The sequence below is a fragment of the Streptomyces sp. NPDC031132 genome, assembly GCF_055570595.1.
In genome coordinates this window covers 175,235-224,900 of the sequence record NZ_JBVIGX010000007.1, presented here as the reverse complement: position 1 = coordinate 224,900, position 49,666 = coordinate 175,235, and the positions used below count along the sequence as shown (strand labels likewise).

Genomic DNA, 49,666 nt, shown 5'->3' with positions numbered 1-49,666 from the left:
CCTCCCTCCCGCCTCACCTCCCCACACCGTCATGCGCAATGTGGGTCGCTCCCCCCCCCCCCCCCCCCCCCCCCCCCCCCCCCCCCCCCCCCCCCCCCCCCCCCCCCCCCCCCCCCCCCCCCCCCCCCGCGCCGCGTCTCAGGGGTGCTTGGGAGTGGGGCAGACCTGCCAGGCGAGGTGGTAGAGGGTGCTCACGCTCGCGTCCGTGGAGTCCATGGCCATGAAGCTCGTGGAGGTCTGCGGGTTGGACGTGCCCGCATTCACGCGCAGTTCCGTATTGATGTTGAAGTTTCGTTTCTCTCCGCACGGCGCCCAGACCAGATCCGCGTACTCGGTCTTGTCGCTCGCCTGCCAGTTGTCGTTGTGCGGCCCGTTGAACTGGTGGGTGCGCTGAGTCGTCTGGGGCATTCCCTGGAAGTAGTAGTTCGCGCGTTCCTGCCCCCATGCACCGGGCTGGAGAAATGCGAATCCACGGTAGTCCGCCTGGACGATCGCGTAGGTGAATCCCGAAGGAACGTGGACGCGGAGATTGAGCTGGCAGTTCTTGCGGAATGCCGTCGGCGGCGCACCGGGGCCCACCTGGGCGAGGTACTCACTGTAGGTGACCGTGAAGGCGGTGTTGTCCGGGGCGACGGCCACTTCGGCGGTGCCTTCGCGACAGCCGGATCCGTTGACCGTGGCGAGTTCGATCACGATCTTGTCGGGGGGTGCGGTGATCTGCGGGGTGGGACCGGCGGCTCCGGCCGACGTCGTCGCCGCGGCGATCAGCACGGCCGCCGCGCCGCCGGTGAGCAGGGTACGAGCCAGGGAATGAGACATCGTTGTCACTCCTGATCATCGATCGGTTTTTCCTGCGCTCACTCACACCGCGTCAGGCCGCGGGGCATTCCTTCCACGCGAAGTGGTAGATCGTGCTGACGCTGCCGTCCGTCGAGTCCATGCTCATGAAGCTCAGGGCCTGCGGGTTCGACGTCCCCGAGTAGACCCGCAGTTCGCTGTTGACGTTCAGGTTGCGCTCCTCGCCGCACGGTGCGTAGACGAGGTCCTGGTACTCGGTCTGGTCGCTCGCCTGCCAGTTGTCGGAGTACGGGCCGTTGAACTGGTGGGTCGTACGGGCCGTCTGCGCCATGCCCTGGAAGTAGTAGTTCGCGCGCTCCTGGCCGTAGGCACCGCGCTGGAGGTGGGCGAAGCCGCGGTAGTCGGCGCGGGCGATGGCGTACGTGAACCCCTGCGGTACGTGGATCTGCAGGGCGAGCTGACAGTTCTTGCGGAACTCGGTACCGCCGGAGCCGGCGCCGGCCTGGGCCAGGTAGTTGCTGTACGTGACGGTGAACGACGTGTTGTCGGAGGCCGCGGCGACGCTCGCGGTCCCCTGGGGGCATCCCGATCCGTTGACGCCGACCACGTCGACGGTGATTCTGCCGGGCGGCGTGTAAGCGGTATGGGCCTGCGCGGGCAGGGCCAGGGCGGATAACGCCGCGACCGCCGCGCCGACGGTGAACCTGCGGAGCAACATCTTCGTTTCTCCATTCATTCGTCCCGCGGAGACATTCGTCCCGCGGAACCGGGAATTCGGCATGCACATGCCACCACAGCGGGTGCGTGCTGGGAAGGATGCGATATGGACAACGCCCCCGGCCCGCACGCCCTGGCCGAATTCCGCAATCCCCCGCAGCCGTCCCCGCCCCCGCCCATCAGCCCCACTCCCCCGCCCGGCCCGGGAAACCCGGCGCACGGCCGTGGTACGACAATGACCAGAAGGAGTGTGTGCGGTCGTGCGGGATGGGCAGGCGCGGGGCATGGCCTTGCAGCATCCGGGGGAGCGCTCGCGCGAGGGGCGGGCCGCCCGCTTCGAGAAGCTGGCCGAGCTCGCCTCCAATTTCACGAGCTCCGCCGTCTTCTCCCTGCTGTGCGTACTCCTGGTCGCCGGTTACGTGGTCACCCACGTGGCAGGGCTGTCCACGGAGTGGCAGCACCTCGTGGGGGACGCCATGGCTGCCGTGTCCCTGCTGCTGCTGGCCCTGCTGAAGAACTCCGAGCGCCGTGCCGAGCACGCCATCCAGCGCAAGCTCGACGCGATCGCCGCGGCCCTGCTGGAGCAGCAGGAGGGCAAGCAGGGCGAGGGCAAGGCGCGCGAGGACCTGGAATCGGCCATCGGGATGGAAGAGCGGCTGTAGAGCCGGGACGGCCTGCGCCGTGGGCCACCCGGGGCAGCCGTGGGCCACCCGGGGCCCTCGCGGCGCGAGTGCCCCGGAGCTCGGGGCTTCAGCTGCTCTTCTGCGGCTCCTCGGCGTTGCGCCAGACCGTGAGGTCGAGGGTGATGTAGGTGCTCGGATCCTTCGCGCCCGACTTGCCGTGGTACGTCGCCACCGCGATGTGTCCCGCGTCGCTGAGCACGCAGACCTCCGTCCCGTCCGAGAGCTGGTCGAGACCGATCTTCTCGGTGTAGCGGGTTTCGGCCCGGCAGGTCTCCAGCGAGCCCTTCTGCGAGTTGTTCAGCACGACCAGCTTGCCGTTGTCGGTCCCGAGCTTCGTGTCCCCGAAGAGGGTGTCGAGGTAGAAGTAGAGGTCGCCGTGGTTGTACATCACGCCGGCGCTGCCGCCGGTGGCGGGGCGCGGCGGGTTGTCGGCCAGCATGAGCTGGTAGTTGGCCGTCAGGTTGATGCCCTGGTACGAGGCCGGGGTGGGGTCGGCGCGCTTCTGGCCCTTGTCCTGGGAGCCGCCGCTGGGGGCTGCGCCGCTCGGACTTCCGCCGGTCGAAGTCGAGCCGCCCTTGGCCTTGTCACCGGAGCCGTCCGGTAGCAGGGAACCGACCACCGCGAGGCCGATGACCGCTGCCACGACGGCCCCGGCGATGATCAGCCCCTTCGGCTTGCGCTGCGGCGCGGGGGGCGGGTAGCCGGGGTGGTGGGACGGCGACGGGGCGTGGAAGCCCTGCACGTACCCGGGCGGCGGCGTCTGGTAACCGGGCTGGGTCTGGTACCCGGGCGGCGGCGTCTGGTAGCCGGGCGGCGTCTGGTACCCGGGCGGCGGCGTGTGATGGCCGGGCGGCACCGCACCCGGAGCCACGGGAGCCGCGGCGGCATGCGTGGGAGCGGGCGGCACCGCGCCCGGAGCAGCGGGACCGGCCGGTGCGTGCGACGGAGCGACGTGGGCGCTCTGCGTCGGCGCGGCCGCCACGCCGGGACCGGTCGGCGGGGACGGGGGCGCGCCCTGCGCCGGGGGCTGCGGGGAGACTTCGGTCGGCGTGGGGGCCACGGCGGGCTGTGGCGGCGGGGTCCTCGCCGGTTCGGGCAGCTGGAGGCGCTCGGTGATGGACCCGGCGACCGCCTGGGGCAGCCAGTCCTCGCCCTGGCGGAGCGGGACGGGAGAGAGGTCGTGGCACATCTGGATGACCTCGGTCAGCGTGGGCCGGTCCGCCGGGTCACGGCTGAGGCACCGCGTCACCAGGGGCAGAAGCTCCTCCGGCAGCGCGCTGAGGTCGGGGTCCTCGTGCACGATGCGGTACAGCACGGCGTGCGAGGATCCCTCGCCGTAGGCGGGCGCACCGATCGCCGCGTACGCCACGATCTGGCCGAGGGCGAAGATGTCGGTGCCGGCGGTGACGGTACCGGCCGAGGCCTGCTCGGGCGCCATGAACGCGGGCGTGCCGACGCTGACGCCGCTGCCGGTCAGGGAAGTGGCGTCCGCCGCGCGGGCGATACCGAAGTCGATCACGCGAGGACCGTCGGCGGCGAGGAGTACGTTCGCGGGCTTCAGGTCACGGTGGACGATGCCCGCGCCGTGGATGACGTGCAGCGCCTCGGCGACCCCGACGGCCAGCAGGAGCACACTGCGCAGCGGCAGCCGACCGTGCCGGGCCACGGCGTGCGCGAGGGAGGGGCCGGGTACGTAGGCCGTGGCCAGCCAGGGCTGGGAGCCGTCGGTGTCGAAGTCGATGACGGGCGCGGTGTAGAGGCCCTGCACCCGCTGCGCCGCCCGCACTTCCTGCTGGAAGCGGCGCCGGAACTCGGGGTCCTCGCTGAACTCGGGCCGGATCACCTTGAGGGCGATGGGCCGCCCGCCCGGCGTGTAGGAGAGGTACACCTTGCCCATCCCGCCCGCGCCCAGCACGGCGGTCAGCCGGTAACCGCCCACCGTGGCCGGGTCGTCGGGCCTGAGCGGCTGGAAAAGGTCGGTCGAAGGTGTACTCATGAAAATCCATCCCCTGTCACGGCAGTTCAGCCCGCCGAAGCCCCGAAGCCAACCGAGAGGGTACCCAACTTCGTGGCTCGTCCCCATCGGCGGCCACCGTACTCGTGCCCGGGTGAGCGCGTTGCCGTCGCCGGCCCCGAGGCCTGACGTACGGTCATGCACCCTACGCCTGGAGGGCGACGGCCAGCATGAGTGCGGCCATGCCCACGGCCAGCCAGGCCAGGTAGTCGCCGACCAGCCCCGAGTGCAGGCGGCGCAGCGGCAGGACCGCGGCGGCCGACGCCCGCCGCAGGGCGGCGCCGCCCGGCGACCAGAGCGCGGCCCCGGCCAGCAGGCAGGCCAGGGCCGCCGAGGCCACGCCCAGCCAGGCGCCCACCGCGGTCCACTGCCTCGCGGCCGCCTCCGGGGCCGCACCGCCCCGGAGTTCGCTGCCGCCCGCGGCCGCGCCGTAGCCCGCCCGGTCGGTGAAGAGCTCCGCGCCGTGGCCGAGGCTCTCCGCGACCGCCGGTACGGTGCCGACGAGCAGCCCCAGGAGCAGCAGCGCGGCCGGCACCGCGACCATGGGCGGGCGCGGCGATTGCCGGGCCGCGCGCACCTCCGGCCCCTCCCCCTCCCCGGTGGTCTCTGCATCTGCGGGAGCCGTGCGCGGGGGCGGCCCGGCCCCCCAGAAGATCCGGGCCGTGGCACGCAGCAGCGCGGCGCCGGTCACCGCGGAGGTGAGGAGGAACACCGGCAACAGCGCATGGCCCGCCGCCTCCTCGCCGAGGGCCTTGCCCAGACCCGCGCCGAACGGCGGGAGTCCGGCCAGGACCAGGGCCCCCAGGGCGAACAGCAGCCCCACGGCCCGGTGGGCGCGCGCCTGGCCGTGCAGCCCGTGCTCGTCCACCGATCCGTACTGGTCGAGCAGCACCCCGCACAGCCCGAACAGCGCCGCCTTCGCGCAGCCGTGGCCGGCCACGTACACCGCCGTGGCGCCGGTGCCGGCCGGGGTGAGGAGGGCGACGCCGACGAGGAACAGACCGACATGGCTGACGGTGGAGAAGGCCAGCATCCGCTTCAAGTGCCGCTGCGGCCAGCACATGAGGGCCCCGAGCAGTGCGGTGACGACGCCGACCGCGACGAAGGTGGTCCGGAACGCGGTGTGCGGGATGCCGCCGGGCCCGGAGAACACCGCCCAGTACACGCGGGCGGCCCCGTACACGCCCAGCTCGACCATCACCCCGGACATCAGCATGCAGACCGGGGTCGGGGCGACGGCGTGCGCATCGGGCAGCCAGAAGTGGAAGGGCGCGGCCGCGGCCTTGACCAGGAACGCGGTGACGACGAGGACGAAGGCGATCACCGTCAGGGCGTCCGTGGGCTGCCCGTCGAGCCGCTCCCCGAGCCGGGCGAGGTTGAGCTCCCCCGTACGGGCGTACAGCATGGCGATGCCGAGGAGGGAGCCGTACGCGGCGAAGGAAGTGACGATCCCGAAGGTGAGTGCGCCCTGCAGCGGCCTCGGGTCCTCGATGCGGTAGCCGGTGAGCGCGAACGCGGCGACGCTCATGAGCTCGAAGAAGACGAAGGCGTTGAACAGGTCGGCCGTGAGCGCGAAGCCGACCATGCCCGCCTCGAAGAGCAGGATCAGCGCGGGGAAGACCCCGGCCCGGTCCCCGGCCGGCTCGTCGAAGTAGCGCCAGGAGTACACGATCACGGCGAGGACGAGCGCCGCGGCGAGCAGGGCCAGTCCGGTGCCGAGGGGGTCGGCGAGCAGGACGATCCCGATGTCCGCGGGGTGTCCGCCGATCCGGACGGCCGCGCGGTCCGCGGTGTGCGGCCACAGGGCGACCAGGCAGCCGAGGCCGGCCGCCGCGGTCGCGGTGGCGAGGATGTCGCAGCCGAGCCGGGGCAGCCACCGGCCGGCCACGGCGAGCAGGACGGCCCCGATCAGCGGGATCGCGACGGCCAGCGGAAGGAGCGCCTCGGCGTCCGGCATGGCGTCAGCCCTTGAGCGCGGTGAGCGCCTGGGGGTCGACCGTTCCGTGGCGCTTGCGCAGTTGGATGGTGAGGGCGAGCAGGAGGGCGGTCACGGTGGCGCCGACCACGATGTCCGTGAGGGTCAGGGCCTGGACGACCGGGTCGACGACGGGCCGGCTGCCGGGCTCGAGGTCGCCGTACACGGGGGCGGTGGCCCCGCGGCGGTAGCCGACGCCCAGCAGCATCAGGTACGTGGACGACTGGGCGACGGCGAGGCAGCCGATGGCGTGGATCAGGTTGCGGCTGGTCACCAGCCCGTACAGGGCGGTCAGCAGCACCCAACCGGCGGCCAGGAAGGGCAGGACACCCATCAGTTCTCGTCCTCCTGCGGAGCGGATGCGGACCGGGGGTGGGGGCGGCCCTCGGGGCGGGGGTGCCCGTCCGGCTCGGTGACCTCGACGGCCTGGTCGAGGAAGTGGGCGAGCAGCACGATCAGCCCGGAACCGACCTCGACGCCGACGGCCACGTTGAAGAGCGGGACGAGGCCGCCCGAGGTGATCTGGTTGAAGGTGCCGAAGGGCAGGACGTTCTCCAGGAACGCGCCGCCGGCCGCGAGGCCGGCCAGACCCAGCGCCGTGAACGACACGGCGGCCAGCGCGTCGGTGACGTCGAGGGCCTCGAGCGGCCGGACCCGTTCCAGGACCCGGTAGTCGGCCGCGAGGTAGGCCAGGTGGAGGGCGGTGGCGAGGACGACGCCGCCCTGGAATCCGCCGCCGGGCGTGAGCTGCCCGTGCGCCACCACGTACACGCCCACCACGAGGGCGACGGGCAGCAGGACGGTCCCGAACAGCCGGGTGGTGGGCAGGGCGCGCTCGCTCCGGGGCGGTGCCTTGCGCTCGTCACGGGCCAGCCGCAGCAGCAGGGTCGACGCGAGGACGGTGACGAAGAGGATCGTCTCCTCACCCAGGGTGTCGAGCGCCCGGAGGTCGAAGTTGACCGAGGACACCACGTTGGCGGTCCGGTGGGCCAGCGAGGCGGCCACGGCGCGGTCCCCGTACGGGTGGTGCTCGGTGCCGAAGGCGGGCAGCCGCGGGCAGGCGGCGGTGAAGAAGCCGGCGATCACCGCGGCGGCGCAACCGAGGAGCAGCAGCCGGGTCCGGTCCCTCACGGCCGGTCCTGCGGGGCGTGCCGCGGGCCGCCCTCGCGGCCGTCCCGGTCGCCGTGCTGCCCGCCGTCCTCGGGGGCGGGCTCCTCGGCAGGCGGGCGGCGGGCCTTGCGCGCGGTGAGCAGGATCAGCAGCGGTGTCAGCGCCGTGCCGACCGCGAGCTGCGAAAGTGCCACGTCAGGGGCCTGGAGTACGACGAACAGGAGGGTCAGCGCAAGCCCGAGCACGGCGAGGGCCGCGGCCTGGCGCACGGGCTCCCGGCACAGGACGGCGAGGGTGGCGGCCGCCACGACGAGCAGCAGGGCCACGACGATCAGTGCGTCATCCATGCCGGGCCCGGCCCTTCTGCTCGTCGGCGGTGGCCTTGCCCACGGCGATGGTGGTCACGGTCCCGCCGACGGCGAACAGCAGCCCGATCAGGAGGGTCTTCACCGCTGCCCGGCCCGCGCCCTGCTCCAGGGCCACGGCGCAGGCGATCAGCGGTACGCCCAGCCCGTTGGCGGGGGCCAGCGCGTGCAGCCGTTCGAGGCTCCCGCGCAGGAGCACCAGCGCTCCCGCGCCCGCGAGGAGGCAGGCGACGCCCAGCCACAGCAGTACGGACGCCAGCACGTGCGCCACGGCCATCTCAGCCGTCCCCGCCTTCCGCGTCCGGACCGGCGCCGGCGCCCGCGCCGGCTCCCGCTGCGGCGCCCGCGAAGCGGGTGAAGACCAGCACCCCGGCCGGGGACAGCACCGCGAAGACGAGGGCCACGTCCTGGTAGGAGGACCGGTCGTACGCCATGGGCAGCAGCAGGAGCACGGCGCCCGTCACCGTGCTCGCCAGACACAGGCCCGCCAGCCGCCGTACGGCACTGCCGCGGGCCGCCGCCCACAGGCAGGCGGGCCAGGCGGCCGCGAGCAGCACCAGTGCCGCCGCCGACCAGGCGGGTACCGGGACGGCGCTCACCTCGTACCGTCCCGGCGGCCCACTGCCCGCTCCGGGCCGCCGGGGGCCGTCGCGGGCCGGAAGGCGTGGACGACGGCTTCCACGCGCCCGTCGTCCGGCAGGTCGACCACGCAGGTGTCGGCGGACCAGCCGAGCGCCACGCCGGCCCATCCCGGGTCCGCCCCCTCGCGCAGCCGGATCCGCCGGATACGGCCGGCACCCGCTCGCTCCCGGGCCAGTACGCCCAGCAGTGCGGCCAGACCCCGGACGGCGGCCGACGGCAGCCCCGCAACCGCCCGCAGCGCCCCGGCGGTTCCGCGCACCCGCACGTCCGCCGCCCGCCGCATGAGCCGTACGACGACGGCCGCACCGGCCGCCGCGACACCGGCCACCAGCAGTTCCACGGGGCCGGGCGCGCTGATGGACACCACCGTCACCCCCATCAGCACCGCCCACCACACCAGGATCTCGACCGTTGCGCCGCCCATGTGACTCCCCTTCCCGGGCCGCAGACACATATTCTCGGCACCCGCCCGCCGCCCGGTCCCCAGGCGGGCGCCCGGCGCGGGAGACCGCACCCGTCCGGCTCAAGCACACGCATGCGGACACACACCGACGCGCAGCAGCGGAAGCCCGGCCGCGATAGGCTCGTACGAGCCTCAGGAGAGGGATGATGCTGATGTGCCGATGGCTCGCCTACTCCGGTTCGCCGATGCTGCTCGACGCCGTCCTCTACCAGCCTGAACACTCGCTGATCGACCAGAGCCTGCACGCCCGGATGGGTGTCGAGTCGACCAACGGCGACGGATTCGGCATCGGCTGGTACAGCCCCGACGGTGGCGCGACACCGGCGATCTTCCGGGACATCGGGCCCGCCTGGAACAACCGCAATCTGCGGGAACTGGCCGCGCACGTCCGCTCGACGCTGTTCTTCGCCCATGTCCGCGCCTCCACCGGCTCGGCGATCCAGCAGACGAACTGCCATCCCTTCCGCCACGGCCGCTGGCTGTGGATGCACAACGGTGCGATCACCGACTTCCACCGTTTGCAGCGCGACCTGTACATGGCCGTCGATCCCGCCCTTTTCTCGTGCATCGAGGGCTCCACGGACTCCGAGGTGATGTTCTACCTGGCCGTCACCTTCGGCCTCGACCAGGACGTCCCCGGCGCGGTCGCCCGGATGGCGGGCCTGGTGGAGCGGCTCGGCAAGGAGCACGGCGTCGCCGACCCGCTGCAGATGACGATCGCGGTCAGCGACGGCGAGCGCGTGTGGGCCTTCCGCTACTCCAGCGCGGGCCAGTCGCGTTCGCTGTACTACAGCAGCAAGGCCGAGACCGTACGGCAGCTGTACCCGGAACTGCCGTTCCTGCGGGAGGTCTCCGACGCGACCCGGCTGGTGGTCTCCGAACCGCTGGGCGACCTCCCGGGCGTGTGGAACGAGCTCCCCGAGGCGAGCTACGCCGTCGTGCCCTCCACGGCGACGGAGGACTACCTCCCCTTCATCCCCGAGCTCCCCTGATGTCACAGATCACCGCCGCAGGATGACCCTGCTCCGCGCGCCACCGGTTCCGGCCCGTGGCCCGCGGCTAGCTTCTCGGCCCATGAGCACTGCTTTCCTCCCCGTACGCGCCCGTGCGGCGGGCCGGCTGCTGCCCGCCCTGGCCGCCGCGGCCGCGCTCCTCGCCGCAGCTTCCCTCCCGGCCGCCGGGCAGCCCCGTACCGTGGCGGCAACGACGGCGCCGGCACCCGTCGAGAAGCTGTACGGGGCGGCGGTCCGGGCGTTGCCCACCGCGCAGAAGGAGGTCGCGCTGACCTTCAACGCGGCGTGGGCCGAGGACGGGCTGGACACCGTCCTGACCGTGCTGCGGCAGCAGAAGGCGCCGGCCACCTTCTTCGTGACGGGCCACTTCGCCGAACGCCACCCCGAGGCGGTCCGGGCCATCGCCGCGGCCGGCCACGGGATCGGCAACCACTCCCACAGCCACCCGCCGTTCGGTGAACTCACCGCGCCGCAGCGGGCGCAGGAGGTCACGCTCGCGGACCGGGCGATCCGGCAGGCCGCCGGGCCGGCGGCTCTGCCGTTCTTCCGCTTCCCGTACGGCGACACCACGGCCGGGCAGATCGCCGAGGTCAACGCGCTCGGCTTCGCGGACATCGAGTGGACCACCGACACCAACGGCTACCGCGGCACGGCGGGGGGCATGACCACCCAGCAGGCCGTCAAGCGGGCGCTGGACGTGCTCGCGCCGGGCGAGATCGTCCAGATGCACATCGGCTCGCTCGACGGGCAGGGGCCCGTGCTCGACGCACAGGCCCTGCCGCAGATCATCGACGCGGTCCGCTCGCGCGGCTACCGGATCACCGACCTCCGCACCCTGCTGGCCGGCCCGTAGGCCCCGGCCTCAGCAGATGCGGGGCAACTGCTCCCCGATCGGCAGGTCGACCACGCGGGTGCCGCCGAGGCCGGTGCGGGCCACGACGAGGCCCGGGTGCGCCTCGACCGCCTCGCCGATCACCGTCGCGTGCCGACCCAGCGGGTGGGCACGCATCGCGTCGAGGACGGCGTCGGCGTGCTCGCGGGGCACGAAGGCGACCAGCTTGCCCTCGTTCGCCACGTAGAACGGGTCGAGGCCGAGGATCGCGCAGGCGTTGCCCACTGCCTCGGGGACCGGAACCCGGCCCTCCTGGATGACGACCCCGGTGCCCGAGGCGGCCGCGATCTCGTTCAGGGCGGCCGCCAGCCCGCCGCGCGTGGGATCGCGCAGCACATGCAGGTCGGGCGTGACCGCGAGCATGGCCTGGACGAGGCCGCCCAGCGGTGCGCAGTCGCTCTCGATCTCCACACCGAAGCCGAGCCCCTCGCGGACGCTCATGATGGCCACGCCGTGCAGGCCGATCTCCCCGCTGACGATGACGACGTCACCCGGTACGACGCGCTGCGGGCGCAGGTCCACGCCGTCGGGGATGAGCCCGATGCCCGCGGTGTTGAGGTAGATGCCGTCGCCGTGGCCGGCCTCCACGACCTTGGTGTCGCCGGTGGCCACCTCGACGCCCGCGGCGCGCGCGGCCGCGCCGAGGGCTTCGGCGACGCGGGCCACCACCGAGATCTCCACGCCCTCCTCGAGGATGAAACCGCAGGAGAGGTAGGCGGCGCGGGCCCCGCTCATGGCGAGGTCGTTGACCGTGCCGTTGACCGCGAGGTCGCCGATGCTGCCGCCGGGGAAGAACAGCGGCCGCACCACGTACGAGTCGGTCGAGAAGGCCAGTCGGGCGCCGCCCAGGGTGACGGCGGCGGAGTCCCCGAGCTGGGCGAGCACCTCGCCGCCGAAGGCGGGTGCGAAGACGTGCTGGACGAGCTCGGCGGAGAGCGCGCCGCCGCCTCCGTGGCCCATCACCACCCGGGGGCGGTCCCGCAGCGGAGCCGGGCAGGTCCAGCCGGTGACGTCGAGTGCGGTCGCGGACGCGGCGTCGGACACGGTCTCAGACAACGGGGCTCGCCTCCAGCGGTGCGGTCCGGGCCGGCGCGAGGTCGAGGCGCCGGTAGAGGTAGTACGCGGCGCAGGCGCCCTCGCTGGACACCATCGTGGCGCCGAGCGGGGTGCGCGGGGTGCAGGTCGTGCCGAAGGCCTCGCACTCGTGGGGCTTGATCAGGCCTTGGAGGACCTCACCGCTGCGGCATTCGGCGGGTTCCTGCGTGGCGATGTCCGTCACCGAGAAGCGGTGCTCGGCGTCGTAGTCGCGGTAGCGGGCGGACAGCCGCCAGCCGCTGGCTGGGATGACGCCGATGCCGCGCCAGGCGCGGTCGGTGACCTCGAAGACGTCCTCCAGCATGGCGAGGGCGGCCGGGTTCCCCTCCGGGCGGACGGCGCGGGCGTAGGCGTTGTCGACGGTGTGCTCGCCCCGTTCCAGCTGCCGTACCGCACGGCGTACGCCTTCGAGGATGTCCAGCGGCTCGAAGCCGGTGACCACGATCGGGACCCGGTGGCGCGCGGCCAGCTCCGGGTACTCCCCCATGCCCATCACGCTGCACACGTGCCCGGCGGCGAGGAAGGCCTGCACCCGGCAGCTCGGGGAGGTCATGATCGCCTCGATGGCCGGGGGCACCCGGACGTGGGAGACGAGCAGGCTGAAGTTGGGGATTCCGAGCTTCTTGGCCTGATGCACCGTCATGGCATTGGGCGGCGCGGTGGTTTCGAAGCCGATGCCGAAGAACACCACCTCGCGCGCCGGGTTCTGCTGTGCGATCCGCAGGGCGTCGAGCGGGGAGTACACCACTCGTACGTCGCCGCCCTCGCTGCGCACCTGGAAGAGGTCGCGGCCGGATCCGGGGACGCGGAGCATGTCGCCGAACGAGCAGAAGATCACCTCGGGGCGGGAGGCGATCTCCAGCGCCTTGTCGATGACCTCCAGCGGGGTCACGCACACCGGGCAGCCCGGGCCGTGGATCAGCTCCACCTGTTCGGGGAGCAGTTGGTCGATCCCGTGCCGGATGATCGTGTGGGTCTGGCCGCCGCAGACCTCCATCAGCGCCCAGGGGCGGGTGACGGTGGCGTGGATGTCGTCGAGCAGGCGGCGGGCCAGCTCGGGGTCCTGGAATTCCTCGATGTACTTCACTGCTGCTGCGCCTCCTGTACGGCGTCCCCGGTGTGCGGCTGCTGCGCGATGTCGTCGGCGAAGGGCCAGTCCCCGTCACCTGCGCCCGCCTCGGCCGCCGCCCGTTCCCACGGGTCGCCGAACTCCTCTTGGAGCATGCCGAGTTGGGCGAAGAGTTCGAGCGTCTGCTTGGCCGACTCCTCGTCGAGGCGCTGGAGGGCGAAGCCGACGTGGACGATGGCGTACTCGCCGACCTGGAGGTCCGGCAGGTACTCGAGGCACACCTCCTTGACCACCCCGCCGAAATCGACGGTCGCCATGCGGGTCCCGTCCTTCTCCCCGATGTCAAGCACTCTGCCGGGTACGGCCAGGCACATGGCCCTCTCCTTGCTGTGGGTGGTGCGGGGCGCAGGCCGCCACCATGAGCTGGCCGAGGGCCAGCCCGCCGTCGTTCGGCGGGACGCGGTGGTGGCGCAGTACGGTGAAGCCGCGCTCGCGCAGAAGGCGGGCGCAGGCGGATGAGAGCACGGTGTTGGCGAAGACGCCGCCGGTCAGGGCGACGGTGTCGAGCCCGTGCCGCTCGCGCGCGAGGACGGCCAGCGTGCGGACGAGGTCGGCGACGGCGTCGTGGAAGCGGGCGGCGACCACGCCGGGCGCGAGGCCCGCGCGTACGTCGCGGACCACCGCCGCCAGCACGGGAGCCGGGTCCGCGGTCAGCGGGGCCTCGCGGCCGGCGTGCGCGGGGGGCCGGAGGGCGAACGCGTAGTCCCCCGGACCGGCGTCCGCGGGGGACCCGCTTCCGGTCGCGGTGAGCGCCGCGCTCTCCAGCTCGATGGCGGCCTGGGCCTCGTACCCGGCGTGGTGGCAGACGCCCGCCAGGGAGGAGACGGCGTCGAAGAGGCGGCCCATGCTGGAGGTCGGCACGCAGTGCAGCTCGCGCTCCAGCTGACGGCGCAGCAGCCGCAGTTCCTCGGGCGGGCAGGCTGCCGTACAGGGCAGGTCCGGATCCCAGTCCAGCCCGGCGGCGCGCAGATGGGACAGGGCCATCCGGTACGGCCGGTGCACGGCGGCGTCGCCGCCCGGCAGCGGGACGTAGGCGAGGTGCGCGAACCGGGTGTACCCGGCGTAGTCCGCCAGCAGCACCTCCCCGCCCCAGACGGCCCCGTCGTCGCCGTATCCGGTGCCGTCGAAGGCGACGCCGATCACCCGGCGGGCGCCGCCCCGGCCGTGTTCGGCCAGCGCGGACGCGATGTGCGCGTGGTGGTGCTGGACTGCGACGACCGGGCGGCCGGCGGCCCGGTCGCGGACCAGGCGGCCCGAGCGGTAGCCGGGGTGCCGGTCGGTGGCGAGCAGGGTGGGGCGTACGCCGGTGATGGACTCCAGCTGCTGCTCGGCGCGTTCGAAGGCGTACTGCGTGGCCAGGTCGTCCATGTCGCCGATGTGCGCGGACAGCCAGGCCTTGCGGCCCTCGCCGAGGCAGAAGGCGTTCTTGAGGTCTCCTCCGGCGGCGAGTGCGGCCGGTACGGGCAGCGGCAGGTCCAGGGGCAGCGGGGCGTATCCGCGGGAGCGGCGCAGGGTCAGCACCTCGCCGTCGCAGACGCGCACCACGGAGTCGTCGCACGGTACGTGGATCGGCCGGTCGTGGGTGAGCCATCCGTCGGCGAGCCGGGAGAGCCGGTCCAGGGCCTCGGTGTCGTCGGTGACGATGGGCTCGCCCGACAGGTTCCCGCTGGTCATGACGAGCAGGCGGGGGCCGGGCGGGTCGCCGGGCAGGCCGAGCAGCAGGTGGTGGACGGGCGTGTACGGGAGCATCACGCCCAGGTCGGGGCTGCCGGGGGCGACGGCGTCGGCGACGAGCTCCTCGGCGGCGGCTCCGGGGCGGCGCCGCAGCAGGACGATGGGCCGGACGGGCCCGGTGAGCAGGTCGCGTTCGGCCGGGCCGAGGTGGACGAGGTGCTCGAGGTCGGCGAGGTCGCGGGCCATCAGGGCGAACGGCTTGTCCCCGCGGGCCTTGCGGCGCCGCAGTTCGGCCACGGCGCCGGCGTGGGCGGCGTCGCAGGCGAGGTGGTAGCCGCCGAGGCCCTTGACGGCGAGGATCGCCCCGCCGGCCAGCAGCCGGCGGGCCTCGGCCACCGGGTCGGCGTACGCCGCCTCGCGCGGGGGCGAGCCGGCGAGGAGCCGCAGCCGGGGCCCGCAGGCGGGGCATGCCACCGGCTGGGCGTGGAAGCGCCGGTCGGCGGGGTCGGCGTACTCGCGGGCGCAGTCGGGGCACATCGGGAAGCGGGCCATGGTGGTGTGCACCCGGTCGTACGGCAGCCCGGTGACGATGGTGAAGCGGGGTCCGCAGTGCGTGCAGGTGATGAAGGGGTGCCGGTGGCGCCGGTCGGACGGATCGGCGAGCTCCGCGAGGCAGTCGGCGCAGGTGGCCGCGTCCGGGGAGACGAGGGTGCGCGCGGGTCCGCCGGACCGGGAGGCGACGATGGTGAAGCCCGCGCCGCCGGCGACGGGGACCTCGCAGTGGTCGACGGCGTCGACGACCGCCAGGGGCGGGGCGTCGGCCGCGAGCCGCTCGCAGAAGGCCGACACGGCCGCCGGTGCGCCCTCGACCTCGGCGACGACGCCTTCGGGGGTGTTGGTGACGTGCCCGGCGAGGCCGAGCCCGGTCGCGCGGGTGTACACGTACGGCCGGAAGCCGACGCCCTGCACCACTCCGCGCACGACGACCCGGCGGCGCTGTACGGCTTCCATCAGCGGGTCGACGCCACGGCGGAGTGCGAGTGGCCCTCGGCGTGGTGATCGTGGTGGTGGTGCGTGGGGTGCTGCCGGGCCATGACGGGGGCGTGCACCGCGGCGCCGGCGCCGACCGCCAGCGCCCGGTCGAGCAGGATGCCCACGCCCTCGCCCGCGCGGGCCGAGGTCAGCACCACCTCCACCCCCGGGTTGACCTGCTGGACGTGCGCGCGGAAGGCGGCTTCGTCGAATTCCACTGCCTGCGCGATGTCCGTCTTGGTCACCACGACGAGGTGGGCGAGACCGAACGCCGTCGGGTACTTGAGCGGTTTGTCCTCGCCCTCCGTCACCGAGGCCAGGACCACGCGCAGCGTCTCGCCGAGGTCGTACGAGGCGGGGCAGACGAGGTTGCCGACGTTCTCCACGAACAGCAGCCTGGTGTCCTCGGGCATCCAGCCGTCGAGGTGGCGGCCGAGCATCCCGGCCTCGAGGTGGCAGAGCCCGTCGGTGAGCACCTGCTTGACGGGCACGCCCGAACGCGCCAGCCGCAGCGCGTCGTTCTCGGTGGCGAGGTCGGCGGTCAGCGCGGCGACGGGCACGCCGCGCTCGCGCGCCAGGCCGAGTTCGCGCTCGAGGAGGGCGGTCTTCCCGCTCCCCGGGCTGGACAACAGGTTGATTACCGTGGTGCCGCGGGCGGTGAGTTCGGCGCGCAGGGTGTGCGCGGCCGAGTCGTTCTTGGCGAGGACCGCCTGCTTCAGGTCGACCACACGGCACATGGTTCAGCGCTCCTCGGAGATCGGTTCGCGGGTGGGGGCGGGGGGCCGGTCGCAGGCGGGGCCGTCCTCCCAGTGCACGCTGAGGATCTGCAGCTCGCGCCCGGCGAGGAGTTCGACCTCCGTGGCCTGTCCGCAGCCGGGGCAGACCAGACGGGGCGGCATGCCGACCGCCCAGTCGCCCGTACAGGAGCGGCAGTGCGCGCGGGCGGGGACGGGCTCCGTCACGAGCTCGGCGCCTTCCAGGAGCGTTCCGGCGCAGGCGAGTTCGAAGCAGAAGGCGAGGGCGTCGGGCACCACCCCGGCCAGCTCACCGACCTGGAGCCGCACCGAGGTGACGGCGCTCGCGCCGCCGGCCTCGGCGGCTTCCTCCACTTGGGCCACCACGGCCATGGCGATCGACATCTCGTGCATGGGGCTCCGTCCTGCCGGGCCTCATTAGACCGGCCGGCGCGGTACGGGGCGGTCGGGCACGCCGACGCGCCGACGCCCCGTACGCCATTCGGGCGCCGGGGCGGTCGCACATCAGGTGCCAGAGGTCACGGGTCACATGCGGCGGATCTTCAGATAGCGCTGGATGTCGGGCAGCACCATGCACAGTGCGGTGGCGAGGACGGCGGCGGCCGCACCTCCGATGATGGCCTTCTTCATGGGGTTCTCCTCAGTTGGCGGTGGCGTTGCGCTCTTCGTCGAGCAGCTCCTGGTCCGGTCGGCGGACCAGGTCCAGGACCATCCGTACGGCCTCCGGGACCGCTGCGGCCACCGGGGCGCTCAGGCCGATGCCCTCGTCCAGGCAGCCGGGTTCGCAGCCGACGACCCAGATCCGCCGGGGCGGTGTGCCGCCGGTTCCGGCGCACAGCGTGTCCAGCAGGGCCAGCACCGCGTCGGGCGACATCTGGTGCCCGTCGAGTACGGGGCCCTGCGGGGCGATGGAGCCGGCTTCGGCTGCCTCGATCAGGTACAGGGTCCCGGGGGCTCCGCCGCGCGCGGTGGCGTCGACCAGGACGAGCGTGTCGTAGCCGTCGAGGAGCTGGTAGGCGAGGTGGACCCCGCGTACGCCGATGTCCACCACCTCGACCTGTTCGGGCAGCCCGCACCCGGGCTCGGACAGCCTCCGGACGGTCTCGACGCCGAAGCCGTCGTCGCCGAGGAAGACGTTGCCGATGCCGGCGATCAGGATGCGGTCGCTCACGCGTCCTCCAGGGGGGCGACCTCGTCGGGCTGGAAGTACAGGAACCGGCCCTGTTCGCGGCGGATGTCGGCGCCCGGGTCGCCTTCGACGGTGACGGCGAGGTGCACTCCGCCGTCGACGTCGTGGAGGACGGCCTCGACCTGGGCGGCGGCGCCCTGGAGGAACAGGTCCTGGGCGTCGGTGCGCCGCAGACCGGGGCGCAGGAGGACCCGGCTGCCGGGGCCCACCGAGGTGCCGTCGATCAGGATCCGGTCGCGTGCCGGGTCGGCGGGGTCGGCGTGTGCCGGGTCCCACCAGGGGGTGTCCGGCCTGAACACGGCCTCTTCGTCGAAGAGTTCGGGGAACGACTCGGGGGCGGGCGCGCCGGGGTCGGTGATCTCCCGCAGCGCCCGGACGGCGCCGTGCAGGCGTTCCAGCACCTCGGGGGGCATGGTCTCGGCCAGGTCGATCACGGCGGCCGCCCGGGCGTCGGTCCCCCGGGCCTCCCGCTTCTCCTGGTCGGTCAGGGCCGCCGTGCGCAGGGCGAGGATCTCGTCGATCTCGGTGGCGTCGTACATGGCCCCGATGCTCTCGGGGGCGATGCCGGGGTGGTCCTCGAGGATGATCGGCGAGGAGAGGACCACGTCGGCGCTGCCCGGTTCGCCGGCGAGCACGGGCCAGGTGTGCAGGTTGGCGCAGGTCGCGACGGAGGGCTTGGCCCACTCGGGCGGGTCGGTCATCGAGAGGAATGATCCGGCGCTGAGGCCCAGCAGGAGGTGGGCCGCGACCAGGGAGCGCGGCAGGGCCGCGTCGCGGTCGGCGCCGTCGGCCCGCTCGGCGCCTTCAGCGCCCGGCGTCCAGTCGCTCGTGTTCTCGACCACCACCGTGAGCTTGAACGCCCGGTACGGGACGTCGAGTTGCTCGGCGCGCAGCCGCAGCACGCCGTCGGCCCGCTCGGTGCGCCGGACCAGCCGGCCCACCTCCCGGCCGTCGGGGCCGAGGACGGGTTCGGTCTCCTCGCGGGCGGGCCGGACGAAGGGCAGGGAGACCTCGCCCTCCTCCAACTCGGCTACCGGAACGGCCATTTCGACCCGCTCCTCGGTTCCCTCGTCCCAGGGGACGAGGACCCGGTCGGGCAGGTGCAGCTCGGGCACGGCCGCGAACGAGCCGTCCGCGCGGGCTTCTTCGACCGTACGCCGCTGCGCGTGCAGGAAGCGCAGCTCGACGGCGAGGGTGGCCGCACCGCGCGGTTCCATCACCAGCTCGGTGCGCTGGAAGGAGTGCTCGTCGTGCGCCGGCCCCCACGCGGGCGGGACCAGGACGCCGAACTGCCAGCGCAGCCGGTTCTTCGCCGCCGAGGCCCGGTACGGGTAGAGCACGTAGCCCTCGAAGAGGACGGCGTCGGCGACCTGGCGGGCTACGGCGAAGCGCGATTCGGGCAGGGCCGTCGTGGTCATGGCGCCGTCCTCTCGGCGGCCCGCGGCAGTACGGCGCCGGCCCAGGCGGGGTCCGGGGGCGGCGGCTCCGCCGCAACCGCCGCGTCCAGCAGGGCCCGTACGGTCGCCTCCCAGGAGGCGAGCGCGTGGCGGGAGCGGTAGGCGAGCAGGTCGGCCATGGTGTCGCGGGGCAAGCGCAGCCAGCCGCAGCCCGGGAAGTGCTGCTCGACCATCTCCCGCCACACCTCGGCGGGCATCCGGAACGGGGCTTCGCGGTCCCAGGGCACGGGCTCGACCTGGAAGCCCCCGGCGCCGGTGAAGGCCGTGCCGGAGAACAGCATCAGCAGGGGTGCCTCGCCGTCCTCGAGGGCACTGAGGTAGCGGCCGGCGGCGATGTCCATGTCGTACGTGCACGGCACGACGATGTCGGTCTCGGTCTCCCCGGTGAAGCTGGGGACCATCACCGCGACCTGGGCGAACTGGAGGGGCTGCAGGGTGGTTCCCCAGCGGGCCCGCTCGCCGAACAGGTCGTGGAGGGCCGCCGCCTCGCCGGTGCCGTAGCTGCGCCGCGCCGGCTCGATGCGGATCTGACAGCGCAGTGCGAGGGCGTGGACACGCTTGTCGGACGCCGTGGTGATGCGCAGCCGGAACACGAGGGTGGGGCCGGCCGCGTACGGGTCGGCGCGCACTCCGGTGCAGGTGAAGGTGAAGTCGGTCATGGCCGCCCCTCCCCCGCCGCGGCGGGGACCTTGGCCCGGCGCTCGACCTGTTCGAAGAAGGTCTTCAGCGCGGCGCGCGCCTCCGCTCCGCCGTCGAAGCCCTGCCACAGCAGCCGCATCCGCCCCACCAGCTCGTAGCAGATGTCGATGGGCACGAGGTAGCACTCGGTGCGGCCCTCGGCCCGGCGCAGCAGCAGCGCCTCCACGTCGGGTTCGAGCAGCGCGGCGAGCGCCCCGCCGCCGAGTACGTGCTGCCAGGTGGCCGGGTCCAGTTCGCTCTCGGTTGCGCCGGCCGGGCTCGGGTAGAGCGCGACCAGCCGGTCGAGGGCGGCGTTGCGGAAGAAGAAGGCGACGCCGACCGGGATCTGCAGCTGCTCCCAGGCGCCCTCTTCGAGGAGGTGCTCCGGGTCGGTGAGGTAGCGGTCGGGGACGGCGCGGAAGCGCCCGGTGGCGGCGCCGGGCCGGTCGAACAGGAGCGCGCACGCGGTGCAGGCGCAGACGAGTGCCCGCTTCTCGACCTCCACCAGGTGGCGGTGGCCGTCCTCGGACACGGCCACCCCGCACAGTTCGCAGCGCTCGGGCCGGGGCGGCCGGGGCCCGGTGAACCGGCGCAGGCCGCGCGGGCCGCGCAGCCCGGCGGCGCCGGCCGGACCGGCCGGACCGGCGGAGCCCGTGCGCGGCTCCGCCGGTGCCCAGGGGTGCCGCGCGCTCACCGGGCCCGTGCCGGGGCCTGCGGGCGGGTGCCGATCTGGAGCAGCGGCAGCGGCGCCTCGGCCGGTTCCAGTTCCACCGCGGTCACCTCGGGGGCGAAGCAGGCCAGGGCGTCCTCGACGCCCTGCGGGACCGCGTCGCCGGCGGACCCGCAGCCGCAGCCGCCGCCCGGCGCGGACCGCAGCCGCAGGACGCCGGTGGCCTCGTCGAAGCCGGCCAGCGACACGGGGTCCCGTACGGTGTCCAGGGCGCGGGCGATCCGGGTGTGGACGTCCTCGGGGTGCAGGTCGTGCAGGGCCAGCAGGCTCGCGACGAGCTCGTCGCCCAGCAGCCCGCCGAGGCGCTCCACGCCGAGCCGCTCCACGATCCGGGCGAGCCCGGCCCCGTAGAAGTCCATGAGGACGCGCACCAGTTCCTCGGCCGCGGCGCAGGCCTCGCGGTCCCCGGTGGCGGCCAGCCGGTCGAGGACCTCGTCCACCCGCCGTCCCGCCTCGCGGGCGTCGGTCGCAGCCGCGCTCATCCGCCCAGTCCGCTCAGGCCGGTGGGCACGTGCATCTGCTTCACGGTCTTGCCGCCGCCGACGTACATGTGGACGCCGCAGGGCAGGCAGGGGTCGAAGCTGCGCACGGCGCGCATGATGTCGATGCCCTTGAAGTTCTCCGGGGAGTTCTCCTCGAAGATCGGGGTGTTCTGGACGGCGTCCTCGTACGGTCCGGGGGTGCCGAAGGTGTCGCGGGTGCTGGCGTTCCAGGGGGTCGGCGGGTACGGGTGGTAGTTGGCGATCTTGCCGTCGCGGATCACCATGTGGTGCGAGAGCACGCCGCGGACTGCCTCGGTGAAGCCGACTCCGATGGACTCGTCCGGGACCTCGAACTTCTCCCAGGTCTGGGTGCGTCCGGCGCGGACCTCGGCCAGGCCCTTCTCGGCGCAGTGCAGGGCGATGGCGGCCGCGTACGCCTGGAAGTACGTGCGGGCGCGGTTGCGCTCCAGCGCGTTGCTCCACTGCGGGATCTTCCACTCGAAGCGCGTCTCGGGCTTGGTCATGGTGCGCGGCAGGTTGATGATCACGCTGTTGCCGGTGGCCTTGACGTAGCCGACGTCGACGAGGCCGGACAGGGCGGTGGACCACAGGCGCGCGATCGGGCCGCCGCCGGTGTCGAGGGCGAGGTGGTCCTTGCCGTCGAACCAGCGCGGGGACATCACCCAGCTGTACTTGTCGTCGAAGTTGCGCTTCTGCGGGGCGGGGATGGTGTGCTGGTTCCACGGGTGGCGGGCGTCGACGGGGTTGCCGAGCGGGTCGTGGGTGACGAACTTCTCCTGGCCCGCCCAGTCGTCGTAGTACGAGCTGCCCAGCAGGATCCGGATGCCGAGGTTGATCTCGGTGAGGTCGTTGGTGACGAGTTTGCCGTCCACGATCACACCGGGGGTGACGAACATCTTCCGTCCCCAGTCGGTCATGTTGGCGTACGTGAAGTCGCAGTACTCGGGGTCGTTGAGCGCGCCCCAGCAGCCCAGCAGGACGCGCCGGCGGCCGACCTCCTCGTACCCGGGCAGGGCCTCGTAGAAGAAGTCGAAGAGGTCGTCGTGGAGCGGGACGACCTTCTTCATGAACTCCACGTACCGCATGAGGCGGCTCATGTAGTCCGTGAAGAGCTGGACGGAGGCGATGGTGCCGACACCGCCCGGGTAGAGGGTGGAGGGGTGCACGTGGCGGCCCTCCATCAGGCAGAACATCTCGCGCGTGTAGCGGCTGACCTGGAGGGCCTCGCGGTAGAACTCGCCCTCGATGGGGTTGAGCGAGCGCATGATGTCGGCGATGGTGCGGTAGCCGTGGTCGCCGGCGTGCGGGGCCTCGGTGCGTTCGGCGAGCTCGAGGACGCCCGGGTTGGTCTCGCGGACCATCTTCTCGCAGTAGTCGACCCCGACCAGGTTCTCCTGGAAGATGTTGTGGTCGAACATGTACTCCGCCGACTCGCCGAGGTTGATGATCCACTCGGCGAGGTGGGGCGGCTTCACTCCGTACGCCATGTTCTGCGTGTAGACGGAGCAGGTGGCGTGGTTGTCGCCGCAGATCCCGCAGATGCGGCTGGTGATGAAGTGCGCGTCGCGGGGGTCCTTGCCGCGCATGAAGACGCTGTAGCCGCGGAAGACCGACGAGGTGCTGTAGCACTCCGCGACCTTCTTCTGCTTGAAGTCGATCTTCGTGTGGATGCCGAGACTGCCCACGATCCGGGTGATCGGATCCCAGGCCATCTCCACCAGGCCGCTGCCGTCACCGGCCGCCTTCGTCTTCGGTGTCATCTTGTCTGCCGTGACCCTTCTTGGAGGCGGGAGCTGGAGGTTCTTGGAGGCGGAGGGGTGGGACGGGAGCGGGACGGACGCGGGGTCGCGGGCGGGGTCACCAGGGCTTGCGGTAGCCGGTGGTCAGCTGCCGCCCCCGGTGGCGCCACTTCGGCTCCTGGTCCACCGTGTGCTCGGTGATCGCCCTGAGCTTGCGGATCACCGTGCCGTAGACCCCGCTCGCGGTGGCGGACACCTTCGAGCCCGGAGGCTCGTCCATGAACGGCATGAACTTGTCGGGGAAGCCCGGCATGGTGCAGGCGATGCAGATGCCGCCGACGTTGGGGCAGCCGCCGATGCCGTTCATCCAGCCGCGCTTGGGGACGTTGCACTTGACGACCGGGCCCCAGCAGCCGAGTTTGACCAGGCACTTGGGCGAGTCGTAGGTCTGGGCGAACTGGCCCTGCTCGTAGTAGCCGGCCCGGTCGCAGCCCTCGTGCACGGTGGCGCCGAACAGCCAGGTGGGGCGCAGCTTGTCGTCCAGCGGGATCATCGGCGCGGAGCCGGCCGCCTGGTAGAGCAGGTAGGTGAGGGTCTCCGAGAAGTTGTCCGGCTGGATCGGGCAGCCCGGGACGCACACGATCGGGATGCCGGCCTTCGAGGTCCAGTCCCAGCCGAGGTAGTCGGGCACGCCCATGGCGCCGGTGGGGTTGCCCTCCATCGCGTGGATGCCGCCGTACGTGGCGCAGGTGCCGATCGCGACCACGGCGAGGGCCTTGGGCGCGAGGCGGTCGATCCACTCGCTGGTGGTGATGGGCTGGCCGGTCTCCGGGTCGTCGCCGAAGCCGCACCAGTAGCCCTCGGGCTTGATCTTCTCGTTGGGGATCGAGCCTTCGACGACGAGCACGAAGGGGTCGATCTCCCCGCGCTCCCCCTTGAAGAACCATTCGATGAACGTGTCGGCGCCGCCGACCGGTCCGCATTCGAAATCGATCAGCGGCCAGTGCACGGCGATCTTGGGCAGGCCCGGCAGGACGCCCATGACGATCTCTTCGATGCTGGGCTGCATCGCTGCCGTCAGGGACACCGAGTCGCCGTCGCAGCTCAGTCCGGCGTTGATCCAGAGGATGTGGATCGTGGGGTCCTCTACTGCCGTGCTCGGCGTTGCTGCATCCATGAGGATCGCTCCTTGGGGAGGGATGCGGGGAGGGTGGGTGGGGCGGGGACGGGGACGGCGGACGGGCGGGTGCTCCGCGCCGGCCTCACCCTTCTTGCTAGCAGCCGGCCGGGCCCGGTGCCCTGTCTTGTTCGGCCGGTCCAGTGACCGCGGGCCGCCGGGAGGGCAGGGGCGCGGTGCGCCGTCCGGGTACGGTCCGCTCCAGGTGGGCCGGGGTGCGGTCCGGGCGTTCCTTGCGTACGAAGGCGCGGCGCAGGGCGTGGTACGGGGCCTGCGGGTCGAAGAACGTCTCCCGCATCCGCGCCAGCTCGGCCTCCCGGTAGGCGGCGAGGGGCCTGACGCTCTCGTCCGCGTCGCGGCGGGCCTTCTTGCCGGCGATCCGGGACCGGATGGCGGGCGAGTCCGCCACCCGGACGGCGAGCCGGGCGGTCTCGTCCGCGAAGGCCTGTGGGCCGCAGTCGATCGTGCGGTCGACCAGCCCGAGCCGCCGGGCGGCTTCGGCGCTGAGGGGCAGGGCATCGGCGGTGAGGCGTTCGGCGACGCCGGTCCCGGTCCGGCGGGGCAGCGTGTAGGTCCAGTACTCGGATCCGTGCAGGCCCATCAGCCGGTAGTGCGGGTTCAGCACCACGCCGGTACGGCACCAGACCTCGTCGGCGGCGAGCGCGAGCATGGCCCCGCCGGCGGCCGCGTTGCCGCCGAGGGCGGCCACGACGAACCGGTCGGTGGTGGTCAGGACGGCTTCCACGAGATCGTCCATGGCGTTGATGTTGGCCCAGGACTCCTCGGCGGGGTCCGCGGCCGCCTCGATGACGCCCAGGTGGATGCCGTTGGAGAAGAAGTCGCGGCCGCCGCCGAGGACGAGGGCGGAGACGGGGCGGGTGCAGGCCTCCCGGTAGGCGGCGAGCAGGCGCCGGCACTGCGAGGTGCTCATCGCGCCGCCGGGGAAGGAGAACGTGAGGAAGCCGGCCCCGCCCTGCTCCCGGTAACTGATGTCGGACCAGGTGCGCGGGCCCTCTTCGGCGTACGGCGGCGCGGGGAGTTCGGGGAGCGGCGGCAGCCGGTCGCCGAGGGCCAGGGTGGCGGGGAGTTTGACGGGGGCCGGCTCTCCCGCCGTGCGCCGGGCGCGGAGCTCGGGGATCCAGACGGCTCCGTCCGCGGTCGCCCGGCAGATCGCGCCCGCCCGGGTGGCGAGCAGCTCCCCGGGGCGGCCGCGCAGCTGGTCCTCGGGGTGCCCGCCGTGCAGGAACCACTGGCCGCCGAGTAGTTCGTCGAGTACGCCGGGCTGGGAGTCGGCGGCGCGCAGCGTGCGCACGACGCTCTGCGTGGAGTCGTTGTGCCAGTCGATCCGGCGCAGTTCCTGGCGCAGGTAGGGCCGGGCGCTGCCCGATTCCTGCCGCTGCGGGACGTGGGTGCCCGAGGCGAAGCGGTCGACGGCCGCCAGCACGGCGGTCAGGGCGGCGTCGGCGATCTCACCGCGGTACGCGTCGCTCTTGCCGACGGGCGGCAGCGGGCACTCCGCGGTGGCCCAGATGTCGCCCGCGTCCATCTCCTCGCCGGCCTGCAGGACGGTGACGCCCCAGTGGGTCGCGCCCTCGGTGATGGCCCAGTCGAGCGAGGAGGGGCCGCGGTCGCCGACGGGTCCCGGGTGGACGATCAGGCAGGTGTGGGCGGACCAGACCTCCCGGGGGATGGCCGTCTTCAGCATCGGCGCGAGCACGAGGTCCGGCCGGTGGCGCTCGACGGCTTCGGCGAGGGAGACGCCGGGCAGGGCGAGCTCGACCGCCACACTGTGCCCGCGGTCCCTCAGCTCAGCGTGCACACGCTGGGTGAGACTGTTGAACGCGCTGGCGGCGAGCAGGATGTGCACGTGATCTCCCAAGCGTCCGGCCCCCGGCGATCTGCGGCCGGAACAGGTACGGCCGCTGAAGATCGTCGACCAGGGGCGTGCACAGACCGGCCCGACGTACGGGGGTGTCACTCGGAAGGGGGCGCCCGGGCCGCCACCTGGTGGATACCCGACGTACGCCGGACGGTGGCCCGGCGGTGTGACCGACCGGTCCCGGCGGTGGTGCACCACCGCTTGGCCGGAACTGGACCCCCGCGAGATCGCCGGCCCTACGATCTACTCATGAGTAACTTAAGCGAAGCGCGGGACGAGACGGGCGCGGGAACGGCGGTGGCCGAGGCGGCGCCCCGTCCCTCCAAGCCGGTCACCTTCGTCCTGGTCCACGGGTCGGGCAGCAACGCGTACGCCTGGTCCCCCGTACTGACCGAGTTGGGGCTGCGCGGGCGGCGCGCGGTCGCGGTCGATCTGCCCGGGCACGGCCCCGGCGCCTACTTCCCGCTCTCGTACCAGGCTCCGCAGGACCTCGAGCGGCTGCGTACGGAGCCCTCTCCCCTCGCCGGGAGGACGCTGGCCGACTCCGCCGAGCACGTGGCCGCGGTGGTGCGGCGGGCGCACCGCAACGGCCCGGTCGTCCTGGCCGGCCAGAGCCTGGGCGGGGTGACCCTCAACGCCGTGGCCAACCTGGTGCCGGAGCTGATCTCGCACCTCGTGTACGTCTCGGCCTTCTGCCCCACGAAGCGGGCCTCGGTGGTGGAGCTGATGAGCACCCCGGAGGCGGCCACGAGCTCCATGTACAAGATGACCCCCGTTCCCACGCCCCCGGAGCTGGGGGTCACCCGGGTCAACTGGCGGACCGGTGACCCGGCATTCATCCGGGTCGCCAAGGAGGCGCTGGCCGCCGACTACTCCGACACCGAGGTCCGGACCCTGCTCAACATCCTCGAGCCCGACGAGTCGGCCGCGATCGGGGTCTCCGACGCCCGGGGCCTGCCGCAGCAGTGGGGCCGGGTCCCGCGCACGTTCCTTCGGTTCACCGAGGACCGGACGATCCCGCCGGCGCTCCAGGACCTGATGATCCGGGAGGCCGACGAGACGACCCCGCGCAACCGCTTCCGCGTACGGTCCCTGGCCGCCCCGCACATCGGCCCGCGCGACCCCGCGGTGCTGGCGGACGAACTGGAGCAGGTGGCCCGGCTCTGCCACTGAGCCGGCGGCGAGGATCAGGCGACCGGCGCGAGCCTCAGGTGCTGCGGCGGGCGTGTCAGGTGTGCGGAGAGGTCGGGGAGGGGCGGCGCCTCCCCGGCCGTGAACCAGAGCAGGACGTCCTCGCCGGTGCGCACGGGCAGCGCGGGGAAGGTGTTCCGGGCGTGCTCCGTGCGGTGGACCGCCGTCGGAGCGGGGCCGGCGGCGGCCAGCCGGGGGCGCAGGCTCTGCTCGAAGTGGGCGGCGAAGGACGGGGTTGCCGGGTGGCAGATGGTCACCGTGACCTGGCCGGCGCCGGCCGGGGCGGGGAAGCCCGGACCGCGCAGCAGCAGGACGTCGTCCGAGTCGGCCATGGTCGCGTTGGCCCGGTCGCGGTGCTCCTGCCAGACGGGGCCCTCGTAGAAGGCGCGCAGCGAGCGGACGCGCCGCTCCATGTCCGGGAAGGCGCGCAGCCAGACGAAACGGTCCGGGTCGTCCAGGTCCCGGAAACGTCCGCCGACGGTGATGCCCGCCGCTTCCTGCCCGGTGACGAACTCCCGCTCGAAGAGCGCGATCAGGGTGTCCCGGGCGCCGGGGTGCAAGGTGTACTGCCTGAGTTCGACGATCATTGCCGCAGGCTAGGACCGGTCCACTGACACCTCCTGTCAGTGGACCGGGTTCCGTGGCCGCCGCCTCGTCAGCAGCCCGGGGCCCCAGTGCCGCCGCGCTGGGGCAGGCTCAGGTTGGGGGCGGAACTCGGCCAGGTGAGGGTGACCGTCTTCGTCGTCCCGTCCGGGTTGAGCTGGACGATGGGAGCGGGCTTGCCGACCGGGTTGCCGTCGGCGCCGAACGAGAGCCAGCCGCTCGCCCCCGGGAGCATCTGCGCGCAGTAGAACTGGTGCAGGATGCCGGTCTCCAGCCCCGGGTTCTTCAGGCCCGCCTCGTCGTGGCGGGCCGCGCTGATCGCGGCGACGGCGGCGTCGTGCGTGAGCATCGCCTGGCCGCTGGCCAGGTCCGCCGGGTCGAAGGCCAGGGGTGCCGTGCCGGACTGCGTGGTGGCCAGGGGCTGCTTCGTGCACGGGTCGGGGCGCCCTGTGAACGCCGACCAGAACTGGTCGTAGTTGCGCTTGGCGTCCGATCCGGGGCATTCGGTGCCCCACTCGTCCGGACTGGCCAGGCCCGTGTACGCGACCGTCACCCGGCCGGAGGCGACGCCCTTGAGGACGGCGTCGTCGCGGATGGCCTCGGAGGCGTCGTCCCCGACCAGGATGCGCAGCTGCGGGATGCCGCAGGGCGCGCCCTGCACCCAGTTCTGCACGAACGCCCCGAGGTCGCGGCCGCGTCCGGCGAAGTACACGACGGACGGTGCGGCCTGGCACAGGTTGGCGTGCATCAGGTTGAACTGCTGGATCAGGTAGTCCTGGCGGCCCGCGCCGCTCGGGAGGCTGCGGGGCGAGGTGTACGGGAGCACCGTCACCGTGCGGTCCGGCGCCTGGAAGCGCGTCTTGGCCTCCGCCGCCAGCGTGGCCGTGTAGTCGTCGTCGGCGACGCTGTCGGCCACCACGGCGAGCGAGGTCACGGCCGGGCGCAGCCCCGACACGTACTGGTTGGCCGCGATCACGGAGTCGGAGTTGGTGGGCGAGACCCGGAACAGGTCGGGGATCGTCCGCTTGCCGGCCGGGTCCGCGGGGTCCAGGTTCATCGAATTGCCGGTCACCGTCGAGCCGATGACGGGGATGTGCAGCCGGGCGGAGATGGCCGCGGCGGCCTGCCGGGTCTGCTCGGTGCTCTGGCCCAGGCCGACGACCGCCGAGATGTGCTCGGCCGCGGCGTTCTTCTTGACGCTGGCGACCGCCTGCTGCCAGGACCCGTACTGGCTGCCCATGTTGGCCAAGTACAGCTTCACGCCGGGTGTACTGCCGTACGCGGCCGTGTTGTTGGCACGCCATACGGCGGCTATCGCGCCCTCGATGTTGTGGTAGAGCGATTCGTAGGTCAGCGTGTCCACGTCTTCGACGGGCGAGAGGTTCAGCATCAGCACCACGCTGGTGGAGTTCCCCTGCACCGCCTCGTTGGCGGTGCGGATCGTGTCCTCCAGCTTGCGCATGCGCGCGGGTTCGCCCTTGGTGAAGGGCGTGCTGTCGAGGTTCACGCCGACGCACGCCAACGGCGTGCCGGCGGCGGTCATTCCGGGACCGCACGACAGCGCGGGCGGGAACAGCACGCCGTAGCCCCATGTGCCGCCGAACACGGCACCGGCCAGGAGCAGGAGGGCGGCCGTCAGCGAGAGCACGGGATGGCGGCGCAGCCGGCCGAGCCGTGGGTTGCGTACACCTGCGGGCATGAGGACTCCTTGCGGTGCGCCCGCGCCACGCCGGCGGCGTGGCGCGGAGGGGTCAGGCGAACAGCGCGCCCGCCTGCTGGAGGGCGCTGACGTCGAGCAGACGGGAGTTGTGCGCGAGCCGTTCGAAGCCCTCTTCGATTTGGGCGTCCCAGCGACGGCTGCGCTCGGTGAGGGGGTCGTTGTACAGCCACAGCAGGGCCAGCAGCTTGGCCGTGGCGACCGCCACGACGTCCCGGCCGGTCTGCTCGATCCCGGCGAGGAGCAGCGCGTACGACTCCGGCGCGGGCAGCTCGTGGACCAGACGGCACGGCGCCGACGCCAGGTAGTCCAGAAGGCGCACCCATGCGCGGTGGTCCCGGTCGAACCGGTCGGCGAGCGCCTCGGCCACGGGGGCGAACTTGCCCAGGGCCAGGTCGTAGAAGAGCTGCTGTTCCTCGCGTGCGGAGCCCGAGCCGTTGTGGGCGGCGGCGAGGGAGGCCAGGGCCCGGGCCTGGCGGGTGAACACGTCGTGCCACGGGTCGGCGGGCCGCTCCCCCTCCGCTGCCGCGGCGGGATCTGCGGCAGGGGCGGCGGCCGAGAGGGCGGTGAGCGCGCAGCGGCTGAGCCAGGGATGCAGTACGGGGGGCCCGTCCGCATCGCCCCAGCCGACCTCCCGGATCCGGGAGGGGCGGTGGAAGAAGGTGCTGACCCACAGGTGGCGGCGTAACAGCTCGAGGCTGCGCGGCAGGTCCGCCATGTCCGGCGGCACGCGGGGGTCGTCGGCGGTGCGCATGTCGGCCAGGTAGGCGGCCGCCAGGAGGACGGGCGGCGGGTTGGTCCCACCCGGGGCGGGTGCGGCGAGCCCCTCGGGCAGGGCGGTCTCCAGGGCCCGCGACCACAGCGGTCTTCCGCTCGCGTCGAGCGCGGCGGGCAGGGGTCTTTCCGGTACGCCGCTCTCCGCGTCCGGCGGTGTGCTCTCGCGCTGCTCCTGCAGGGCGATGGCCGCGCCCCAGTGGCCGCCGGTGAGGGCGTGGACGACGGACGCCGGAACGGGTGCGGCGAGGAGCGCGGCGTCGTCGGTGAGGTACGAGACCCGCTCCTGCGACATCGGATCGAGCCAGACGGGATACCAGTAGTGCGCCGCCGAGGCGGGGTCCGGTCCGGCGCCGGCCTCGTCCTGCCGGGTCCAGCGCGTCCGGGTGGCCCGGCTGAGGAGGGGGACGCGGCGCTGCGGGGTGTCCGGCAGCGGGGTGGTGCGCCAGGGCTCGCACCAGCGGGTGGTCCACTCCGGCTGCCACTGGTCGCAGGCGGCGAGGACGACGAGCGGGTCGGCTGCCGACCCGGAGCCCGGCTCGTTCTGCTCGTTGCGTATGCGGGCCGCGACGAGTGCGGCGAGGAACCGGCGGCCGGCCGGGGTCTGGGCGCCGTCCACGAAGAGGACCCACGCGTGGTCGTGCCGGGCGGCCCGCCCGGCGTATTCCTCCGGCAGCTCGCAGGAGCACTCGGACCGCAGCGCCGGGTGCCGTTCCGCCTGGTCCCTGGCGTCGGCGAGGAACGCGGCCAGCAGCGGCCCGACCGCTGCCGACCGGGAGGCGGAACTCAGTCTGATCAGCGCGTCGAGGGAGCCCGCGGCCTCGGCCTCCGGGATGCCGACGTGCCAGCGCAGTGCATCGCGCAGGCCCCAGCGCGCGGTGCTCTGCAGCAGCGATCCGATCACCGGCCGGGCCCGTTCCCGTACGGTCGTGGCCACTTCGCGCGCCTGCCCCTGCACCAGCGGGCTGAGCGCCCCGGTGACCACGACGTCGACCGTGGCGTCCACGGCCTCCTCCAGCCGGACGGCGAACCGGCCGCGGCGGGTGTTGCGCGTGTACTGGTGGATCAGGCCTTTGATCTGGTCCGTTGCCCGGGAGCGGTCCGCCTCGAGGTTCTCGTTGAGGGCCAGCAGCCCGAGGGCGAACCGGTGGAAGACGGGGCTGCGGCGCAGCGTGTCCCAGCCGCGCATCATCTGGAAGGCCACCAGGGCGGCGGCGGACACCGGGTCGAGCGGGTTCTCGTGGAAATCGAGGTGGGCGTGGACCACCGTGGAGCCGCACCCCTGGGACAGGGAGCGGAGCATGGTGGTCTTGCCCGACTGCCGGGGCCCGAGCAGCGCCACCACGGGCTGCCGCTGGTCCGGATACCGCCAGATCATGTGCCGAAGAAAAGCGTCGGTCCCCTCCGCATGGCCGAGCTCCGCCGTTGCGCTCACCATTCCCCCGCCCCCCAACCGAAAGTGCGACGCACGCGCCGACGGAACGGAAGGTAACACCAGGAGGACGCGGAGCGACGGTGAATACCGCGGATCACCCTCCCGGAATTCCGGGACCGGACCCGGATCTTGTGGCGATCCTGCGGTCGATCTTCAACGGATATTCTGCGTCCATGCAGGCGGAGCCAGAACGCCTGGAAAGCAGAAGCAACACCCGACGTGCCGGGCCGCACCGCGCGCGGCAGGAGATGGAGTCCCGATGGACGTGCAGCACTTCGAGCGGATCACCGCATTCATCGAGGCGCGCCTCACCCCGCTGTTCGACGAGGCCACCGGCAGCGAGCGCGGCTTCGCGATGGACGACACCTCCCGCGCGCTGCGCGCACTGCGCAACGCGGTGCTGGAGGCCTCGGCGGTCAAGGGGCTCCTCGAGAAGCGGGCGGAGGCCGAGCCGGCGCTGCGCCGGGTCATCGACCAGTCGGTGGAGCACCACTGGGACGTGCTGCGCGGGATCGCCCGCCAGTGGGAGGACCACACCGACTTCGTGCGCGAGTTCAAGCGCCACGCCTGGGAGCTCGACGAGGCCCTGGCCGCTCCGGCCGCCGCCACGGAGGGCTGAGCCCCGCCGGGTGCCCCCCTGCCGTCCGCGTCCGCGGGCCGGGGCGGCACCCGGCGCGGGTCCGCCGCCCCCGGAGTGACAATGGGGGTGTCAATCGCTGCCGAGCCGGCAGGAGACGAAGATGAACGGCTCGGTCCCCATCGGACGTGTCGTCGGGGTGCCGCTGCGCATGCACTGGAGCGTGCCGCTGCTGGTGGTGCTCTTCGCGTACGGGCTCGGCCGCCAGACCCTCCCCGTGTGGACTCCGGGGCGCTCGAACGCCGTCTACACCGCTGCCAGTGTCGTGGGCGCCCTGCTGCTCATGGGCAGCCTGCTGCTGCACGAGACGGCGCACGCCGCGACCGCCCGCAGGAAGAAGATCTCCGTCGAGGACGTCACCCTGTGGGCGCTGGGCGGGATGACCAGGATGGGCCGGCCGCAGACCGCCGCGGCGGCCTTCGTGGTGGCGGTGAGCGGGCCGCTCATCAGTCTGGTGCTCGGCGGCGCCGCCCTCGGCGCTGGGATCGGGCTGCACGCCCTGCTCGGCTGGGCGGTGCCCGCAGCCGTCCTGGTGTGGCTCGGCTGGACGAACCTGTTCCTCGGCGTCTTCAACCTGCTGCCGGCCGCGCCGCTCGACGGCGGGCGGGTGCTGCAGGCGCTGCTGTGGTGGCGTACGGGCGACAGGGAGCGGGCGGAGCGGGCGGCCTCGCGCAGCGGGCAGGTCATGGGCCTGCTGCTGACGGCCGTGGGCTGGGTCTCCTTCCTGCGCGGGTCGTCGAGCGGGCTGTGGCTGGTCTTCATCGGGCTCTTCATCGCGTTCGTCGCGGGCGCCGAGCGCCAGCGCTCCGTGCTGCGTACGGGGCTGCAGGGCGTGCGCGTGGCCGATGCCATGTCCAGCCCGGTGGCGGCCGGCGCCGACTGGCTGAGCGTGCGGCAGTTCATCGACGAGGTGGCCGTGGAATCCCGGCATTCCACACTGCCGCTGCTCGATTTCGACGGCCGCCCCAGCGGGGTGGTGCACGTGCGCGGGCTGGCCCGGATCCAAGATGCGCAGCGGGACGCGTTGCGCGCCCGTGACGTCGCGACCCCGCTGGCGCAGTGCGCGGTCGCCGCCCCGGACGATCTGCTGGTCGAGACCCTGGACGGGCTGCGCCCGGGGACCGGGCTGCCGGTCCTGGTGGTGGACGGGGGCCGGCTGGTGGGGATCGTCACCGCGAAGGACATCAGCCGGCTCGTGCAGCGGCAGACCCTGCGCGGCGGCCGGGAGCCCGAGTGACGGTGGGCCCCGCGGGCGGCGGCGCCGACGGTCCGGCTCCGAGGGCGGCTTCGGGTGCGGGGCGCGACAATGGGGGTGCGATGACGTACATAGCCGTGAGCGCGTTGAGCCATGCCGGGCTGGTGCGGGACCACAACGAGGACAGCCTCGTCGTCGGGCCGTGGACGCTGTGCGCCGGTGTGACCCGCAATCCGCAGACCCTCGTGTTCCCGATGGGCTCGCCGCTCGTCGTGGCGGTCGCCGACGGGATCGGCGGACAGCCGGCGGGCGAGGTGGCGAGCGCGCTGGTCGCACGCCAACTCGCGATGCTCGGGCCCTCCTTGGACAGCGAGGGAGCCGTCCGCGAGGCGCTCGTCCTGTGCAACCAGGCGGTGTACGCGGCCGCCGACAGCGATCCGCAGCTGGCCACGATGGGCACCACGGTCGCGGGCGCCGTCATACTGGAGGACTCGCTGATCTCCTTCAACGTCGGCGACAGCAGGGTGTTCGACGCCACCGCGGAGGAGCTCCGGCAGCTGAGCGTGGACGACAATCCGCCGCTGGAACCGGGGCAGCGCACCACGTCCCTGCTGACCCAGGCGCTCGGCGGCGCCCGCCGGCGCAGCGCGATCACGCCCCACGTCTCGACGGAGCCGCTGTCCGCAGGAGCCCGCTACCTGGTGTGCTCGGACGGGCTGACGGACCCGGTGCCGCCCGAGGAGCTCGACGAGCTGCTGCGGGTGCACGACGACGGCAAGGCCGCGTTCGAGCTGTGGAAGGCCGCCATCGACGCCGGCGGCCCCGACAACATCACGCTCGCGCTGGTCAGGATCGGCGCATAGCGACCCGTGCGGGCCGGCGGGCGGGGGTTACGGCCGGCGGCGGGGCTTGCCGCCCTTGCTGCTCTTGCCGCCCTTGGCCCCGCCCTTCGCTCCGCCGGAGCCACCGGAGGCGCCGCGCGGGTTCTTGCCGCCCGACTTCCCGGCCGTGGGCTTGCGCCCCGCGCCGGCCGCTTCGGGGCGCTTGCGCTGCTTCGGCTGCGGCGGGGTCGGGCCGCCGCGGCCGCGCGTGCTGTTGACGGTCCGGCCGCGCACGATCCCGATGAACTCCTCGACCAGGTCGGTGGGTTCGCCGTCCGGGAACGACAGTGCGACCCGGGACTCGGGGGCGTCCGTGACCGTCCGGTACGTGAGGTCCTTGCGGTGGTGCAGCCGCGCGAGGGACTGCGGGACGACGAGGACGCCGATCCCGGCCGCCACCAGCTCGATCGCGTCCGCCGTCGTGGCGGGGCGCTCGAGCGCGGGCCGCCCGGGCAGGCTCTCCCAGTCCAGGGTGTCGTCGAGGGGGTGCAGCACGATCTCGTCGGCGAGGTCCTCCGTGGACACCTCCTCCACGGCGGCCACGATGTGGTCCTTCGGGATCACGACGACCGTGGTCTCGGTGTAGAGGGGGATCGCTGCCAGACCCGTCCGGTCGATCGGCAGCCGCACGAACCCGGCGTCGGCGTCGCTGCCCCGGAGCATGTCGGGGGCTTCGGCGGCGGACACCTGGAGGAGGGTCAGCGGAACGTCGGGCAGGCGCTCGTTCCAGATCCGCACCCACTTGCTGGGCGTCACTCCCGGGACGTACGCGAGCCGGAACGCAGGAGATGTTGAAGGAGATGCTTCCGAGCCTGTCACCCGGCCAGATTACCGGCCGTGGTCAGAAGTAGCGCACACGCTCGATACCCTTGACCCCATGACGTCGCACAAGACCACCCAGACCATGAAGCCCGCCACCGCGGCGAAGAAGCTGGGTGTGTACCTCGAAGCCACCCCCGCTGAGTTCCAGGAGGGTGTCGTGACCCGCAGCGAGCTCAACGCGCTGCAGGCCGAGCCGCCCCAGTGGCTGCAGGATCTGCGACGCACCGGCCCGCACCCCCGGCCGGTGGTCGCGGCCAAGCTCGGCGTCTCGATCGCCGGTCTCGCGCGCGGCGGGGTCACCGAGGCCCTCACCACGGAGCAGATCGACGCGCTGAAGCAGGAGAACCCGGAGTGGCTCCAGAAGGAGCGCTCGACCCAGGCCGAGGTCCGCAAGGAAGCGGTCCGCATCAAGGAGAAGCACGCGGAGCGCGCCGAGCGGGCCAAGTAGTCCGACTCCTGACCGGCGTGCGCCGCGGGCGCCGCCGGTGCCCCGAAGTGCCCCGTCCCGGGGCAATCGGGTAAAGATCACCGGAATGCGGACGGCGCGCCGCGGGCAGAGCTGCGGAGTGATCTCGCAACTCCTCGCCAAGTTCCGGCGCCCCGGCGCACTCGTCTTCTCTGCCGACTTCGGCTCGACGTCCCGGTGGGTCGCCGGACGGTCCTGGGCCTATCCCGACGGCGGTCCGGTCAATCCGGGCGACAGCAAACTCGATCACCTGACCGACGATCCCGCCTACAGCCGCAGCGGGACCTTCCGCGCCACCCGGCGGCCGGACGGCAACTGGGACACCGGCCTGCTCACCACCGAGGGCAGCGACGAGGGGTTCCAGCTGCGCGCGGAGGACGTGCTGGAAGCCCGCGTCAGACTGCCGGAGGCGGCCGGCGCCTGGCCCGCGATCTGGACCTGGCGGGACGGCGGCCAGGAGGTCGACGTCTTCGAGTACCACCCCGACAACCCGGACCTCCTGGAACTCTCCAACCACGTCCGGGGCGGCGGATCGCACTACTTCCGCGACGCCGCCGTGCAGCCCGGCGCGTGGGTCGACCTCAAGGTCAAGTTCGGAGCGAACTCGGTCGTCTGGTGGGTGAACGGCACGCGCGCGTTCGCCGACCGCAGCGGGGTGGGCCGGCGCTGGCGGGCGTACGTCATCGTGAACCTGTCGGTGAGCGCGGGCCGCTACCACCCGGCGCCCGACCCGGCCGTCTCCGAGATGTCGTACGAGGTCTCGGACCTGCGCGTGTACCGCTCCTAGGCCGTTCTTCCGGATCACGCCTGACCCGCGTGATCCGAAGGAGACCCCCTAGCCGTGTCCCACCGCCGCCGCCAGGCGCTCTTCCAGCCGTCGGAAGTTGCGCTCCCCGACGGCGTGCCAGATCACCCGGGGCGCCAGCGGCAGATGCGCCATGATCAGGATCTGTTCCCCGGGGTCCGTGTCCTTGAGGATCATTCCGAGGACGGTGAGCAGCTTGCTCTTGGGTACGGCGGCGACGGCCGCGTCGCCGATCTCGTCCCACTCCGTCTGCGACACCAGTTCCGGGACGAGCGGCAGCGCCTCGCCTTCCTCCTGGTCGAAGTGCTCCTCCACGGCCTGCGACACCTGCTCGAGCACGGCGGCCAGCTCCTCTCCCCGGGCGCTCGCCCCGCCGGCCGTCCACGGCCCGAGCAGGGCGTCCGCCCGTGCGAGGCGGGCCGCCAGGTCGGCGTGCCGGCCCTGCATCCGCTTCCACAACTCGCCGTGCCCGGGTGCGCGTTCGGCCAGCTTGGGCCACAGCAGCCGGTCCTCGCCCTCGTGGTGGTGGTGCAGGGTGTCCAGCAGCAGCGCCTGCCGGTCGGCGACGAGCCTGACCTGCGCGCGGCTCCCGTGGCGCACCCCGCGCACCCGGCCCGCCGCCGCCCGGAACTCGCGCCGGAACATCCGGTGGACCACCACCATGTCGTGTGTGGTGATCGGTTTCCCCTGGTTCTCCATCGACGTCGACATCGCCCATGACCCCCGTCCTGGTGGGTGTACCGGGTTACAGCGTGGGCTCCGGCCGGTCCTCTCCACCAGGGGCGCACGACGGCGCTCCAGCGCCCCCGGGGAGCCCGGTCTACACCAGGGCGCTGACCCTCTGGTCGCGGAGGTCGTAGCGGGCGGCGACGACGGCCAGCTTGCCGGTGGCTATGCGGCGGGCGATGTCGGGTTCGGCGGCGAGCCGGTCGCGGGTGCGCCGGGCATGCGCGTCGATGGTGGCGGCGATACGGGCCTCGCCCTGCCGGCCGTGGTCGATGGAGGGCCGGATCTGGTCGGCCAGGTACTGGATGTGCGCGGGCAGCTGCTCGCCGGTCTCGTCGGCGTGGACGGCGGCGCCGACCGCGCCGCAGGACTGGTGGCCGAGGACCGTCACCAGCGGGATCTCCAGTTCCAGGACCCCGTACGCAATGCTGCCGAGCACGGCTTCGTCGAGCACCTCGCCCGCGGAGCGCACGGTCAGGAGGTCGCCGAGCCCCTGGTCGAAGACGAGCTCCGGGGGGACACGGGAGTCGACGCAGCCGAGGACGATCGCGAAGGGGTGCTGGGACCGGGTGAGTTGGAGCCGGACGGACGGCGACTCGTGCGGGTGCTCCTGGTGGTACGTGCGCCAGCGCCGGTTCCCGGCGGTCAGCCGGCGCAGGGCCTCCTCCGGGGAGACGGGCCTCCCCGCGGTCTCCGGCGCGGCGGGTGCGGGAGCAGGAGCGGCGGAGGCGGGGAAGGCGGAACCGAGGGTGAGGACGGATCCCACGGCCGCGGAGCCCGCCACGGCAGCGCGGAGCAGGCCGCGACGGCTGGGCGAAGGGGCGTGGGCTGTCTGCGTGTTCGAATACATCGCGGGACGGTAACCCGGGGTCCGGGCCACCCGGCCGGGCGAGGGGAGGAATGGCGGGATGCCCACCGGGATCCGGCCGAAACGAGCCGCGCCGAGATGGGCGTCTCAGCCTGTGGATGGGCCAGCCCCGACGGGGTCGGCGCACGCCCGGCGGGGACAATGGGCGCCATGCGTATTCGAGCAGTGCTCATCGATGAACTGCCCCTCCTCCAGGCCATCGAGAGGGCGGCCGGGGAATGCTTCCGCGGCATCGGCATGCCGGAGATCGCCGACGACGAACCGCTGCCGCTCGACGAACTCGCGCGCTACCAGCGGGCCGGACTGGCCTGGGTCGCGGTCACGGAGGCCGATGCTCCGCTGGCTTACCTCATCGCAGACCGCGTCGACGGCAACCTCCACGTCGAGCAGGTCTCCGTGCATCCGGACGGTGCGCGCCGCCGGATGGGCCGGGCGCTGCTGGAACATCTGGCGGTCCGGGCGGCAGCCGAGTCCATACCGGCGCTGACCCTCACCACGTTCGAGGACGTCCCCTGGAACGCCCCGTACTACGCCCGCTGCGGCTTCGAGCGGCTCGCCGACGGGGAGCTCAGCCCCGGCCTGAAGGACATCCGCGACCGCGAAGCGGAACACGGCCTGGACCGCTGGCCGCGGATCTGCATGCGCCGGGTGCTGTGAGCGCGGGACGGGGTGGAGGTCCGCGGGTGTGCGGACCTCCACCCCGTCGCGCTTGCGCCACGGACGGCGCGGTCAGACGGGGCCGCCCTTGCCGTCGAGGCGGGTGCGGCCGAACTGTTCGTCGAGGACCGACAGCCGACGCCAGTACTCGTCCTCGTCGATCTCGCCGGTGGCGAACCGGCGGCCCAGGATCGCGATCGGCGAGTTCTCGCCGTACGAGCCCCGGGTCGCGGCCCACGGTCCGCGCGGGCCGCGGCCGCCGCGCCACACCGTACGGCGCAGGACCGTGACGACGCCGAAGACGACGGCCGCCCAGATCAGCGGGACGAACAGGATCCACGGGCCGGGCCCGTCGTACGCCAGGGTGTTCATCTCGGTTCAGCTCCTCGGAAGGGGTTGTCTCGTCACTTCCGAGACTCGCCCCGGGAGGGTGCCCGGGTCGTCGTACGGCCGGCGGCAGTCCGGGTACGACCGCGGGAGTAGCCACCGCGGGAGTGGCTTCAGCCGAGCCAGCCGGGCCGGACCAGCCCCGACTCGTACGCCAGCACCACCAGCTGGGCCCGGTCCCGGGCGCCGAGCTTGATCATGGTCCGGCTGACGTGCGTCTTCGCGGTCAGCGGGCTGACCACCAGCCGGCGGGCGATCTCCTCGTTGGACAGACCGAGGCCCACCAGGGCCATCACCTCGCGCTCCCGCTCGGTCAGCCGCTCCAGCTCCGCCGCAGCCTCGGGCGCCTTCGACCGGGCCGCGAACTCCGCGATCAGCCGGCGCGTGACCCCGGGTGAGAGCAGCGCGTCGCCCGCCACGACGGCCCGTACGGCACGCAGCAGTTCCTCCGGTTCCGTGTCCTTGACCAGGAAGCCGGACGCGCCGGAGCGGATCGCCTCGAAGACGTACTCGTCGAGCTCGAAGGTGGTCAGCATGACCACCCTCACCGCGGTCAGGCCCGGGTCCCCGGTGATCGTGCCGGTGGCGGCCAAGCCGTCGAGCACCGGCATGCGGATGTCCATCAGGGCGACGTCCGGGCGCAGTTCGCGCGCCAGCCGCACGGCCTCCTCCCCGTCGGCTGCCTCGCCCGCCACCTCGATGTCCGGTTGTGCGTCGAGCAGCGCGCGGAAGCCGGCCCGTACGAGTGCCTGGTCGTCGGCGAGCAGTACGCGGATCACGGGTCCTCCTCGGTTCCCAGCGGGAGCCGGGCCAGTACCCGGAAGCCGCCGTCAGGCCGGGGTCCGGCCTCGATGGTGCCGCCCTGCCCGGCGGCCCGCTCGCGCATCCCGATCAGGCCGGTGCCGCTGCCGCCGGCGTCGCCGCCGGTGGCGGGCCCGTCGTCGTCCACGCGCAGTTCGAGCGCGCCGGGCGGCCGGGCGATGCGGATCCTGGCGGTCCGGGAGCCCGAGTGGCGCACCACGTTCGTGAGCGCCTCCTGCAGGATCCGGAACGCGGCGAGGTCCGTGCCCGGGGACAGCCCCCGGCCCGCGGCCTCGCCCTCCACCGAGACGGTGAGCCCGGCCGAGGCCGCCTGGTCGACCAGTTCGGAGAGCCGGTCGAGTCCGGGGGCCGGCGTGCGGGGTGCCTCGCCGGGGGCGCGCAGGGTGTTCAGGACCTGCCGGACCTCGCCGAGCGCCTCCTTGCTGGCCGCCTTGATGGTGGTGAGCGCCGTACGGGCCTGCTCGGGGTCCGTGTCGAGCAGGGCCAGGCCCACGCCCGCCTGCACGTTGATCACGGAGATGCTGTGGGCGAGTACGTCGTGCAGCTCGCGGGCGATCCGCAGCCGCTCCTCGTCCACCCGGCGCCGCTCGGCAGCCTTCCGCTCGGCCCGGTCCCGGGCCCACTGCTCCCGGCGTACGCGGACCACCTCGGAGGCGGCGAGTACGGCGATCGCCCAGGCGGTGACGCCGCCCTCGGTCCCCCACGGCGCCGGGCCGTCGCCGGGCGGGGGCAGCCAGCGGTACAGCCAGTGTCCGATGAGCAGATGGCCGGCCCACAGGGCTCCCACCGCGCCCCAGGCGGCATGGCGGTGTCCGGCGACGACGGCGGCGAAGCAGGCCAGGGCGACGCTGATGAAGACGGGGCCGTACGGGTATCCGCCGGCGAGGTAGGCCAGCGTGACCGCGCAGACGCCGTAGACGACGGGCACCGGGTACCGGTGCCGCAGGATCAGCAGGGCAGGGCCGAGGAGCAGCAGGAACCGGCCGATCGCGCCGACCGGCTCCCGGTCGGGCTGGAGGTGGTGGACCCAGCCGGTGGCCGCCTGCGCGAAGACGGCCACGAGCAGCGAGGACCTTCAGGGCAGCCGCCCGGCGCCCGTGCGCTCCGCCCAGTACTCCCGCCGCCGCTCCGCCATGCGGCCACGCTAGACCGCCGGGCCCGCCGGCGTCGTCCGCCGGGCGGGCCGATCGGGCGTACTCCCTGCGGAGTACGTGCGCCTCGTGCGGCCGGGCCCGGCGGCCCGGCGCCGGTCCCCGGATCGGCTACCTCGCGCGCAGGGCGTCGACGGCGATGCGGGCGGTGGCCCCGATCACGGCGTCGGCCGCGGGGAGGGTGGCCGCGGGGTTGGCGGCCCGGGTGAAGACGGCGACGGCGTAGCGGCCGCCGTCGGGGTATTCGATGACACCGACCTCGTTGCGCACGGTCGGCAGGCTGCCGGTCTTCCCGGCGACGTGGACGTCGTCGAAGGGGAATCCCGCGGCCATCCGGTGGGGCCACACCTGGAGTCCGAGCAGTCGGCGGATCGCGGCGCCGTGTTCGGGGATGCAGGCCTCGTCGCGCCACACGGCGGCGAGCAGCCGGGTCATGTCGCGGGGCGTGCTGCGGTTGCCGTGGGCCGGGTCGATGGCGCGGAGCCGGGCGATGACCTGCGGATCGGCGAGGGCCCGGGCGCCGGCGGGTCCCGCGTCCTCCCGGACGGTGGCGAAGAGCGAGCGGAAGGTGTGGACGGCGAAGGTACGGTTGAGGCCGAGCCGGGCCATGGCCTCGTTGACGCCGTCGATGCCTATGCGCGCGAGGAGCAGGTCCGCGGCGGCGTTGTCGCTGACGGCCGTCATCAGGTACGCGGCGTCGCGCAGGGACATGCGTACGGGATCCAGCATCGCGGCCAGTCCGGTGGGGCCTGCGGTGCGGTCGCCCGGCGGACACTCGACCTGTTCGGCGAGGTCCACCCGGCCGGCCGCGGCATGCTGGTGGAGGGCGACGAGCAGGCAGAGCTTGTGCACGCTGGCGGTGACGACCGGGTGGTCCGCGCCGGCATCGATCCCCGCACCGGAATCGATGTCCACGGCGTGCAGCCGGCCGGTGACGCCGGCTTCGGCGAAGGCTGCGCGGATGCGGTGGAGGGTGTGGTTCACAGCCAGTACTCCGCTGCCGGGCGCAGGTGGAGCGGCCGTTCGGGTACGTCGGCGGTCACCGCCGCAGTGTTCCACAGGGCGCGCGTGGTCGCTTCGGTGAAGGCGCCGACGGCGGCGTCGCCACGGCCCTGCGGCCATGCGACGCTGTGGCGCCAGGCGAGCGGGGAGCCGGCGAGGGGCCGCCAGACGATGTCCGCGTACGGGGCCGCGGCATCGGCCGCCCCGGTGTCGCGCGGGGCGAAGGCCACGGCGTTCGCGGAGAGGACGAGACCGCGGACGAAGCTCGGGCCGCGGCCCTGCCGGACGGTGGCGGGGGTGTAGCCGCCCCGGGCGCAGGTGTTCAGTACGTCGTCGTGCAGGGCGGGGGCCTCGGCGCGCGGGAAGAGGACCAGGCCGTATCCGGTGAGCGCGGCGAGGGGGACCTCGTCCAGTGCGGCGGCCGGGGCCTCGCGGGGCAGCAGCACGCCGAGTTCGCGGCGCAGCACCGGCCCGAGCTCCAGCCCGGCGAGGTCGCAGGGGTGCCGGACCAACCCGACGTCCAGCTCGCGGGAGGCGAACCGGGCCAGCTGCTCGGCGGTGGACAACTCGTGCAGCTCCAGCTCCACGCCGGGGTGGTGCTGCCGGAAGGCGGCCAGGATCGCGGCGATCGACTCGCCGGCGAGATCCGGCGGCAGTGCGGCGCGCAGGAGTCCGCTCTCGCCGTCCCGGATGCGGCGGGCGGTGGCCGCGAGGGCGTCCGCACGGGCGAGCAGCAGGCGGGCGTCCTCCAGCAGCATCGTGCCGGCCGCGGTGATCGTCACCTGGCGGCTGGTGCGTTCGAAGAGCCGCACGCCGAGCTCGCGCTCCAGGCGCTGGATGCGCTGGGACAGGGGTGGTTGAGCCATGCCGAGCAGCTCGGCGGCACGGCCGAAATGTCTTTCTTCTGCAACAGCCACGAAGCACTGCAGATGCCGGATCAGGTCCACGGCCAGCAATGATATCGAAGATTGATCGATCCCAGATCAATATGGATCTTGGACGGGGAACGGGCGTCGGTGGTGTGCTCCCGCCATGTCCCCGAACTCCTCGACCTCGAACCCCTCGACCTCGTTGCCGTCCGCCCACCGCCCCCGGCACACCGCGCGCACCGCCGCCCTGGCCCTCGGCCTCGCGCTGGCCGCCGCACTCACCGGCTGCACGGCGGGCTCGCGGCCGCCCGCGGCCGCCGGGCCGACCGCGAGCGTGAACGCGTCCGCATCCGCGTCCGCGTCCGCATCCGCCGTCGACAGCCGGGAGCGGCTGACCGTCGACGGCGGCACCCGGGAGTACCTGATGCACCGCCCCGCCGCGGACGGCGGCGGACCGCGGCCGCTCCTCATCGCCTTCCACGGGCGCGGCGCCGACGCCGAGAACCTGCGGAAGCAGAGCGGCCTGGACCGGGCCGCCGAGGCCCGCGGCATGCTCCTCGTGTACCCCGAGGCCCTGGGCAAGGGCTGGGGCGCCGGCACGGCTCCCACCTCGCAGCGGCCGGATCCGGACGCCGATGTCCGGTTCACCGAGGCGCTGGTCGCCGAGCTCGTGCGCACCGGCCGGGCCGACCCGCACCAGGTCTACGTCGCCGGATTCTCCAACGGCGGCTCCATGGCGTTGCGGATGGCCGCGCAGCGTCCGGACCTGGTCGCCGGCGCGGCCTCGGTCTCCGGTCAACTCCCCACCGGGGCCGCCGCCGTGAAGCCCACCGGGCCGGTGCCCGTACTGATCGTCTACGGGGCCGAGGACCCCGTACGGCCCCTGGCCGGCCTGCCCAGCCCCGGACCGGCCGGCCCCGGGGAGGAACCCGTCACTGCGACCGTCTCCGCCCGGGCGAGCGCGGAGGCGTTCGCTGCCGCAGGCGGGGCCGGGGGTCCCACCGAGGAGGGCAAGCCCGGCTACGACTCCGTCACCTGGCAGCCCGGCCCCGCGGGGGCGACCGTACGGCTGCTCGTCCTGCACGGCGCGGGCCACACCTGGCCCGGCTCGGCCGTTGCGCCGCCCGCGGGCTTCGGCCCCGTCAGCACCGCACTGGACGCGAGCAGCACGCTGCTCGACTTCCTTTCCACCGGGCGGCGTTGACGCCTGCCGTCAGCTGAGGGCGACGCACATGGCGGCGAGCACCACACCTGGGCCTCCGAGTCTGGTGTGCGCCGCCATGGGCGCGGCTGCCCGCCCTCCCTACTGTTCAGCCATGACGAGCCAACTTCCTTTCCTGCGGGAGCGCGTCGCACTGGTGACCGGCGGCGGCAGCGGCATCGGCCGGGCCTGCGCGATCGCCCTGGCCGAGGCGGGCGCCACCGTGCACGTGGCCGACATGGGCGAGGAGTCGGCCCGGAGCGTCGCCGCACAGGTCGGAGGGCAGGCGCACGTCGTCGACCTCGCCGACCCGGCCGCGATCGAGGGGCTGCCCACCGCGGTGGACGTCCTGGTCAACAGCGCGGGCCTGCAACACGTCGCCCCCATCACGGACTTCCCGGCCGAGCGCTTCGCCCGGATCCAGCAGGTGATGGTCACCGCGCCGTTCCTGCTGCTGCGCCACGTGCTGCCGCACATGTACGCGGCCGGCTGGGGCCGGGTGGTCAACATCTCCAGCGTCCACGGGCTGCGCGCCAGCGCCTACAAGTCCGCCTACGTCGCCGCCAAGCACGGCCTGGAGGGGCTCAGCAAGGTCACTGCGCTCGAGAGCGCCCCGTACGGCGTGACCAGCAACTGCATCAGCCCCGGCTACGTGCGCACGCCCCTGGTCGAGGCGCAGATCGAGCAGCAGGCCGCCGCGCACGGCATCGGCCCCGGCGACGTGCTGTCCGAGGTGCTGCTCACCCGGTCCGCGATCAAGCGCCTCATCGAGCCCGAGGAGGTCGCGGCGGCGGCGGTGTGGCTGTGCGGGCCCCATGCCGGCTACCTGACCGGCGCCTCGCTCCCCCTCGACGGGGGGTGGACCGCCACGTGAACCGGGACGGCCACCAAAATTTAACTACCGGTCAGTAGACAGGAGGCGGCAACCATGCGGATTCTGGCCCCGTACATGCCAATTCAGCCAATGAAGCCCCTGAGGAGCGCCCCCACATGCTCAGCACCCGCGCCCGCTTCCGCACGCTCGGAACCGCCACCGGCACGGCCGCAGCCACCGCCGTCCTGATGCTGGCCCCCGTCGCCTCCGCCCAGACCGCCCCGGTCCCCACCCCGGCCCCGGCTGCCGCCCCGGCCGCGGCGACGGCCTCCGCTCCCGGCGGCAACGCACTCATCCTCGGAATCGACTACGGCAAGTGGAAGCGCGATGTCTCCACCGTCATGGCCACGGCCCGCCCGTACGTCGAACAGCGCATCGCCCGGTCGCCCGCCGGTGAGAAGCCCGCGATCGTCCTCGACATCGACAACTCCTCGCTGGAGACGGACTTCCACTGGTTCTGGACGTTCCCGACCCCGGCGATCTCCGAGGTCCGCGACCTGACCCGGTACGCCAACGAGCGCGGTGTGGCCATCATCTTCGTCACCGCCCGCCCGGGGATCATCCAGTCCCTCACCGAGCACAACCTCGAGGCGGTCGGCTACCCCGTCTCGGACCTGTACGTCCGCGACCTGCCCGACCTCTTCAGCGAGGTCAGCACCTACAAGACGGCCAAGCGCGCCGAGATCGAGGCCCGCGGCTACACGATCATCGCCAACATCGGCAACAACAACAGCGACCTGGTCGGCGGCCACGCGGAGCGCACCTTCAAGCTGCCGGACTACGACGGCAAGCTCTCCTAGTCCGGACCACCGCCGCCGGCCGCCTCTGCGCAGGCGGCCGGACTCCGGTCCGCTGCCTCAGGGGCGGATCCCGTCGCAGGTGACCTGCAGGTGGCGCGGGCCGCGCAGGACCGCGTTCTGCCGGTACGGCGGCGGGTCCTCGACCAGGCGCGGGTTCTCCAGGCGGCGGGCCAGCTCGCTCAGCGCGAGCTGCGCCTCCAGCCTGGCCAGCGGGGCGCCGAAGCAGCTGTGGATGCCGCTGCCGAGGCCCAGGTGCTGGATGTCCTTGCGGTAGGGGTCGAAGCGGTCCGGGTTCTCGAAGCGGTCCGGGTCCCGGTTGCCGGAGGCGAGGATCAGCCACATCGAGGAGCCCTTGGGAATGGTCACCCCGCGGACCTCGATGTCGACGAGCGGGGTGCGCTGCGGCAGCAGCTGCACCGGTGGCTCGAAGCGCAGCAGCTCCTCCACCATCGGCACCGCGAGCCCGGGCGTCTCGCGCAGCTGCTTCAGTGCGTCCGGGTTGCGCAGCAGCGTGAGCATCCCGTTGGTGATCAGGTTGACGGTGGTCTCGTGGCCCGCGATGAGCAGCAGGGCGGCCGTACTGAGCAGCTCCATCGTGCTCATCGACTCGTCCTGGCCGTGCCCGACGGCCAGTTGGGAGAGCATGTCGTCCCCGGGGTTCTTGCGGCGCTCCTCGATCAGCCCGGCCAGGTACATGCCCAGTTCCATCCGGGCGTCGTGGGTGATCTTGTCGCGCTCCTTCGGGTCGGCGCCCGGGTCGGGGTCCAGGCTCGCGGCCAGGGTGTCGGCCCAGACGTGGAAGCGCGGCTCGTCCTCGCGCGGCACACCGAGCAGCCGGCAGATCATGGTGACGGGGAACGGGTAGGCGAACTGGTCGACCAGGTCGATCCGGGCCGGGTCGCCGAGGTTGTCGATGAGACCGGTGACGATGGCCTTCAGGTCGTCGCGCATGCCGTCGATGCGGTGCGGGGAGTGCGGCGGCCCGAAGGGGCGGTTGGTCATCCGGCGCAGCCGGTCGTGCTCCGGGGGGTCCAGCTTCAGGAAGCTCGGCGGCAGGGCCGCGGCCCCCTCGTCCTCGCTCTCGGCCAGCGGATCCCCGGCCGTCGCGGCCAGGTTGCGGGCCTCGGAGCTGAGCCGCGGGTCGTGCAGCAGGCTCTGGATGTCGTGGTACCTGCTGATGACGTACGGGCCGTCCCCGTCGTGGAACACCGGGGTCTTGCGCAGCTCCTCGTACAGCGGGTACGGGTTCGCTCGGTTGGAGTAGTCGAGGATGTCGCTCAGGATGCCTTGCTTCATGCCGGGTCCTCCGGAGGGCGGGCGGGTTAGGGGGACGCCCCCTAGGGGGTGTCGTCTAAGTAGCGTCGTCCGCCCGTGAGGGCGGGGCCGGCGGGGTCTGGTGCGTGTGAGCGCAAGGCGGAGGAGGGAGGCGACGCTCGCGTCGTCGACCGACGACAACGCGGCGAGCGCGCGTGCCGGGCCCCACCGGCCAGACGGGACTTTGACGACGCCCCCTAGTGCCCGGCGGGGGTGAACGTCATCCGCCGGTCGGCCGGCGAATATCCGCTGAGGGTGATGGTCGGCCCGTGCGTGGGCACGGACGGGTCGGGGAAGTCCGCGGGGAGGGGCTTTTGCCCTTCGGGGCGGCGGTCGACCGTGGGGAACGGCGGCGGGAAGGGCGCCGTGGCCTCGATCTGCTGCTCGTAGAACTGCAGCCAGCGGGAGTTGTCGAAGGTGACCGCCCCGATGACGCGGCCCTGGTAGCCGTAGACGCCGGTGAAGCGGCGCTCGGCGCGCGAACCCTGCGCGATCAGGATCTCGGTCCCCATCGAGGGCACGCCGACCGACTTGATGTTCACCCCGAACTGGGTGGACCAGAATGCCGGCACCCAGAGGTGGGGGCGGCGCTCGGTGCTCTCGCTGAGCATGTTGTGGGCCGCGGTCTCGGCCTGGGAGACGGCGTTGCCCCAGTGCTCCAGCGACAGGAACTGGTAGCCGAACAGCGGGTGCGGGGAGCGGGCGACGTCGCCCGCCACGAAGATGTCGTCGGTGACGATGCCGCGGATGTCGAAGGCCCGGCAGCCCGCGTCGCAGGCGATGCCCCGGGGGCCTGCGCCGAGCCCGGAGCCGGTCAGCCACTCGGTGTTGCGCTGGGCGCCGAGCGAGACGACCACGACGTCGCACTCCAGGGACGTGTCGTCGGAGAAGTGCGCGGCGCGGACCCGTCCGGTGGAGTCGCCTTCGAGGCCGGTGACCATGACGCCGGTGCGCAGGTCGACGCCGTTCTCCCGCTGCATCTCGGCGGCGACCGCGCCGATGACCCCGCCCAGCGCGCCGACGAGGGGCGCGTCGCCGCGTTCGGCGACGGTGACCTCGAGTCCGCGTTCGCGGCAGGCGGAGGCGATCTCGGAACCGGTGAACCCGGCGCCGATGACCAGGACCCGGCGGGGGCCGGCGTCGAGCCGCCGGGCCAGCGCCGCGCCGTCGTCGCGGGTCCGCAGGACGAACACGCCGTCGAGCTCCGCCTCGGCCGGGTTCGGCCAGGGCCGGGCCCGTACGCCGGTGGCGATCAGCAGCCGGTCGTAGGGCACCTCGTCGCCGTCGGCCAGCTTGACCCGCTTGGCCGCCATGTCCAGTCCGCTGGCCGGTACGCCGAGGCGCCACTCCGCGTCGATCTCGCGGCGGCGGGGCAGCGCGGTGCGCTCGGCAGCGCCCTTGCCGAGCAGGGCCTGCTTCGACAGGGGCGGGCGGTCGTACGGTTCGTACGGCTCGTCGCCGATCATGGTCAGTGAGCCCTTGAAGCCCTTGTCACGCAGGGTCTCGGCGCCGCGCAGACCGGCGAGCGAGGCGCCGACGACGACGATCCGGCCGTCCGCCTTGAGCCGGTCCAGAGCTGCCTCAGCCATGGGATGCCTCCCCGCTGCCGGCGCCGGGAGCGGCACCGGGTGCGGCCGCGGCCATGTCCAGTTCGTCCACGAGGATGGCCTGGACGGGACATGCGGCGACCGCCTGGGCCAGCCGCTCGCGGTGGGCGTCCTCCGCCTGCGGGTCGTAGAGCAGGCCCTCGTCTCCGTGCATCGCGAAGACGTCGGGCGCGAGGAAGGCGCACTGCGCGTATCCCTGGCACCGGTTGAGATCGACGACAAGCCTCAGCAAGGTCCGGTCCTTTCGTTGGCCCCTCCGACTCCCGGCCAGCGTGCGGTGCGCGGACCGGGAAGGCCCGTCCGGCAAGGCCATTGGAGTGACGGCCGGGCAGTGTTCACGGGGTGCGGCGGGCGGCGCGCAGGATGTACAGGCTCAGGAGCAGGGCCCAGCCCGGGAAGACGAGCTCGCACCAGGGCAGGTTGGAGCCGACCACCAGCAGGAGCAGCCCCGCCACGGTCCCGACCATGACCAGCGGCCTGGGGAAGACCCCGAGCTTGCGTCCGATGGTCGAGGTCGCGAGGACGAAGACGGCGGCCATCCGCATCCCGTACGTCGTGAGCAGCGTGTACGCGAAATGCCGGCCGAAGCCCGTGGGGTCTTCGGCGTCGAGCACGGTCCCGGCCGCCGCGACGGCGCCGAAGAGGCAGGCGACGAAGACCAGTCCGCTGCCCAGGAAGACGGTGGCGATGAACCGGTCCTCGGCGTCCCCGGTGTGCTGGCGCAGCGCGCCCATGAACCACAGGAACGCGATCCCGGCGAACGGGACGAGCTCCATCGCCCACTGCAGCTCCCCCCGCCGGCCCGGGGCGATCTCCACCTGGTCGCCGCCGCCCCCTTCGGGCAGCGCGAGCCGTGCGAGCACCATCGCCGCGGCGAGCAGGACGGCGAAGACGACCCCGGCCAGGCCTGCGGCCTTGGGAGTGCTCAGGTTCTGTTCCCGGGTCGTCCCCGATGCTCCCTGTGTCATGGCACCAGCAAGCCGCCCGCCGGGCCCGCGTGCCAGCGGGACGGCGCGGTCGGGTGACGCAGCGGTACGGGGCCTGCGGGATCCGGGGCGGGGGGGGGGGGGGGGGGGGGGGGGCCCCCCCACCTCTTTCCCCCCCCCCCCCTGACGGGGGTGGGTCGACCGGGCGGGAGGGTGCTGCTCCCCCC

General features: G+C 73.2%; 53 protein-coding genes. 13 read left to right on the top strand and 40 right to left on the bottom strand.

The window, feature by feature from the left end:
* Positions 1 to 138: 138 nt before the first annotated feature.
* Together ACZ49B_RS13440 and ACZ49B_RS13435 are read right to left on the bottom strand one after the other, a co-directional pair.
* Complete coding sequence (locus ACZ49B_RS13440; RefSeq protein ID WP_468304520.1) at positions 139 to 819, bottom strand: DUF4360 domain-containing protein; 681 nt, start codon at positions 817 to 819, stop codon at positions 139 to 141.
* 52 nt (positions 820 to 871) lie between these two features.
* Complete coding sequence (locus tag ACZ49B_RS13435; protein WP_468304517.1) at positions 872 to 1,516, bottom strand: DUF4360 domain-containing protein; 645 nt, start codon at positions 1,514 to 1,516, stop codon at positions 872 to 874.
* A gap of 283 nt (positions 1,517 to 1,799) precedes the next feature.
* Between ACZ49B_RS13435 and ACZ49B_RS13430 the strand changes: the two genes are divergently transcribed.
* Entirely contained in the window at positions 1,800 to 2,177 is a 378-nt protein-coding gene (locus tag ACZ49B_RS13430) for a low affinity iron permease family protein (RefSeq protein WP_468304514.1), read from the top strand.
* Positions 2,178 to 2,265: 88 nt separating this feature from the next.
* Here ACZ49B_RS13430 and ACZ49B_RS13425 read toward each other — a convergent pair whose 3' ends face one another.
* From ACZ49B_RS13425 to ACZ49B_RS13390, 8 genes are all read right to left on the bottom strand, one after another.
* The gene (locus ACZ49B_RS13425) at positions 2,266 to 4,194 is read right to left on the bottom strand and encodes a serine/threonine-protein kinase (protein ID WP_468304511.1); all 1,929 of its coding nucleotides are present in this window, start codon (positions 4,192 to 4,194) and stop codon (positions 2,266 to 2,268) included.
* Positions 4,195 to 4,357: 163 nt separating this feature from the next.
* Positions 4,358 to 6,169: a complex I subunit 5 family protein gene (locus ACZ49B_RS13420; RefSeq protein ID WP_468304508.1), complete on the bottom strand. Its 1,812-nt coding sequence runs from the start codon at positions 6,167 to 6,169 to the stop codon at positions 4,358 to 4,360.
* 4 nt (positions 6,170 to 6,173) lie between these two features.
* Entirely contained in the window at positions 6,174 to 6,521 is a 348-nt protein-coding gene (locus ACZ49B_RS13415; RefSeq protein WP_468304506.1) for a sodium:proton antiporter, read from the bottom strand.
* Entirely contained in the window at positions 6,521 to 7,318 is a 798-nt protein-coding gene (locus ACZ49B_RS13410; RefSeq protein WP_468304504.1) for an MnhB domain-containing protein, read from the bottom strand. The genes ACZ49B_RS13415 and ACZ49B_RS13410 overlap by 1 nt, the downstream gene beginning before the upstream one ends.
* On the bottom strand, positions 7,315 to 7,644 hold the full coding sequence (locus ACZ49B_RS13405; protein WP_468304502.1) for a Na(+)/H(+) antiporter subunit B: 330 nt from the start codon (positions 7,642 to 7,644) through the stop codon (positions 7,315 to 7,317). The genes ACZ49B_RS13410 and ACZ49B_RS13405 overlap by 4 nt, the downstream gene beginning before the upstream one ends.
* Positions 7,637 to 7,939, bottom strand: coding sequence for a monovalent cation/H(+) antiporter subunit G (locus ACZ49B_RS13400; RefSeq protein ID WP_468304499.1), 303 nt, complete (start codon positions 7,937 to 7,939; stop codon positions 7,637 to 7,639). The genes ACZ49B_RS13405 and ACZ49B_RS13400 overlap by 8 nt, the downstream gene beginning before the upstream one ends.
* A gap of 1 nt (position 7,940) precedes the next feature.
* Entirely contained in the window at positions 7,941 to 8,261 is a 321-nt protein-coding gene (locus ACZ49B_RS13395) for a monovalent cation/H+ antiporter complex subunit F (protein ID WP_468304496.1), read from the bottom strand.
* The gene (locus ACZ49B_RS13390) at positions 8,258 to 8,728 is read right to left on the bottom strand and encodes a hypothetical protein (protein WP_468304493.1); all 471 of its coding nucleotides are present in this window, start codon (positions 8,726 to 8,728) and stop codon (positions 8,258 to 8,260) included. Before ACZ49B_RS13390 ends, ACZ49B_RS13395 begins: the two co-directional genes overlap by 4 nt.
* 191 nt (positions 8,729 to 8,919) lie before the next feature.
* On the opposite strand from ACZ49B_RS13390, the gene ACZ49B_RS13385 reads away from it, so the two are divergent.
* Complete coding sequence (locus ACZ49B_RS13385; protein WP_468304490.1) at positions 8,920 to 9,759, top strand: class II glutamine amidotransferase; 840 nt, start codon at positions 8,920 to 8,922, stop codon at positions 9,757 to 9,759.
* Between the two features lie 82 nt (positions 9,760 to 9,841).
* Positions 9,842 to 10,633: a polysaccharide deacetylase family protein gene (locus ACZ49B_RS13380; RefSeq protein ID WP_468304487.1), complete on the top strand. Its 792-nt coding sequence runs from the start codon at positions 9,842 to 9,844 to the stop codon at positions 10,631 to 10,633.
* A gap of 9 nt (positions 10,634 to 10,642) precedes the next feature.
* On the opposite strand, the gene hypE is transcribed toward ACZ49B_RS13380, so the two are convergent.
* From hypE to ACZ49B_RS13305, 15 genes are all read right to left on the bottom strand, one after another.
* Positions 10,643 to 11,632 carry a hydrogenase expression/formation protein HypE gene (gene hypE / locus ACZ49B_RS13375; RefSeq protein WP_468304874.1) on the bottom strand — a complete coding sequence of 330 codons (990 nt, stop codon included), beginning with the start codon at positions 11,630 to 11,632 and terminating at the stop codon, positions 10,643 to 10,645.
* 88 nt (positions 11,633 to 11,720) lie between these two features.
* Positions 11,721 to 12,854, bottom strand: a complete 1,134-nt coding sequence (hypD, locus tag ACZ49B_RS13370; protein ID WP_468304484.1) for a hydrogenase formation protein HypD — start codon at positions 12,852 to 12,854, stop codon at positions 11,721 to 11,723.
* The gene (locus ACZ49B_RS13365) at positions 12,851 to 13,210 is read right to left on the bottom strand and encodes a HypC/HybG/HupF family hydrogenase formation chaperone (protein ID WP_240805243.1); all 360 of its coding nucleotides are present in this window, start codon (positions 13,208 to 13,210) and stop codon (positions 12,851 to 12,853) included. The genes hypD and ACZ49B_RS13365 overlap by 4 nt, the downstream gene beginning before the upstream one ends.
* Complete coding sequence (gene hypF / locus ACZ49B_RS13360) at positions 13,179 to 15,581, bottom strand: carbamoyltransferase HypF (protein ID WP_468304481.1); 2,403 nt, start codon at positions 15,579 to 15,581, stop codon at positions 13,179 to 13,181. Before hypF ends, ACZ49B_RS13365 begins: the two co-directional genes overlap by 32 nt.
* Positions 15,581 to 16,339: a hydrogenase nickel incorporation protein HypB gene (gene hypB / locus ACZ49B_RS13355; RefSeq protein WP_468304479.1), complete on the bottom strand. Its 759-nt coding sequence runs from the start codon at positions 16,337 to 16,339 to the stop codon at positions 15,581 to 15,583. The genes hypF and hypB overlap by 1 nt, the downstream gene beginning before the upstream one ends.
* 3 nt (positions 16,340 to 16,342) lie before the next feature.
* On the bottom strand, positions 16,343 to 16,750 hold the full coding sequence (gene hypA, locus ACZ49B_RS13350; protein ID WP_468304477.1) for a hydrogenase maturation nickel metallochaperone HypA: 408 nt from the start codon (positions 16,748 to 16,750) through the stop codon (positions 16,343 to 16,345).
* A gap of 132 nt (positions 16,751 to 16,882) precedes the next feature.
* Positions 16,883 to 16,987: a DUF6893 family small protein gene (locus ACZ49B_RS13345; protein ID WP_468304475.1), complete on the bottom strand. Its 105-nt coding sequence runs from the start codon at positions 16,985 to 16,987 to the stop codon at positions 16,883 to 16,885.
* A gap of 10 nt (positions 16,988 to 16,997) precedes the next feature.
* Positions 16,998 to 17,528, bottom strand: coding sequence for a hydrogenase maturation protease (locus ACZ49B_RS13340; RefSeq protein WP_468304473.1), 531 nt, complete (start codon positions 17,526 to 17,528; stop codon positions 16,998 to 17,000).
* Positions 17,525 to 18,964: a hypothetical protein gene (locus ACZ49B_RS13335; RefSeq protein WP_468304471.1), complete on the bottom strand. Its 1,440-nt coding sequence runs from the start codon at positions 18,962 to 18,964 to the stop codon at positions 17,525 to 17,527. Before ACZ49B_RS13335 ends, ACZ49B_RS13340 begins: the two co-directional genes overlap by 4 nt.
* Positions 18,961 to 19,662 carry a DUF6084 family protein gene (locus ACZ49B_RS13330; RefSeq protein ID WP_468304469.1) on the bottom strand — a complete coding sequence of 234 codons (702 nt, stop codon included), beginning with the start codon at positions 19,660 to 19,662 and terminating at the stop codon, positions 18,961 to 18,963. The genes ACZ49B_RS13335 and ACZ49B_RS13330 overlap by 4 nt, the downstream gene beginning before the upstream one ends.
* Entirely contained in the window at positions 19,659 to 20,276 is a 618-nt protein-coding gene (locus ACZ49B_RS13325; RefSeq protein ID WP_468304871.1) for a DUF5947 family protein, read from the bottom strand. Before ACZ49B_RS13325 ends, ACZ49B_RS13330 begins: the two co-directional genes overlap by 4 nt.
* Positions 20,277 to 20,371: 95 nt before the next feature.
* The gene (locus ACZ49B_RS13320; protein ID WP_468304467.1) at positions 20,372 to 20,893 is read right to left on the bottom strand and encodes a hypothetical protein; all 522 of its coding nucleotides are present in this window, start codon (positions 20,891 to 20,893) and stop codon (positions 20,372 to 20,374) included.
* Complete coding sequence (locus tag ACZ49B_RS13315) at positions 20,890 to 22,674, bottom strand: nickel-dependent hydrogenase large subunit (protein ID WP_468304465.1); 1,785 nt, start codon at positions 22,672 to 22,674, stop codon at positions 20,890 to 20,892. The genes ACZ49B_RS13320 and ACZ49B_RS13315 overlap by 4 nt, the downstream gene beginning before the upstream one ends.
* 97 nt (positions 22,675 to 22,771) lie before the next feature.
* Complete coding sequence (locus ACZ49B_RS13310) at positions 22,772 to 23,830, bottom strand: NADH-quinone oxidoreductase subunit B family protein (protein WP_468304463.1); 1,059 nt, start codon at positions 23,828 to 23,830, stop codon at positions 22,772 to 22,774.
* 97 nt (positions 23,831 to 23,927) lie between these two features.
* The gene (locus ACZ49B_RS13305; RefSeq protein WP_468304461.1) at positions 23,928 to 25,697 is read right to left on the bottom strand and encodes an enoyl-CoA hydratase-related protein; all 1,770 of its coding nucleotides are present in this window, start codon (positions 25,695 to 25,697) and stop codon (positions 23,928 to 23,930) included.
* Between the two features lie 261 nt (positions 25,698 to 25,958).
* On the opposite strand from ACZ49B_RS13305, the gene ACZ49B_RS13300 reads away from it, so the two are divergent.
* Positions 25,959 to 26,882, top strand: coding sequence for an alpha/beta fold hydrolase (locus tag ACZ49B_RS13300; RefSeq protein WP_468304458.1), 924 nt, complete (start codon positions 25,959 to 25,961; stop codon positions 26,880 to 26,882).
* Positions 26,883 to 26,896: 14 nt separating this feature from the next.
* Here the strand turns inward: ACZ49B_RS13300 and ACZ49B_RS13295 are convergent, their stop codons facing one another.
* The 3 genes from ACZ49B_RS13295 to ACZ49B_RS13285 all read right to left on the bottom strand — a co-directional run bounded on the left by ACZ49B_RS13295 (position 26,897) and on the right by ACZ49B_RS13285 (position 31,372).
* Complete coding sequence (locus ACZ49B_RS13295; protein ID WP_468304455.1) at positions 26,897 to 27,487, bottom strand: NIPSNAP family protein; 591 nt, start codon at positions 27,485 to 27,487, stop codon at positions 26,897 to 26,899.
* A 68-nt stretch (positions 27,488 to 27,555) separates the two neighbouring features.
* A complete protein-coding gene (locus tag ACZ49B_RS13290; protein WP_468304452.1) occupies positions 27,556 to 29,202 on the bottom strand; it encodes an ABC transporter substrate-binding protein in 1,647 nt (548 codons plus the stop codon).
* 52 nt (positions 29,203 to 29,254) lie between these two features.
* Positions 29,255 to 31,372: a hypothetical protein gene (locus ACZ49B_RS13285; protein ID WP_468304449.1), complete on the bottom strand. Its 2,118-nt coding sequence runs from the start codon at positions 31,370 to 31,372 to the stop codon at positions 29,255 to 29,257.
* Positions 31,373 to 31,688: 316 nt separating this feature from the next.
* Between ACZ49B_RS13285 and ACZ49B_RS13280 the strand changes: the two genes are divergently transcribed.
* From ACZ49B_RS13280 to ACZ49B_RS13270, 3 genes are all read left to right on the top strand, one after another.
* A complete protein-coding gene (locus tag ACZ49B_RS13280) occupies positions 31,689 to 32,048 on the top strand; it encodes a hypothetical protein (protein WP_468304446.1) in 360 nt (119 codons plus the stop codon).
* Between the two features lie 121 nt (positions 32,049 to 32,169).
* Positions 32,170 to 33,303, top strand: coding sequence for a site-2 protease family protein (locus ACZ49B_RS13275; RefSeq protein ID WP_468304443.1), 1,134 nt, complete (start codon positions 32,170 to 32,172; stop codon positions 33,301 to 33,303).
* Between the two features lie 80 nt (positions 33,304 to 33,383).
* Positions 33,384 to 34,124 carry a PP2C family protein-serine/threonine phosphatase gene (locus tag ACZ49B_RS13270; RefSeq protein WP_468304440.1) on the top strand — a complete coding sequence of 247 codons (741 nt, stop codon included), beginning with the start codon at positions 33,384 to 33,386 and terminating at the stop codon, positions 34,122 to 34,124.
* A 27-nt stretch (positions 34,125 to 34,151) separates the two neighbouring features.
* Here the strand turns inward: ACZ49B_RS13270 and ACZ49B_RS13265 are convergent, their stop codons facing one another.
* Positions 34,152 to 34,961: a LysR family substrate-binding domain-containing protein gene (locus ACZ49B_RS13265; protein WP_468304437.1), complete on the bottom strand. Its 810-nt coding sequence runs from the start codon at positions 34,959 to 34,961 to the stop codon at positions 34,152 to 34,154.
* A 58-nt stretch (positions 34,962 to 35,019) separates the two neighbouring features.
* Here ACZ49B_RS13265 and ACZ49B_RS13260 point away from each other — a divergent pair, with 58 nt between their 5' ends.
* A complete protein-coding gene (locus ACZ49B_RS13260) occupies positions 35,020 to 35,412 on the top strand; it encodes a DUF5997 family protein (RefSeq protein WP_468304434.1) in 393 nt (130 codons plus the stop codon).
* A gap of 85 nt (positions 35,413 to 35,497) precedes the next feature.
* Entirely contained in the window at positions 35,498 to 36,217 is a 720-nt protein-coding gene (locus tag ACZ49B_RS13255) for a beta-glucanase (RefSeq protein WP_468304431.1), read from the top strand.
* A 48-nt stretch (positions 36,218 to 36,265) separates the two neighbouring features.
* Here ACZ49B_RS13255 and ACZ49B_RS13250 read toward each other — a convergent pair whose 3' ends face one another.
* A complete protein-coding gene (locus tag ACZ49B_RS13250) occupies positions 36,266 to 36,946 on the bottom strand; it encodes a hemerythrin domain-containing protein (protein ID WP_468304428.1) in 681 nt (226 codons plus the stop codon).
* Between the two features lie 109 nt (positions 36,947 to 37,055).
* Positions 37,056 to 37,811, bottom strand: coding sequence for a carbonic anhydrase (locus ACZ49B_RS13245; RefSeq protein ID WP_468304425.1), 756 nt, complete (start codon positions 37,809 to 37,811; stop codon positions 37,056 to 37,058).
* Positions 37,812 to 37,979: 168 nt separating this feature from the next.
* Here ACZ49B_RS13245 and ACZ49B_RS13240 point away from each other — a divergent pair, with 168 nt between their 5' ends.
* Positions 37,980 to 38,486 carry a GNAT family N-acetyltransferase gene (locus ACZ49B_RS13240; RefSeq protein WP_468304422.1) on the top strand — a complete coding sequence of 169 codons (507 nt, stop codon included), beginning with the start codon at positions 37,980 to 37,982 and terminating at the stop codon, positions 38,484 to 38,486.
* 72 nt (positions 38,487 to 38,558) lie between these two features.
* Here the strand turns inward: ACZ49B_RS13240 and ACZ49B_RS13235 are convergent, their stop codons facing one another.
* The 5 genes from ACZ49B_RS13235 to ACZ49B_RS13215 all read right to left on the bottom strand — a co-directional run bounded on the left by ACZ49B_RS13235 (position 38,559) and on the right by ACZ49B_RS13215 (position 42,795).
* The gene (locus ACZ49B_RS13235; RefSeq protein ID WP_468304419.1) at positions 38,559 to 38,858 is read right to left on the bottom strand and encodes an SHOCT domain-containing protein; all 300 of its coding nucleotides are present in this window, start codon (positions 38,856 to 38,858) and stop codon (positions 38,559 to 38,561) included.
* 128 nt (positions 38,859 to 38,986) lie between these two features.
* The gene (locus ACZ49B_RS13230) at positions 38,987 to 39,652 is read right to left on the bottom strand and encodes a response regulator (protein WP_468304417.1); all 666 of its coding nucleotides are present in this window, start codon (positions 39,650 to 39,652) and stop codon (positions 38,987 to 38,989) included.
* Positions 39,649 to 40,755 (bottom strand): sensor histidine kinase, encoded by a 1,107-nt coding sequence (locus ACZ49B_RS13225; RefSeq protein WP_468304414.1) that lies wholly within the window; start codon positions 40,753 to 40,755, stop codon positions 39,649 to 39,651. Before ACZ49B_RS13225 ends, ACZ49B_RS13230 begins: the two co-directional genes overlap by 4 nt.
* Before the next feature lie 202 nt (positions 40,756 to 40,957).
* Positions 40,958 to 41,830 carry a serine hydrolase gene (locus ACZ49B_RS13220; protein WP_468304411.1) on the bottom strand — a complete coding sequence of 291 codons (873 nt, stop codon included), beginning with the start codon at positions 41,828 to 41,830 and terminating at the stop codon, positions 40,958 to 40,960.
* Entirely contained in the window at positions 41,827 to 42,795 is a 969-nt protein-coding gene (locus ACZ49B_RS13215; RefSeq protein ID WP_468304408.1) for a LysR family transcriptional regulator, read from the bottom strand. Before ACZ49B_RS13215 ends, ACZ49B_RS13220 begins: the two co-directional genes overlap by 4 nt.
* Before the next feature lie 85 nt (positions 42,796 to 42,880).
* Here ACZ49B_RS13215 and ACZ49B_RS13210 point away from each other — a divergent pair, with 85 nt between their 5' ends.
* The 3 genes from ACZ49B_RS13210 to ACZ49B_RS13200 all read left to right on the top strand — a co-directional run bounded on the left by ACZ49B_RS13210 (position 42,881) and on the right by ACZ49B_RS13200 (position 45,592).
* Positions 42,881 to 43,921 (top strand): CE1 family esterase, encoded by a 1,041-nt coding sequence (locus tag ACZ49B_RS13210; protein WP_468304405.1) that lies wholly within the window; start codon positions 42,881 to 42,883, stop codon positions 43,919 to 43,921.
* 112 nt (positions 43,922 to 44,033) lie between these two features.
* Positions 44,034 to 44,792 carry a 3-hydroxybutyrate dehydrogenase gene (locus ACZ49B_RS13205; RefSeq protein WP_468304402.1) on the top strand — a complete coding sequence of 253 codons (759 nt, stop codon included), beginning with the start codon at positions 44,034 to 44,036 and terminating at the stop codon, positions 44,790 to 44,792.
* A gap of 116 nt (positions 44,793 to 44,908) precedes the next feature.
* Positions 44,909 to 45,592, top strand: coding sequence for an HAD family acid phosphatase (locus ACZ49B_RS13200; RefSeq protein ID WP_468304400.1), 684 nt, complete (start codon positions 44,909 to 44,911; stop codon positions 45,590 to 45,592).
* A 57-nt stretch (positions 45,593 to 45,649) separates the two neighbouring features.
* On the opposite strand, the gene ACZ49B_RS13195 is transcribed toward ACZ49B_RS13200, so the two are convergent.
* The 4 genes from ACZ49B_RS13195 to ACZ49B_RS13180 form a co-directional block, all read right to left on the bottom strand.
* Positions 45,650 to 46,888, bottom strand: coding sequence for a cytochrome P450 (locus tag ACZ49B_RS13195; protein WP_468304397.1), 1,239 nt, complete (start codon positions 46,886 to 46,888; stop codon positions 45,650 to 45,652).
* A gap of 215 nt (positions 46,889 to 47,103) precedes the next feature.
* Positions 47,104 to 48,495 (bottom strand): NAD(P)/FAD-dependent oxidoreductase, encoded by a 1,392-nt coding sequence (locus ACZ49B_RS13190; protein WP_468304395.1) that lies wholly within the window; start codon positions 48,493 to 48,495, stop codon positions 47,104 to 47,106.
* Positions 48,488 to 48,742 (bottom strand): ferredoxin, encoded by a 255-nt coding sequence (locus ACZ49B_RS13185; protein ID WP_468304868.1) that lies wholly within the window; start codon positions 48,740 to 48,742, stop codon positions 48,488 to 48,490. The genes ACZ49B_RS13190 and ACZ49B_RS13185 overlap by 8 nt, the downstream gene beginning before the upstream one ends.
* A 106-nt stretch (positions 48,743 to 48,848) precedes the next feature.
* A complete protein-coding gene (locus ACZ49B_RS13180; protein WP_468304392.1) occupies positions 48,849 to 49,481 on the bottom strand; it encodes a hypothetical protein in 633 nt (210 codons plus the stop codon).
* Positions 49,482 to 49,666: the final 185 nt, after the last annotated feature.

What these genes read in the sequence shown, in the direction of transcription:
- ACZ49B_RS13255 (WP_468304431.1), top strand. Translation starts at nt 35,498, where the DNA reads ATGCGGACGGCGCGCCGCGGGCAGAGCTGCGGAGTGATCTCGCAACTC.
- ACZ49B_RS13310 (WP_468304463.1), bottom strand. Translation starts at nt 23,830, where the DNA reads ATGGATGCAGCAACGCCGAGCACGGCAGTAGAGGACCCCACGATCCAC.
- ACZ49B_RS13270 (WP_468304440.1), top strand. Translation starts at nt 33,384, where the DNA reads ATGACGTACATAGCCGTGAGCGCGTTGAGCCATGCCGGGCTGGTGCGG.
- ACZ49B_RS13190 (WP_468304395.1), bottom strand. Translation starts at nt 48,495, where the DNA reads ATGGCTGAGGCAGCTCTGGACCGGCTCAAGGCGGACGGCCGGATCGTC.
- ACZ49B_RS13415 (WP_468304506.1), bottom strand. Translation starts at nt 6,521, where the DNA reads ATGGGTGTCCTGCCCTTCCTGGCCGCCGGTTGGGTGCTGCTGACCGCC.
- ACZ49B_RS13275 (WP_468304443.1), top strand. Translation starts at nt 32,170, where the DNA reads ATGAACGGCTCGGTCCCCATCGGACGTGTCGTCGGGGTGCCGCTGCGC.
- ACZ49B_RS13200 (WP_468304400.1), top strand. Translation starts at nt 44,909, where the DNA reads ATGCTCAGCACCCGCGCCCGCTTCCGCACGCTCGGAACCGCCACCGGC.
- hypB (WP_468304479.1), bottom strand. Translation starts at nt 16,339, where the DNA reads ATGTGCCGTGTGGTCGACCTGAAGCAGGCGGTCCTCGCCAAGAACGAC.
- ACZ49B_RS13430 (WP_468304514.1), top strand. Translation starts at nt 1,800, where the DNA reads ATGGCCTTGCAGCATCCGGGGGAGCGCTCGCGCGAGGGGCGGGCCGCC.
- ACZ49B_RS13390 (WP_468304493.1), bottom strand. Translation starts at nt 8,728, where the DNA reads ATGGGCGGCGCAACGGTCGAGATCCTGGTGTGGTGGGCGGTGCTGATG.
- hypA (WP_468304477.1), bottom strand. Translation starts at nt 16,750, where the DNA reads ATGCACGAGATGTCGATCGCCATGGCCGTGGTGGCCCAAGTGGAGGAA.
- ACZ49B_RS13285 (WP_468304449.1), bottom strand. Translation starts at nt 31,372, where the DNA reads ATGATCTGGCGGTATCCGGACCAGCGGCAGCCCGTGGTGGCGCTGCTC.
- ACZ49B_RS13210 (WP_468304405.1), top strand. Translation starts at nt 42,881, where the DNA reads ATGTCCCCGAACTCCTCGACCTCGAACCCCTCGACCTCGTTGCCGTCC.
- ACZ49B_RS13380 (WP_468304487.1), top strand. Translation starts at nt 9,842, where the DNA reads ATGAGCACTGCTTTCCTCCCCGTACGCGCCCGTGCGGCGGGCCGGCTG.
- ACZ49B_RS13260 (WP_468304434.1), top strand. Translation starts at nt 35,020, where the DNA reads ATGACGTCGCACAAGACCACCCAGACCATGAAGCCCGCCACCGCGGCG.
- ACZ49B_RS13315 (WP_468304465.1), bottom strand. Translation starts at nt 22,674, where the DNA reads ATGACACCGAAGACGAAGGCGGCCGGTGACGGCAGCGGCCTGGTGGAG.
- ACZ49B_RS13245 (WP_468304425.1), bottom strand. Translation starts at nt 37,811, where the DNA reads ATGTATTCGAACACGCAGACAGCCCACGCCCCTTCGCCCAGCCGTCGC.
- ACZ49B_RS13385 (WP_468304490.1), top strand. Translation starts at nt 8,920, where the DNA reads ATGTGCCGATGGCTCGCCTACTCCGGTTCGCCGATGCTGCTCGACGCC.
- ACZ49B_RS13365 (WP_240805243.1), bottom strand. Translation starts at nt 13,210, where the DNA reads ATGTGCCTGGCCGTACCCGGCAGAGTGCTTGACATCGGGGAGAAGGAC.
- ACZ49B_RS13425 (WP_468304511.1), bottom strand. Translation starts at nt 4,194, where the DNA reads ATGAGTACACCTTCGACCGACCTTTTCCAGCCGCTCAGGCCCGACGAC.
- ACZ49B_RS13205 (WP_468304402.1), top strand. Translation starts at nt 44,034, where the DNA reads ATGACGAGCCAACTTCCTTTCCTGCGGGAGCGCGTCGCACTGGTGACC.
- ACZ49B_RS13250 (WP_468304428.1), bottom strand. Translation starts at nt 36,946, where the DNA reads ATGTCGACGTCGATGGAGAACCAGGGGAAACCGATCACCACACACGAC.
- ACZ49B_RS13280 (WP_468304446.1), top strand. Translation starts at nt 31,689, where the DNA reads ATGGACGTGCAGCACTTCGAGCGGATCACCGCATTCATCGAGGCGCGC.
- ACZ49B_RS13420 (WP_468304508.1), bottom strand. Translation starts at nt 6,169, where the DNA reads ATGCCGGACGCCGAGGCGCTCCTTCCGCTGGCCGTCGCGATCCCGCTG.
- ACZ49B_RS13335 (WP_468304471.1), bottom strand. Translation starts at nt 18,964, where the DNA reads ATGACCACGACGGCCCTGCCCGAATCGCGCTTCGCCGTAGCCCGCCAG.
- ACZ49B_RS13300 (WP_468304458.1), top strand. Translation starts at nt 25,959, where the DNA reads ATGAGTAACTTAAGCGAAGCGCGGGACGAGACGGGCGCGGGAACGGCG.
- ACZ49B_RS13180 (WP_468304392.1), bottom strand. Translation starts at nt 49,481, where the DNA reads ATGACACAGGGAGCATCGGGGACGACCCGGGAACAGAACCTGAGCACT.
- hypF (WP_468304481.1), bottom strand. Translation starts at nt 15,581, where the DNA reads ATGGAAGCCGTACAGCGCCGCCGGGTCGTCGTGCGCGGAGTGGTGCAG.
- ACZ49B_RS13320 (WP_468304467.1), bottom strand. Translation starts at nt 20,893, where the DNA reads ATGAGCGCGGCTGCGACCGACGCCCGCGAGGCGGGACGGCGGGTGGAC.
- ACZ49B_RS13345 (WP_468304475.1), bottom strand. Translation starts at nt 16,987, where the DNA reads ATGAAGAAGGCCATCATCGGAGGTGCGGCCGCCGCCGTCCTCGCCACC.
- ACZ49B_RS13290 (WP_468304452.1), bottom strand. Translation starts at nt 29,202, where the DNA reads ATGCCCGCAGGTGTACGCAACCCACGGCTCGGCCGGCTGCGCCGCCAT.
- hypE (WP_468304874.1), bottom strand. Translation starts at nt 11,632, where the DNA reads ATGGGCCACGGAGGCGGCGGCGCGCTCTCCGCCGAGCTCGTCCAGCAC.
- ACZ49B_RS13235 (WP_468304419.1), bottom strand. Translation starts at nt 38,858, where the DNA reads ATGAACACCCTGGCGTACGACGGGCCCGGCCCGTGGATCCTGTTCGTC.
- ACZ49B_RS13195 (WP_468304397.1), bottom strand. Translation starts at nt 46,888, where the DNA reads ATGAAGCAAGGCATCCTGAGCGACATCCTCGACTACTCCAACCGAGCG.
- ACZ49B_RS13400 (WP_468304499.1), bottom strand. Translation starts at nt 7,939, where the DNA reads ATGGCCGTGGCGCACGTGCTGGCGTCCGTACTGCTGTGGCTGGGCGTC.
- ACZ49B_RS13240 (WP_468304422.1), top strand. Translation starts at nt 37,980, where the DNA reads ATGCGTATTCGAGCAGTGCTCATCGATGAACTGCCCCTCCTCCAGGCC.
- ACZ49B_RS13330 (WP_468304469.1), bottom strand. Translation starts at nt 19,662, where the DNA reads ATGACCGACTTCACCTTCACCTGCACCGGAGTGCGCGCCGACCCGTAC.
- ACZ49B_RS13405 (WP_468304502.1), bottom strand. Translation starts at nt 7,644, where the DNA reads ATGGATGACGCACTGATCGTCGTGGCCCTGCTGCTCGTCGTGGCGGCC.
- ACZ49B_RS13435 (WP_468304517.1), bottom strand. Translation starts at nt 1,516, where the DNA reads ATGTTGCTCCGCAGGTTCACCGTCGGCGCGGCGGTCGCGGCGTTATCC.
- ACZ49B_RS13440 (WP_468304520.1), bottom strand. Translation starts at nt 819, where the DNA reads ATGTCTCATTCCCTGGCTCGTACCCTGCTCACCGGCGGCGCGGCGGCC.
- ACZ49B_RS13295 (WP_468304455.1), bottom strand. Translation starts at nt 27,487, where the DNA reads ATGATCGTCGAACTCAGGCAGTACACCTTGCACCCCGGCGCCCGGGAC.